Genomic DNA, 57,671 nt, shown 5'->3' with positions numbered 1-57,671 from the left:
GATCGGAATTCAGGGCGCGACACCCCCGGTGGAAGATCGGCCTCCGCTGAACCTTGTGTTCCTGATCGACACCTCTGGGTCGATGAACCAGCCCGATAAGTTGCCGCTGCTGAAACAGGCGTTTTCGATGCTGCTGGGCCAGCTTGGCGCGCGCGATCAGGTTGCGATCGTGGCCTATGCCGGCAGCGCCGGGCAGGTGCTGGCGCCCACCCCTGCCACTGACAAGGCGGCGATCCATGCAGCGCTGGCGCGGCTTGAGGCCGGCGGCTCCACTGGCGGTCAGGAAGGGCTGCAACAGGCCTACGCGGTGGCCGCTGCCATGGCCGAAGAGGGCGAGGTCAACCGGATCGTGCTGGCCACCGACGGGGATTTCAACGTCGGACTGTCGGACCCCGAGATGCTGAAACAGTATATCGCTGCCAAACGCGATCAGGGAACATACCTTAGCGTTCTGGGCTTCGGGCGCGGCAACCTTGATGACGCGACAATGCAGGCGCTGGCCCAGAACGGCAACGGCACCGCCGCCTATATCGACACGCTTGCCGAGGCGCAGAAAGTGCTGGTGGATCAGGTCGCCGGTGCATTGTTCCCGATCGCGGATGATGTAAAGGTACAGGTTGAATTCAACCCCGCCGAAGTCGCCGAATACCGGCTGATCGGCTATGAAACCCGCGCCTTGCGGCGCGAAGATTTCAACAACGATGCCGTGGATGCCGGTGAAATCGGCGCGGGCCATCAAGTCACCGCGCTGTACGAAGTAACCCCGGTTGGCTCACCGGCACGGCTGACCGATGATCTGCGCTATCAATCCGGCGCGACGCCTGCCCCGACAGGCGAGGGAGAGCTTGGCTTTCTGCGACTGCGCCACAAGGCACCCGGAGCCGCGGATAGCGAATTGATCGAGATGCCGATCACGGCCAGTGCTCTACCGGCCCCCGATGCGGGCTTTGCCCAGGCGATTGCGGGGTTCGGGCAACTGCTGCGCGGATCGGACTACCTTGGTGGTTGGAGTTGGAACGACGCCATCACCCTTGCCAATGCCAACAGGGGCGACGACTCCTTTGGCTATCGCGGCGAAGCGGTGCAGCTGATGCGGCTTGCCAAATCCTTGACCGAGGCGAAATAGCGTGGGGATTGAGGGGGCGCGGCCCCCGTCCCTGCGGGACTCCCCCGGAGTATTTTCGGAATATTGAAAGGGGGAAGGCGCCCCTGTTTCCTTGAGGCAAAAATATCCCGGCCAGGCAGGCAACGCGCGCAGCCAGATTTTCCAGCCATAAAAAAGCGCGAGGCAATTGAGCCTCGCGCCGTTTCATCACATTGAACAAGTGACTGGGATCAGTTGACCGATTTGGCCTCGACGACATCCGTTTCCTGCGCGGTCGGCGTCGTGCTGGCGATCTGGATGCGACGCGGTTTCAGCGCCTCGGGCACTTCGCGTTCCAGGTCGATATGCAGCATCCCGTCAACATGGGTTGCGCCGGTGACGCGCACATGGTCGGCAAGGTGGAAGCGACGTTCGAACGCGCGGGTCGCGATGCCGCGGTGCAGGAAGCTGCGATTGGTGTCTTCCTCGGCTTTGCGGGCCGACACGACGAGCGCCTTTTCCTTCACTTCGACCATAAGGTCAGACTCCGAAAAGCCCGCGACGGCAATCGAGATGCGATAGGCATCGGCAGCGGTCTTTTCTATGTTGTAGGGCGGGTAGGTCGGCTGGCTGACGTCGCTGGTCAGCAGGCGGTCCATCAGGTCGGCGAATTGATCAAAGCCGACGGTTGCACGGTGCAGGGGTGCAAAATCAAAACTACGCATGTGTCATCCTCATCATGAGCGATATGGTGTCATGCCCTCCGATTGGACGGGCAATTCATCACCGGGCCCGATCTGGCATCCCGGTATCGCTGGAGATGGGAACGCTGTGCGGGGCTGTCAAGACCCGCTCCGTCGCAGGTTAGCGCGACCCCTTGCCGGTGTCTGCGCTGGACGCCATGCGCCCTGCGCGCAGCGTTTCGATCAACCCCGGCGCCCGCAGGCCGACGGCAAAACGGTCATCGCTGCCGATGGGAAAGGCCGTGAGATCGCCCAGGATGGCGGGTTTGCTCCGGGTTCCTTTGCCGGTGGCGCGCGCTGGGCGAAATCCCATTGCGCAGTTCGGGGCAACGGCGCCGGCGCGCAGGATCTCGGAGCATCCGATATCGTAGCGCGCCGTGCGCTGGCGGGCCTCCGGGCGCCCCAATGCGCGCCCGACCGGGCCAACCTTGGGGGTGAACGCTGCGGCGTTGCTCAGTGAGGGAACGGCGCCGTCTGCCGATGCCGAGAGAGGAAGCGCGCAGAGCGCCGCGACGAGGCATAGGTGTTTCATCATGGTTTTATGAACTTTGCGCCAGTGTTGCGTTTGCCTTCCCCCACCATCACGCGGTTTGCGCGGGGCGGGGCCGATGTGTTGAAACCACGACCGGAAATCAGTTGGGTCATCAGCGTGGCCAGAGGGCGTTCGAGATCGGTGCCCAGCGCCACGCGCCCCTCGCCCACCTCGGCCTTGGCCGAGACCACCGATACGATCTGCGGCGTGCCTGTTGCGAATGAAAAGACCGGGGCGCCGGACGATCCGAAATCGACGTCGCAGGACATCACAAGAACGCCCTCCTGCCGCGAGATGACATGGCAGACCTCTTGCAGCGAGGGCGCCTCGGACCGGTCATGGGCATAGGACACGATACCAATGGCATCGCCGGGAGCCGGGCGGCGGGCGGTTTCAAACGGCACCACGGTGGTGTTGCGGATCGGGTGCTGCAATTCCAGTAGTGCCACATCGTTGCGGACCCGGTCGGCCGAGAGATCGTGATCAAACGTATAGTCGGGGTGGGCCACCGCGCGGCGCACCTGGCGGTAGGCCGAGGCGCGGCCGTTGCGCCAGCCGGCGAGGAATTCGATGGTTTCGGGGTCGATCCGATGGCCGCTGCGTTTGTCGTAGAGGCAATGCGCTGCCGTCAGCACCAGATCGGGCGCGATCAGCGCACCGGTACAAAATCCGCGTCCATTCAGATCCAGACGGCCCACGGCCTCCCACTGGCGGCCTGCGTCGGTGGTTTCCAGCGATTGCAGCGCCGCATCCTGCGCCGCGACCTGCATCGGCAGGAGTAGTGCCAGTATCGTTCCGATCAGCCGCCGCACGCCGCGCTCCTGCCCATTTATCCCGAGGATTCGTAGGCCCCTGATAGGGCGAAAATGCGGCGGCAAAAAGGTCGGTCTAGGTCGGGCCGTCGCCCAGCGCGCGGGGCCGTGGCCCGCCGGTCGCCCAATCCAGCAGCTCGACCGTATGCACCACCGGCACCCCGGTGCCAGACCCGATCTGCATCATGCAGCCGATGTTCCCGGCGGCGATCACATCGGGCTTGCGGGCTTCGAGCGTTTGCACCTTGCGCGCCTTCAGTTGGCCCGAGATCTCGGGCTGCATCAGGTTGTAGGTGCCGGCGGACCCACAGCACAGGTGGCTGTCGGCGGGTTCGACCACCTCGAACCCGGCGGCTTTCAGCAGGGCCTTGGGGTGATCCTTGATCTTTTGCCCGTGCTGGAGCGAGCAGGCGGCGTGATAGGCCACGCGCAGCGGTGCGTGGGTCACGACGGGCGCATCGGCCATAAGCGTCACCAGCACTTCGCTGATGTCCTTGGCGCGGTCGGACACGCGGGCGGCGTCGGCGGCCAGCGGATCGGTGCGGAACATGTGGCCATAGTCCTTAACCGTGGTGCCGCAGCCCGACGTGTTGATGACGATGGCATCCAGCCCGGCGCCGTCAATCTCGTGACACCAGGCGCGGATGTTGCGCGCAGCCGAGGCGTGGCTTTCATCCTCGCGCCCCATGTGGTGGGTCAGCGCACCGCAGCAGCCCGCGCCCCTGGCCACCACCACCTCGGCGCCCAGACGGGTCAGCAGGCGAATGGTGGCATCGTTGATATCGGTGTTCAGCGCCTTCTGCGCGCAGCCCGTCATCAGCGCCACGCGCATCCGGCGCGGCGCATTAGGTGCGAAACTTTGCGGATCGTCGTGGCGGCTGACCGGCGGGATGTGGCGCGGCGCCATATCCAGCATCGCGCGCAGGCGCGGGTCGGGCAGCAGCCCTCGGAACGGGCGCGCGAGCCGTGCCGCCAGCAGCGCAAGGCGAAACCGCGTCGGATAGGGCAGGATCCCCGCAAGCACCCAGCGCAGGGCGCGATCGGTGAAGGGGCGGCGATAGTTCTTCTCGATATAGGCGCGGGCGTGATCGACCAGATGCATGTAATGCACGCCCGATGGGCAAGTTGTCATGCAGGCCAGGCAGCTGAGGCAACGGTCGATATGCTTGACGGTCTTTTCGTCCGGCACCCGCTCGTTTTCCAGCATATCCTTGATCAGGTAGATGCGGCCGCGCGGGCTGTCCAATTCGTCGCCCAGCACCTGATAGGTCGGGCAGGTCGCGGTGCAAAACCCGCAATGCACGCAGGCGCGCAGGATTTCATTCGCGCGCTCGGTGCCCGGATCCTTCAGCTGGGCGCCGGTAAAATTCGTCTGCATCAGCCCATTACCCCCGGGTTCAGAATGCCGCGCGGGTCGAACTGCGCCCGCAACCGTTCAGAGAGCGCTGCCAGCGGCGCGGGCTCCGGCTGGGTCAGCGGGACGGCATCGGCCAGATCGGACGGCGCGTGGATCAGCGTGGCATGGCCGCCAATGGCTGCCACCTCGGCGCGCAGGGCATCGTGCAGGGCACGCTGGTCCGCCATCGCGTGGATGCGGATGCGCCCCCCGGCCCAGTCGTAATCATACAGGCAGTCATGCGCGCCCGCGATCCGGGCCATCAGCGCGGGCGCATCGCCCGGCTTGACCGAGACGAACCATGTCGCCCCGCCCGGCCCGCGCACCGTTTGCGAAAAGGCCGACAGCGCGCGCCCGGCCTGCCATGGCTCGACGCTGGTACCGATCTGGCCTGCGCCAAAGCGAGACAGCAGGTCGCGCAGGCGTTCTGTGCGATAAGTGACCGAGTCGGCGAATCCTTCGACGCGCAGCAGGGTTGTCGGCTCTTCCTCGATCCCTGCTGGTGCGTGGACTGCACCGCTGACATCAAAAGGGGATCCCATCGCCGCCGCCATGGCCTGAACCGCCTCGGCATCTGTCAGCCCGGTCAGAGTGACATGGCCCACGGCCTCGGGCTTGGGCAGCACCTTGAAGGCCACTTCGGTCAGCACGCCTAGCGCACCGCGCGATCCGGCCAGCAGTTTGACCAGATCGTAGCCGGTGACGTTCTTCATCACGCGCCCGCCGTTGCGCAGCACCTCGCCCCGGCCATCGACGAACCGTACGCCCAGCAGCAGATCGCGCGCCGCGCCCACCTGCACCCGCCGCGCGCCCGAGGCGTTGGTGGCAAACACGCCGCCAATGGTCGTGTCACCGCTGACGCCCGTCACGCCACCAAGGCTGTAGGGCTCGAACGGCAGCATCTGGCCCTCGGCCTCCAGCGCGGCTTCGATCTCGGCCAGCGGGGTGCCGGCCTGTGCCACCATGGTCAGCGCGCCGGGTTCGTACAGTGTGATGCCGGTCAGCCCCGCGACCGACAGCACCTCGCCTTGCGGCGTGCGCCCGCTGGCACGGGTGCCACCGCCCTGCACCCACAACGGGCCCTTGGCATCGGCGACGGCCTGCGCCAGATCGCGTTCGTCTTTTGGTGTCAGCAAGGCGGCATCCTTCTTGTCGCGGGTCAGGCGGCGCTGGCGCGGGGCGTCTGGCGGCGTGCCTCGCTGGCGCCCAGCGGGAAGACCTTGGCCGGGTTCAGAAGCCAGTCAGGATCGAACACGTCCTTCACGCGCATCTGCGCCTCGAGGTCGGCGGGGCTGTATTGCACCGTCATCAGGTCGCGTTTTTCGATGCCCACGCCGTGTTCGCCGGTCAGGCAGCCGCCGACCTCGACACAGAGCTTCAGGATTTCGGCGCCCAGCGCCTCGCAGGTTTCCAGCTGGCCCGGCGTATTGGCATCGAACAGGATCAGCGGGTGCATGTTGCCATCGCCCGCGTGGAACACGTTGGCGACGCGCAGCCCGTATTCGCCCGAAAGCTCGCCGATGCGGCGCAGCACCAGCGGAAGCTGGCTGACCGGGATCGTGCCGTCGAGGCACATGTAATCGTTGATCTGGCCCATCGCGCCGAACGCGCTTTTGCGGCCCAGCCAGATGCGCCCGGCTTCGTCGGCATCGGCAGCCTCGCGCAGCTCGACCGGGTTGTGGCGGCGGGCGATGTCGCCGATCAGGCGCAGCTGATGGGCGATTTCCTGTGGCGATCCTTCGACCTCGACGATCAGCAGCGCCTCGCACATCGGATATCCGGCCTTGGCGAAGGCCTCGCAGGCCTCGATGCAGGGGCGGTCCATGAATTCGATGGCGACGGGCAGGACGCCCGCGCGGATGATGTCGGACACGCAGGCCCCGGCCACCTCGTTGCTGTCGAACCCGATCAGCACGGGCCGCGCGCCTTCCGGCTTGGGCAGGATGCGCAGCGTCGCCTCTGTCACCACGCCAAGCTGGCCTTCGGATCCGCAGATCACGCCCAGCAGGTCCAGCCCGCCCGCGTCCAGATGCGCGCCGCCGATATCCAGAACCTCGCCCTGCATGGTGACCATGCGCACCCCCAGCAGGTTGTTGGTGGTGACACCGTATTTCAGGCAATGCGCGCCACCGGAATTCATCGCGATATTGCCCGCGATGGCACAGGCCAATTGGCTGGAGGGATCGGGGGCGTAAAAGAACCCGTCGCCTTCGATTGCGCCGGTGACCGACAGGTTGGTCCGCCCGGTCTGCACCCGGATGAAGCGGTTGTCGTAATCGGTTTCCAGCACCTCGGTCATGCGCGACACGCCCAGCACCACGCAATCGGCCGTGGGCAACGCCCCGCCCGCCAGCGAAGTGCCCGAGCCGCGCGGCACCACGGGCACGCCCATGTCGTGACAGATGCGCAGCACGCCGGCGACCTCTTCGGTGGTGGCCGGCAGCACTGCGACCAAAGGCGGGCAGGCATAGGCCGTCAGCGCGTCGCATTCATAGGCGCGGGTTTCCATGGGGTCGGAAATCACCGCGCGGTCGGGCAAAACCCTGTGCAACCGCTCGACCAGTTCGGCTTTTCGCGACACAATGGCCGGGTTCGGCTGTGGCATGTCCATGGCATATCTCCGGTTTGGTAAAAAAATATGACCAACTACGCGGTGACGCAAGCAAAAACGAGGGCCGCGACATGATGACCATGCGGTGGAGCGATGTGCTCGCGGTGTTTTCATGGGCCGACGCAGCGGCGCTGGCGCTTCTGTGGCTGTGCTATCTGGCAATCGGCTGGCGGATCGAGCATCCGTCGAAGGCCCGGCCTTCGGTCAGCATCCTGATGCAGGGCTTCCGGCGGGAATGGATGCAGCAGATGGTGACGCGGCAACCGCGGATATTTGACGCGCACCTACTGGGCACCCTGCGACAGGGCGCATCGTTCTTTGCCTCGGCCTCGATGATCGCGATTGGCGGGGGGCTGGCGCTGATCGGGAACACCGATCCCCTGGCCGGTCTGGCCGAAGACCTGACGCTGGGCGACACGCCGCCTCTGGTCTGGGAAATCAAGATACTGGTGATCGTGCTGTTTCAGGCCAATGCGTTTCTGAAATACGTCTGGGCGCATCGGCTGTTCGGCTATTGCGCGGTAGCGATGGCCGCCGTGCCAAACGACCCCGAACATGGGCAAGCTGCCCCGCGGGCGCGGCAGGCGGCCGAGTTGAACATCACGGCGGCGCGCAGCTTCAACCGCGGGATGCGCGCGACCTATTTCGCACTGGCGGTCTGTGCGTGGCTGATCGGGCCTGCCATGCTGGCGCTGGCGGCGCTTGCGACGGTTGCAATGCTGTGGCGGCGCGAGTTCGCGTCCCATTCGCGCAGCGTGTTGCTGTCATCGCCACCCGAACCGCGTGGGGCTGGAAACGGAATTTGAGTATTTGGACAAAGAAGAAGCAGGGGGTTCCGCGTCAGACGCGATGATAGGGCGTTCCGGCAAGGATGGTCGCGGCGCGGTATAGCTGCTCGCTGAGCATGACCCGGACCAGCATATGCGGCCAGACCATTGCCCCGAAGGACAGGAGCGCATCGGCCTCGTCGCGCAAGGATGGATCCAGCCCATCGGCGCCGCCGATCAGCAGCGCCAGATCGCCCCGGCCCTGATCGCGCCAGTCGGCAAGGCGGGTGGCGAAATCAGGCGATGTCATGGGTTTGCCGCGTTCGTCGAGCGCCAGAGTCACCGCGCCCTGCGGGATGGCGCGGCGCAGCAAATTTGCTTCGGCCGCCATGCCGCCGCCCTTGCGGTCTTCGACCTCGATCACATTTGCAGGGCCAAGGCCCAGGGCGCGGCCGGTGCGGTCGAACCGGGTGAGGTAGTCGTCGAGCAGGGCCTTTTCCGGCCCCTTGCGCAGGCGCCCGACCGCGCAAATATGCACGCGCATGGTGGGGTGCCCCCGTTTCGGTTCCGGCCCTCGCGCGGCGGGGCGCCCGTTCGTCGTCGTCAGTTCGTCGTGGTAGGGGCCCACATCTTTTCGAGCTGGTAGAATTCGCGCACTTCCGGACGGAAGATATGCACGACCACGTCGCCCGTATCGATCAGCACCCAGTCGCCCGTATCCTTGCCTTCGACGCGGCACAGGCGCCCATAGTCCTGCTTCAGTCGATCAACCAGCTTTTCCGCCATGGCGGCGACCTGCCGGGTCGAGCGGCCCGAAGCGATGACCATGTAGTCGCCAATGGCTGTCTTGCCACGCAGGTCGATCTGCACGACATCTTCGGCCTTGTCGTCATCGAGTGAGGAAAGGATTCGTGCCAGCAGCGTTTCGCTGTCGGGCTGGGTTTGGGCGGCCATCAGCGCGGCCCGGTCATCGGCGGGCATTGCCGCCTCTGCTTGTGGTGTCAGGACGATGTCCTCCTAGGTGGCGCGCCCTGAACCCCGGGCGCCGGGGTGCCCTTAACATAGCATTTTGACCGCGACAATTCAATGAAACCACCGTGACGAAAGCCGGGCACGTGGCAACTGCCGGATTGATGGGCATCATTCCTTTGCCCCCGGTGCGGTGGCCGTGGTTTCCAGCGTCGAGCCCGGCAACACGCGCACCTCGCGCTGGGGGAAGGGGAATGACACGCCGTTGGCGGCGAAGCTGTCCCAGAGGGCCAGGTAAACGTTACCCTTGATGTTGGTCAGCCCGTCCGAGGGATCGGTGATCCAGAAGCGCAGGATGTAATCGACGCTGCTGTCGCCGAAGCCCGTGATATGGCAAACGGGCGGATTGGGGTTCGACAGCACGCGGCGCACCCCGGCGGCCGCTTCGATGGCCAGCTTGCGCACGCGGTGCGGATCGTCGCCATAGGACACGCCGAAATGAAGATCGAGGCGCACCAGCTTGTTGGTATGCGACCAGTTCACCACCTGGCTGGTAATCAGATCCTCGTTCGGGATCAGGTATTCCTTGCCGTCGCGGGTGACGACGGACACATAGCGCGCGCCAAGGCTGTCGATCCAGCCGAAGGTATCGCCAAGCGAGATCACGTCGCCCGGCTTGATCGATTTGTCGAGCAGAATGATAATACCCGAGACAAGGTTCGATACCACTTTCTGCAACCCGAACCCGATGCCAAGCCCGATAGCCCCCGACAGCACCGCAAGCCCGGTCAGGTCGAAGCCCAGCGCGCGAATCGCGATCATCAGCACGATGCCGTAGACCAGCGCCTGCACCGCTTTGACCGCCAGCACCTGCATCGAGGGCGAGATGTCTTCGTTGCGGCGCAGTGCGCCTGAGGCGCGGGTTGTGGCCAGCCGAGCAATCGCCAGCAACACCGCGATCAGCACCGCCGCCTGCAGCACTGTCAGCACCGAAAGCCGCACCTCGCCGATCCCGAAGGTCAGGCTGTCGAGGAACTCGGCCACATCGTCGGACACGTTCAGCGCATAAAGCGTGCCGTAGATCCACAGGGCCCAGGCCACGATGCGACGCAGGAAGGCATTGGCCACCAGCCGCGTGACGAAGGCCACCACGATCCAGAGCGTAACCAGCGTGGCCGCCACCCCGATCAGGTAGCTGCGCGAGGGCCATGTGGCCTGCTGCATCACCAGATAGACGGCCCAGGCCAGCACCGCATAGCAGATCAGCCCCAGCATGCGGCGCAGTTGCACCAGCATCCGAAGCTGCCATTTGTCCCAGCCGCTGCGCGAGCGCGCCCAGGCCTCGACCCGGGGCGCCACGATCAGCCGCAGCAGGAATGCCGCGCCGATCAAGCCGATGATGATGAACAGCTGGTACTGCCGCCAGCCGGGCGAAATGAATAGCATCACCCAGCGCACAACTTCGTCCCAGAGCCATTGGGCGACCTCGGCAAACGACTGTAGCGCGGCGAATTCTTCCATGCGGGCGCGGCTCCTCCTTGGAACAAGTTTATCCCGGTGGTCTCACAAGGCAAGCCGGGCGATCCCGATCTTACCCCAGAGGCGATGCGCGCAAACCTGATCGCGGTAACCAGTTCGTCGAAGCACAACAACAAGACTCTGGCTGGCATGACGCTGACAAACGCAACCTACTGCCACACGACGGCCAACAATGGGCTGAAGGTGGTGATTGGCGAGAAGGTGAACCCAACTCCGTCGGTCGGCACCCAACGGGCTCCGTGCCTCTCTGCCGCTGCTGGCGGCAGGTGTCGGAGCGATGGCGCGAATGCGGCGGCGCAAGCGGGGTTGATGGTTGCGATGCGCCCAGAAAGGCCGCCCCTCCCCCGGCAGCCTGTTTCGTAGGGCGCTGACGGCACTTGATCGCAAGGCGGGACAGGCGTATCTGCCCTTGTCATGAGCCGTGTATTCGACATTGCCGATCATTCGCGCCTGCCCTGGCGCTTTTATGGTGCGACCCGCGCCATTCTGGCGCGCGCCTGACGCGCCTGCTTCCCTGACGGGACTGCCACCGGCTTGCGCCGAACAGCTACTGCTTCCGACATTCGAGGAAAGAACCGATGTCACCCAAAACGCTTTACGACAAGATCTGGGATGCCCACGTTGCCCATGAGGCCGAAGACGGCACCTGCCTTCTGTATATCGACCGTCACCTGGTTCACGAAGTGACCAGCCCGCAGGCCTTTGAAGGCCTGCGCATGTCGGGCCGCAAGGTGCGCGCCCCGGAAAAAACGATCGCCGTGCCCGATCACAACGTGCCGACCACGCTGGATCGCGACGACGCGACCACCATGACCGAGGACAGCCGCATCCAGGTCGAGGCGCTGGACAAGAACGCCCGCGACTTCGGCGTGCATTACTATCCGGTCAACGACGTCCGTCAGGGCATCGTGCATATCGTCGGCCCCGAACAGGGCTGGACCCTGCCAGGCATGACCGTGGTCTGCGGCGACAGCCACACCGCGACCCACGGTGCTTTTGGCGCGCTGGCGCATGGCATCGGCACGTCAGAGGTGGAACACGTTCTGGCGACGCAGACGCTGATCCAGAAGAAATCCAAGAACATGAAAGTGGAAATCACCGGCAAGCTGGCTCCGGGCGTCACCGCCAAGGACATCACCCTTGCGGTGATCGGCAAGACCGGCACCGCCGGCGGCACCGGTTACGTGATCGAATATTGCGGCGAAGCGATCCGTGGCCTGTCGATGGAAGGTCGGATGACCGTGTGCAACATGGCCATCGAAGGTGGCGCCCGCGCTGGTCTGATCGCACCGGATGAAACCACCTTTGAATACTGCAAGGGCCGCCCCCATGCGCCGAAGGGTGCCCAGTGGGAAGCCGCGATGGAGTGGTGGAAAACGCTCTATTCCGATGACGATGCGCATTGGGACAAGGTGCTGACCATCAAGGGCGAAGATATCGCGCCGGTCGTCACCTGGGGCACCTCGCCCGAGGATGTTCTGCCGATCACCGCCAAGGTGCCCGCCGCCGCCGACTTCACCGGCGGCAAGGTCGGCGCGGCACAACGGTCGCTGGATTATATGGGCCTCACGCCCGGTACGCCGCTGAACGAAGTCGCAATCGACACCGTGTTCATCGGCTCCTGCACCAACGGCCGGATCGAGGATCTGCGCGCTGCGGCGGCGATCCTGAAAGGCAAGAAGGTGAAAGACGGGCTGCGCGCCATGGTCGTTCCGGGCTCGGGCCTTGTGCGGGCCCAGGCGGAAGAGGAAGGCCTGGCCGACATCTTCAAGGACGCAGGGTTTGAATGGCGCCTTGCAGGCTGTTCGATGTGCCTTGCAATGAACCCCGACCAGCTGGCGCCGGGCGAACGCTGTGCCTCGACCTCGAACCGCAATTTCGAAGGCCGCCAGGGCTTCAAGGGGCGTACGCACCTGATGTCGCCCGCGATGGCCGCCGCCGCCGCGATCACCGGCAAACTGACCGACGTTCGGGAGATGATGTAATGGACAAGTTCGACAAACTCACCGGCGTTGCGGCGCCCATGCCGCTGGTCAACATCGACACCGACATGATCATCCCGAAACAGTTCCTGAAGACGATCCAGCGCTCGGGACTTGGGGCGAACCTGTTTGACGAGATGCGGTACGACCGAGAAGGCAACGAAGTCCCGGATTTCGTGCTCAACCAGCCCGCCTACCGCGAGGCGGAAATTCTGGTGGCTGGCGAAAACTTTGGCTGCGGGTCGTCGCGCGAACATGCACCTTGGGCGATCAAGGATTTTGGCATCCGCTGCGTGATCGCGCCCAGCTTTGCCGACATCTTCTACAACAACTGCTTCAAGAACGGCATCCTGCCCATCGCGCTGCCGCAAGAGGCCGTTGATGTGCTGATGAAGGACGCGGAAAAAGGATCGAACGCGCGGATGAGCGTCGACCTTGAAGCCCAGACCGTGACCACCTCGGACGGCGAGGTGTTCACCTTCGAACTCGACAGCTTCAAGAAGCACTGCCTGATGGAAGGTCTCGACGATATCGGGCTGACGATGGCCAAGGAGGCGTCGATCGACAGCTACGAGGCACAGGCCGCGCAGGCGCGCCCCTGGGTCTGAGCCAATTCAAACGTGATTGAAAGGGCCGGGATTTCCCGGCCCTTTTTGCATGGCGCAGGCATGTATCGGCGAATTTGCGCCAGTGTCGCCGCCACAATTGGCAAAAGCCTGCCACCCGGCGGGCCGGACGGCCGCCCGCGCAGTCGGCACGGGCGCCTAGAAACCGCGCAAACTCCGCGCCGCTGCCCAAAGCATTAAATTGTAGTTAAATGTTGCGGATCCACAAAATGTAGGCGTTTTCCCTGCTCTGCCACCGGGATGCTTCAAAATTGATGCAAAGTCGCACCAGTTTTATCACGTTTTCGCCCTAATCCTCGGGTCACGTCGTCCTACGGCTTGAGTGGTGGGCGGAATAGCGGCACAAATGAGGCCAAAATGAGGCACGCCACCCGGATCGGGTGGGATCAAGGTGGAACAAGGACCGGCAATGAACCGATCCTGTCCAGTTTGAAGGGATCGAACAGTGTTCGCACGGATCACGGGCGCAGCAATGCGTGGCATATTGGTGGCCCTGCTGGTGGCGACTCCGTCGCTGCTCCTGCCGGGTTTCACCACCGATGCGACAGAAATGATCGCGTTGCTTGCCATTCTGGCCGGCGGGTTGACCTTTGCCGAATATAACACCGACTACCCCAGCTTTATCGAATTCCGCGATGCCCCGCCGGTGAACCGGCTACGATTTATCGCGTTGTTCCTGATCTTTTTCCTGCTGACCGTTATCGCCAAACACGCCTATGAACCGACCCACCTGACCGGGTTGATCGCCGGGTTTGGCGGGCTGATCGGATATTTGACCGATTTTCCCTATTCGCCCGTGCGGCTGATGATCCTTGTACTGCCCGATGGATCGACTCCCTTTACGATCGACAGCATGCGCATCGCCGCCGGGATGGCCTATGTCATAGCGTCACTCACGGTTCTTTCCTTCCTGTTCATCGTGCGCGTCTTGAACTGGCCCGCGGGGAACGGCGCTTTCAACGTCTGGATCAACCTGCCTCTGTTCGATCCGACCAAGGGCGGCGACGTGGTGATGCGTCTGAAACGCGACGGGCGGGTGAACATGATCGTCGGCTTCCTGTTGCCGTTCATCATACCCGCGCTGCTGAAACTGGCCTCGGATTTCCTGAATCCGATACCTTTGCAAGATCCCCAGACCCGCATTTGGGTGGTGGCCGCGTGGGCCTTCCTGCCGACCAGCATGATCATGCGCGGCATCGCCATGACACGCATCGCCCAGCTGATCGAGGAAAAGCGCCGGCGCGTCTACGCCAATTCCGAGGCGGCGCAAACCGCATGACGGCCCGGCGCGCTGTCGCCTGTCTTGTCCTGTCCCTTGCCCTTGCCATGCCCGCAACAGCCGAAACGCTGCGCGTCGCCACTTATAATATCGAAGTGTCGCGCCGGGGCCCTGGCATCCTGCTGCGCGACATTTCGCGCGGCGAAGATCCGAAGATCGCTGCCGTGATCGAGGTGATTGCCACCGTGCAGCCCGATGTGCTGGCCCTTCAAGGCATTGACTGGGATCTGGACGGGCTGGCGCTGGCCGCTTTGCAACAGGCGCTGACCCGCGCCGGAGCAGTGTACGCGCATACCTTTTCCGCGCAGCCCAACACCGGCCTGCCCAGCGGGCATGACATGGACGGCGACGGGCGGCTGGACGAGCCCGAAGACATGCAGGGCTATGGCGAATTCACCGGTGCGGACGGTATGGCGATCCTGTCGCGCTTACCGATCGACCGTGACGACATCCGCGATTTCAGCGCGGTTTTGTGGCGCGACCTGCCCGGCGCGCAGTTGCCGACCCATCCCGACGGCTCCGCTTTTCCGACCGTCGAAGCGCAGGCAGCGCAAAGGCTCAGCTCGGTCGCGCATTGGGCGGTGCCGGTCCGCCTGCCCTCGGGTCAAACCCTGACGGTGCTGACGTTCCACGCCACCCCGCCCGTGTTCGACGGCCCCGAAGACAGGAACGGGCGCCGCAATGCCGATGAAATCCTGTTCTGGCGCGCCTATCTAGATGGCGCGTTCGGCCCGGCACCCGATGAGCGGTTCATCATCGCGGGCGACGCGAACCTTGACCCGCACGACAGCGATGGCCGCCGAGAGGCAATAACCACCCTGTTGAACGACCCGCGCCTGACCGATCCACGCCCCGCCAGCCCCGGCGCCGAAACCGCGCCCACGCCCGGCCACACCGGGCCAGATGCGCTGGACACCGTCGATTGGGACGGCATCGGGCGGCTGCGCGTGGATTACGTTCTGCCGTCCGCTGATCTGCGCGTGACAGGGGCCGGCGTGTTCTGGCCCGCGCCCGACGAACCGGGGTACGATGCGGCCACTACGGCCAGCCGGCACCGGCTGGTCTGGGTCGACATCGACGCGCCCTAGCCCCGCAAAACAGGGGCGAACGCCCGCCCTCCATTGACCATGCCGCCCCGGCGCGCTACCCCCGTCGCGGCATATTCAATGGAGCGCGCTCATGTCCAACCCTTCCCTTCTGATCCTGCCGGGCGACGGCATCGGCCCCGAGGTTATGGCCGAGGTCACCCGCATCATCGACTGGTTCGGCGCCAAACGCGGCATCGCCTTCGACGTGAGCGAGGATCTGGTCGGCGGGTGCGCCTATGACAAGCACGGTACCCCGCTGCACGACGACACGATGGCGAAGGCGCTCGAGGTCGATGCCGTCCTGCTGGGCGCCGTGGGCGGCCCGAAATACGACAAGCTCGACTTCAGCGTGAAGCCCGAACGCGGCCTGCTGCGCCTGCGCAAGGAAATGGACCTGTTTTCCAACCTGCGCCCCGCCCAGTGCTTTGACGCGCTGGCCGACTTCAGCTCGCTGAAAAAGGACGTGGTTGCGGGCCTCGACATCATGATCGTGCGCGAGCTGACCAGCGGCGTCTACTTTGGCGAGCCGCGCGGCATCTTCAAGGAAGGCAACGAGCGCGTGGGCATCAACACCCAGCGCTATACCGAGTCGGAAATCGCCCGCGTGGCACGCAGCGCCTTCGAACTGGCCCGCAAGCGCAACAACAAGCTGTGCTCGATGGAAAAGGCCAACGTGATGGAATCGGGCATCCTGTGGCGCGACGTCGTGACCGAGGTGCATGAAGCCGAATACAGCGATGTCGAACTGACCCACATGTATGCCGACGCCGGCGCCATGCAGCTGACCCGCTGGCCCAAGCAGTTCGACGTGATCGTCACCGACAACCTGTTCGGCGACATGCTGTCGGATCTGGCCGCGATGCTGACCGGCTCGCTCGGGATGCTGCCCTCGGCCTCGCTGGGTGCGCCGACGGAAAACGGCCGCCCCAAGGCGCTGTACGAGCCCGTCCACGGGTCGGCCCCCGACATCGCCGGCCAGGGCAAGGCGAACCCCATCGCCTGCATCCTGTCCTTCGCGATGGCGCTGCGCTACTCCTTCGACATGGGCGACGAAGCCACCCGTGTCGAAAAGGCAGTCGAAGCCGTGCTGGCCGATGGCAAGCGCACGGCCGACCTGCTGGGCGAAGAAGGCGTGACGCCGGTGTCGACCAGCGAAATGGGCGATGCGATCCTGGCCGCGCTGGACGCGAGCCTCTGAAACCACACGGGCGCTGGCCGACCCCGGCCCGCGCCCATCCACCTCGCGGAGGGCGTCATGACACCTCAGGCCCGTGGCATTGTTCTGGCGCTGCTGGCTTTCGCGCTTTACGCGGGGCATGACACATTGGTGAAGCTGCTGGGCGGGCGTCACGCGCCGTTCCAGATCGTGTTCTTCACCGTCCTCTTCGCCTTTCCCCTGTCCACCCTGATGCTGATCGGCGACCGCGAGCCGCGCAGCCTGCGGCCCGTGCATCCCGGCTGGATGGCGGCGCGCACCGTGGCCATCGTGATCTCCTCGGCGGCGTGTTTCTATGCCTTCTCGGTGCTGCCGCTGGCCGATACCTATGCGATCTTGTTCGCGATGCCGATCCTGATTACCCTGCTGGCGATCCCGATCCTGGGCGAACGGGTCCGCCTGCGCCGGGGCGTCGCCATCGCCGTCGGGCTGATCGGCGTGGGCATCGTGTTGCAACCGGGCCAGGCCGAGCTGTCGCTGGGCCATCTGGCTGCGCTGATCTCGGCGCTTGGCTCGGCCACGGCGGCCACCATCGTGCGCCGCATCGGGCGCGATGAACGCAACGTGGCGATGCTGATCTACCCCTCGGTCGCCACCTTCGTGGTGATGGGCACGGCGCTGCCCTTTGTCTATACGCCGATGTCGGGCCTTGATTTCGGCTTGAACGCACTGATCGCCCTGCTGGCCTTTGCCGCCATGCTGCTGACGATCGAGGCCTACAAACGCGCCGAAGCCGCGCTGATCGCGCCGATGCAATATTCCCAGATGCTCTGGGCCGTGTTCTATGGCTGGCTGCTGTTCGACGAATGGCCGGGCACAGCGACCTTCGCGGGCGTCACTCTGATCATCGCCTCGGGGCTTTATATCGTGTTCCGCGAGGCGCGCGGGGGCGCATCTGAAAACACCCCTGTCCTGCGCACCCGCAGCCGCGCCGCCACCCCTTCGGCCCCGCGCATTTCGACCGCGCGCCGCATGTTGGGGCTGGGCCGCTAAGGCTGCATTCTGCCTCTTGCCAAAGCCGCGCCGCCGATATATCCCGCGCCCCACGGTCGGAGTGTAGCTCAGCCTGGTAGAGCACTGTCTTCGGGAGGCAGGGGCCGGAGGTTCGAATCCTCTCACTCCGACCAGATTTCAAAATATTGCCAATTCCCGGATCACGCCGGTTCCGGTCGCCACGTCAGACTGTCCGTACTGCTGCGTGTAGTGGGCAGGTATTCCGCCGCGATCCACCCCTTGTAGCCGTCGGCCTGCATGGCGGTGAACAGCGCAGGAAAGTCGATGCGGCCAGCGCCGGGTTCGGTGCGGCGGGGCATGTCGGCGACCTGGACATAGCGAATGCGCGCCTTGTGCGCCGTTCAGACGGCCAGCGCGTCGCCCGTGATCATCGCGGCGTGGTAAGTATCGAATTGCAGCCCCATGTTGGTGAACCCGACCTTGTCCAGCACCCGCGCCGTCGCGTCGTAGTCGGGCAGCGCACAGCCGGGATGTTCGCGCGCGTTCAACGGCGACACGACAAAGACCTGACTTGGCCATTGCTGCGCCGCCCAGCGCAGATTGGTGACCAGCCTCTCTTCGGCCTCTGCCACTTCGGCGTTGCCGACCGCAATATGAACGATCTCCGGGCTCAGCTCGGCCGCGACCCGCATGGCGCGGCGCATGTCGCCCTGAAATCGTGCTTCGCTTTCGGGTTCACCGGCGTATCCCGGGCGGCCTCCGGTGTAGTTGGGCGGCGGCGCGCCAATCTGGCTCAGTAACAGCCCGTTCGACAGCAGGGCACGACGAATGTCACGCGCGGCGCCATCATAGGGAGAGGGGATTTCCACCGCCTCGAATCCGGCGGCGGCGGCCGCGCGGAACCGGTCCTCGAAGGGCAGTTCAGTGAACAGCATCGACAGGTTTGCAGAAAATCGCAGCATGGGCTCTCCCTGAACACCGGCGTTCAGCACAACCTAGCCTTGCATTACCTCATTTGCCAAGCGTTGCAGCATCGGACGCAAGCTTTTGAATCCGTGCCCAATCGCCGCGCTCGACAGCCTCCGCCGGGGCAACCCAGCTGCCCCCGGCGCAGGCGACGTTCGCCAGCGACAGGTACGACAGCGCATTGTCGGCCGACACACCGCCCGTTGGGCAGAATGTAATCTGCGGCAAGGGCGCGCCAATGGCCTTGAGCGCCGGTGCCCCGCCCGAGGCTTCGGCGGGGAAGAACTTCATCATGTCATAGCCGCGCGCCAGCAGATGCATTGCCTCGGTGGCGGTGGCAGCGCCGGGCAGCAACGGCAGGCCCTCGGCTTCGCAGGCGGCAAGCAATTCGTCGGTCGCACCGGGCGACACGCCAAAGGTTGCCCCGGCAGCCACTGCATCGCGCACGTCCTGCGGCGTGACCAGCGTACCCGCACCCACGACCCCGCCCGGCACCTGTGCCATCTCGCGGATCACGTTCAGCGCGGCCGGCGTGCGCAGCGTCACTTCCAGCGCGGGCAGGCCACCGGCCACCAGCGCCTCGGCCAGCGGGCGGGCTTGGGCGGCATCCTTCACCACCAAGACCGGAACGATGGGGGCCATCGCGCAAATTTCGCGGGTGCGGCGGCTGGCGTCTTTGGCGGAAAGGGGCATGGGTCAGGCTCCGAATACGGTGGCGCCAGTGTCGGCAGAGCCGACAGTCTGGCGGAAAACGGCGAACAGCTCGCGGCCAAGGCCGGTTTCATTCGCGCTCAGGTCGGGGGTGGCGGCGGGGCGGTCGGCCACGCCCTCGGTCAGGATGTCGAGCACACCGGCCTCGGCATCGACGCGCAGCAGATCGCCATCCTGAAGCCGCGCGATCGGGCCGCCGTCCAGCGCCTCGGGGCAGACGTGGATCGCGGCGGGCACCTTGCCGGAGGCACCCGACATGCGCCCGTCAGTCACCAGCGCGACCTTCAGCCCGCGCGATTGCAGCACCGACAGAACCGGCGTCAGGCTGTGGAGTTCAGGCATCCCGTTGGCCTTGGGTCCTTGGAAACGCACGACAACAATGGTGTCTTCGGTGAATTCGCCCGCTTTGAAGGCCTCTTTCACCGCCTCCTGGTCGTGGAAGATACGCGCGCGCGCCTCGACCACGCGATGTTCCGGCGCGACAGCCGAGATTTTCATGACCCCGGTGCCCAGGCTGCCCTTGAGGCGCTTCAACCCGCCGGTCGGCTGGAACGGATCGGCGGCGGGGCGCAGGATCTTGTCGTTCAGGCTGTGGCCCGCACCGGGCTGCCATTCCAGCGCATCGCCGATCAGCTTGGGCTCGGCGGTGTAATGTTCCAGCCCCTGCCCCGCCACGGTGCGCGTATCGGGGTGCAGAAGGCCAGATTTCAGCAGATCACCGATCATATAGCCGAGGCCACCAGCGGCGTGGAAATGGTTCACATCGGCCAGTCCGTTGGGGTAAACACGCGCCATCAGCGGGGTCACATCGGAGAGGTCGGAAAAATCTTCCCAGTCCAGCACGATGCCCCCCGCGCGCGCCATGGCGACAAGGTGGATCAGCAGGTTGGTCGAGCCACCCGTCGCGTTCAGCCCCACGATCCCGTTCACGAAGGCGCGTTCGTCAAGGATGTCGCAGGTCGGTGTGTAATCGTTGCCCAGCGCCGACAGCGCCAGCGCACGCCGGGCGCCTTCCACCGTCAGCGCATCGCGCAGCGGGGTGTTGGGGTTCACGAAGCTGCTGCCCGGAAGGTGCAGGCCCATGAACTCCATCAGCATCTGGTTGGTGTTGGCGGTGCCGTAGAACGTGCAGGTGCCGGGGCCATGATAGGCCGCCATCTCTGCCGCCATCAGCGTGTCGCGCCCGCATTCCCCGGCAGCGAACTGCTGCCGCACCTTGGCCTTTTCATCGTTGCTGATGCCGCTGGTCATCGGCCCGGCGGGCAGAAAGACGATGGGCAGGTGCCCGAAGGCCTGCGCCGCAATCACGAGGCCCGGCACGATCTTGTCGCAGACGCCCAGGAATACGGCGGCGTCAAAGGTGTTGTGGGTCAGCGCGATCCCCGCCGACATGGCAATCGCATCGCGGGAAAACAGGCTCAGCTCCATACCCGGTTCGCCCTGGGTCACACCATCGCACATGGCGGGCACGCCACCGGCCACCTGCGCGGTGCCGCCCGCCGCACGGGCCGCCGCGCGGATCAGATCGGGGTAGCGTTCAAACGGCTGATGCGCCGAAAGCATGTCGTTATAGGCGGTGACGATGCCAAGGTTGCCCGCAGTACCCTGCGCCAGTGCGCGCTGGTCCGGCCCGGCAGCGGCAAAGGCATGGGCCTGCCCCGAACACGACAGATGCGCCCGCGCCGGCCCCTTCGAGACCGCATCGCGCATCCGGTCCAGATAGGGGCGGCGCGTTGCCTCGCTGCGGGCGATGATCCGGTCGGTGACGCGGGCGATGGTGTCGTTCAATGGCGTTGGCATGGAGGCCTCCCGAAGCTGGCGCAGCGGCAGTTACGCCGCTATGTTACCGCTAACAATCATACTCCGGCAGGAATATCAACCACTCGCGCCTAGGTCGGCAGTTCCTTGGATGGGATCACCGGAAAGAAGTCGCCGCCCGACCACAGCCCGAACCAACCGTCGTGATGCTCTCCGATCTCGACCAGCCGGTAAAAGCTCTTGCGATCAATCAACGCTTCGAGGTTGGCGCGCACCAGAACATAGGGCGACGGTTCCCCGGTTTCGGCATCCCGTTCCACACGCAATGGCGCGTCTGCCCCGGCACTGACCTTGTCGCCCACATTTGTGGCAAATGTCAGAACCTGATCGCGGCCCTCGCCCGTCGCCTCGAAATCAACCGCGACAAAGGGCGCGTCATCCACCGTGATCCCGACCTTTTCAACCGGCGTGACAAGAAAATAATCGTCGCCTTCCTTCTTCAGGATCGTTGAAAACAAACGCACAAGTTCGGGTCGGCCGATGGGCGTGCCCAGATAGAACCATGTGCCGTCACGGGCGATACGCATGTCCAGATCGCCACAGAACTCGGGATTCCACAGATGCACAGGCGGCAGGCCACGCGATTTTCCGGCGGCGCGGACCGAGGCGGCGATGCCTTCGGCGGATGGGGTCACGGCATTTTGTCCGCTCATTGCTTTTGCCATTTCCTTCGCTCGGGGTACACTCTTAGGAAAGCATATATGTGCGATGAAAGGAAAGTCATGCCCGAGTCGGAGGATCTGGTCGCCGCGATCGAAACGGTCGAGGCCAAGCTGGCCGAGGCGAAAGCCTCGATCACACGGCGATTCATCGGCCAGGAACAGGTGGTTGACCTCACGTTGACGGCGCTGCTCTGCGGCGGTCATGCCCTGCTGATCGGCCTGCCCGGGCTGGGCAAGACGCGGCTGGTGGAAACCTTGTCGACTGTGATGGGTCTGCACGGCAACCGTATCCAGTTCACGCCCGATCTGATGCCGGCCGACATCCTTGGTTCCGAAGTTCTCGACACCGCTGCCGATGGCACACGGAACTTCCGCTTTGTTCAAGGCCCGATCTTTTGCGAACTTCTGATGGCCGATGAAATCAACCGCGCCAGCCCGCGCACGCAATCGGCGCTGTTGCAGGCGATGCAGGAACGCATGGTCACGGTCGCGGGCGAAAACCGCGATCTGGGCGCGGCGTTCCACGTTCTTGCCACGCAGAACCCGATTGAACAGGAAGGCACCTACCCCCTGCCCGAGGCCCAGCTTGACCGTTTCCTTGTGCAGATCGACGTCGCCTATCCCGACCGTGACACCGAACGTGCGATCCTGCTGGCCACCACCGGCGTCGCCGAAGACGAGGCCGTTGCCGTCTTTACCCGAGAGGAACTGTTGGCCGCGCAGAAGCTGCTGCGCCGGATGCCAGTGGGCGATTCGGTGGTGGAAATGATCCTTGATCTTGTCCGCGCCTTCCGCCCCGACGAACCCGACGCCTCGGACAAGGTGCGTGACACCGTCGCATGGGGCCCCGGCCCGCGTGCCGCGCAGGCGCTGATGCTGACGGTGCGCGCCCGTGCGATGCTGCAGGGGCGGCTCGCCCCCAATGCCGAGGATGTGCTGGCAATGGCGCGCCCCGTACTCAGCCATCGGATGGCGCTGAACTTTGCCGCCCGTGCGCGCGGCGACAGCCTGTCGGAGCTCATTGACCAGACCGCCCGCGCCCTTGGCAAAACCGAGGCTGCGGCGTGACACCAGACACCGCCCTACGCCACAGCGCCGAAGCCGAAGCCGCGCGCCTGCCCGCGCTGCTGGCCCGGGCCGAGCATCTGGCCGGAACGGTCCTGTTGGGCGATCACGGGCGGCGGCGCGCTGGCATGGGCGATGATTTCTGGCAATACCGCCCGGCGCAATTCGGCGACAGCCGCCGCATGATCGATCACCGGCGCAGCGCCCATGGCGATCAGCAATTCGTGCGCGAACGCGAATGGCAGATCGCGCAATCTGTGATGCTCTGGGTCGATCAGGGCGCGTCGATGCGCTTTGCGTCAGATCCGAAAACCTTGGGCACCAAGGCCGATCGCGCCCGCCTGCTGGGGCTGGCGATCGCCGTGCTGCTGGTGCGCGGCGGCGAACGCGTGGGCCTGACCGGAACCAGCCTTCCGCCCCGGCGCGGCAATGCGCAGATCATGCGCCTGGCGCAGGCGCTGGTGGTGGATGCCGATGCCGATTACGCGCCACCCGAACACCGTGCCATGCTACCCCATGCCCGCGCGGTGTTTATCTCTGACTTCCTTGGCGACATGGCCGAGGTCCGGCTTGCGCTGACCAAGGCCGCCGACCGTGGCGTGCGCGGCGTGGTCTATCAGGTGCTGGACCCGGCCGAAGAACAGTTTCCCTTTCGCGGGCGCACCATTTTCGAAAGCGTCGGCGGCAGCCTGCGGCATGAAACGCTGAAGGCATCAGACCTGCGTGACCGCTACCTTGCCCGGCTGGCCGAACGCCGGGACGAACTGGCGCAGCTGTGCCGCGCCACCGGCTGGCAATTTGGCCTGCACCATACCGGCGACAGCGCGCAATCGGCGCTGCTGTGGCTGTATCGTGCGCTGGACGGAGGCACCGCGTGACCGTTCTGGGCGGCATTGGATTTACCGCGCCCTGGCTGCTGTTGGGGCTTCTGGCGCTGCCGGTGCTGTGGATCATCCTGCGCGCCGTACCGCCCGCGCCAATCCGGCGCCGGTTCCCGGGGGTCGCCCTGCTTCTGGGCCTGCGCGACGACGAAACCGTGACCGACCGCACGCCGTGGTGGTTGTTGCTGTTGCGGATGCTGGCGGTGGCCGCGATGATCGTCGGTCTGGCCGGTCCGGTTCTGAACCCCACCGTGAATCGTGACGGGAACGGGCCGTTGCTGATCGTGCTGGATGGCACATGGGCCGGGGCCGGGCATTGGGGTGACAAGATCGGACTGATCCAGTCGCAGCTGCAAGAGGCCGGGCGCGCGGGCCGCCCTGTCGGCATTTTGCAACTGACCGCGCCCGAACCGGTCAGCTTTCAGGCCGCGAATGCCGCCGCCAGCCGCCTGCCCGGGCTGAAACCGATGCCGTGGTCGCCTTCGGACGCGATGATCGATCGCGCGACAGAGGCGCTGGCCGCGGTCGAGGGCGATTTCGACACCCATTGGTTCGGCGACGGGCTGGCCTACGACGGGCGCGACACGCTGATCGCCGCGTTGCAAGAGCGCGGCACTGTTTCCGCCTATCAGACCCAGGCCGAGGTGCTGGGCCTTGGCCCGGCGAGTTTCGAGGACAACGCCATCCAGCTGACCGCCCGCCGGTCTGTCGGTGGGCCGGAACGCACGGTCGATATCATCGCTCAGGGCCGCGACCCGGCAGGTAACACCCGCGTGCTGGCGCAGGTGCCCGCCGCGTTCGAGTCAGGCGCAACCGAGACCACCGCCGCCCTGTCGCTGCCTGCCGAGCTGCGCGCCCGCATTACCCGGTTCGAGCTGCGCGGGCTTCGCTCGGCCGGTGCGCTCTCGATGACCGACGACGCTCTGCGCCGCCGCGAGGTTGCTCTGATTGCCGGGCGGGACGACCGTGAAGGGCTCGAACTGCTGTCGCCGCTGCACTACCTGGAACAGGCACTGGCCCCTTCGGCAGACCTGCTGACCGGCGCGTTGGGCGATCTGCTGCCTGCGAATCCCGATGTGGTCGTGCTGGCCGATATCGCGACACTGTCCCCGGCGGAATCCGATGCATTGGCGGAATGGATCGACGGCGGCGGGATGCTTCTGCGCTTTGCCGGGCCGCGCCTTGCCGCCAGTGATGTCAGTCGCGATGAGGAAGATCCGCTGATGCCCGTGCGCCTGCGGGCCGGTGGCCGCAGTGTCGGCGGCGCGATGAGCTGGGGCGAACCCAAGATGCTTGCGCCCTTTGCCGAAGAGTCGCCCTTTTATGGCCTTCCGGTGCCCGAGGATGTGACGGTGACCGCGCAGGTCATGGCCCAGCCCGATCCGAACCTTGCTAACCGCGTGATCGCGTCACTCTCGGATGGCACACCGCTGGTGACGCGCAAGGCTATTGGTCAGGGGCAGGTGGTGCTGTTCCATGTCACCGCCAATGCCGAATGGTCATCGCTGCCGCTGTCGGGTCTGTTTGTCGAAATGCTGGAACGGTTGGCTGTGTCTTCGGCCGCAAAACGCCCCAGCGCCGCCGATCTGGAAGGCACGACATGGACGCCGGTTCAGGTGATGGACGGCTTTGGCACCCTGTCGGACGCGGGCACCCTGCCCGGAGTCGCGGGCCCCGCGCTGGCCGATGCGCCGGTCGGCCCCGATCTGCAACCGGGCCTCTACCGCAGCGGCGACCGGCGGCTGGCCCGCAACGTGCTGACCGCGGATACCACGCTTGCGCCAGCCGCCTGGCCCGCCAGTATTCCCGTGACCGGGCTGGCGGTGGCCGCCGAATGGCCACTGGGCGGCGCGTTGCTGGTGCTGGCGCTGGCGCTTCTGGTGGGCGATATCGTCGCCTCGCTGGCACTGTCGGGCCGCCTGTCGCCCGCTGGCGCAGGCACCACCGCCGCAATCGCCCTTGCCGCGGTGATGGCCATGCCCCAGGCCGCGCAGGCGCAGGACGACCCCGAGGATTTCGCCCTTGCCGCCACGTCTGAACTGGTGCTGGCTCATGTCATCACCGGCAATCCCCAAGTTGACGACATCGCGTTGGCCGGGCTGCGCGGCCTTGCCGATACGCTGTATTTCCGCACATCGGTTGAACCCTCGCTTCCGATGAGCATCAATCTGGAAACGGACGAACTGGCGTTTTTCCCGCTGCTCTACTGGCCGGTCACGCCGGATCAGCCGATCCCCTCGGACGAGGCCTATGCCAAGCTGAATGCCTACCTGCGCTCGGGCGGGATGATCCTGTTCGACACCCGCGATGCCGATGTGTCGCGCTTTGGCGCCGCCAGTCCCACGGGGCGCAAGCTGCAACAGCTGGCCGCGCCGCTGGATATTCCCCCGCTGGAACCGCTGCCCTCCGACCATGTGCTGACGCGCACCTTCTACCTGCTTCAGGATTTTCCGGGCCGCCACGCCGGGCGCGAGGTCTGGGTCGAAGCCGCGCCGCCGGATGCCGAACAGATCGAAGGCATGCCGTTCCGTAACCTCAACGACGGAGTGACCCCGGTGGTGATCGGCGGCAACGACTGGGCCGCCGCTTGGGCGGTGGATCGAGAGGGGCGCGCGCTGCTGCCCGTGGGGCGTGGCTTTTCCGGCGAACGCCAGCGCGAACTGGCCTTCCGTTTTGGGGTGAACCTTGTGATGCACGTGCTGACCGGCAATTACAAATCCGATCAGGTGCACGTGCCTGCGCTGCTGGACAGGCTGGGCCAATGACCGGAACGCTGATCTTCGACCCGCTTGTGCCGCTGCCGCTGCTGGTGGCGATTGCCGTGCTAGCCTTTGCCGGGCTGGCGCTTGCGCTTTGGCGCGGGCTTGCGGGCTGGCCCCTGCGCACGCTGGCGGCGCTGGTCCTGCTGGGCGCGCTGGCCGGTCCGGTCTATCAACAAGAAGATCGCGATCCGCTGTCCGACATCGTTCTGCTGCTGGAAGACACCAGCGCCAGCCAATCCCTGTCCGACCGCCCCGCACAGACTGCCGAAGCGCTGGAAGAGTTGGAAAGCGAACTGGCAAGCCGCCCCAATACCGAAGTGCGCCGCGTCCCGGTGCCCGACGGCGAAGGCGACGAAGGCACCCGGCTGATGGCCGCCCTGTCCGAGGCGCTGGCCGAAGAGCCCAGCGCACGGGTCGCCGGAATTATCGCGCTGTCGGACGGCCGCGTGCACGATGCCGATCTGGCCCCCGATCTGCCCGCGCCGCTGCATCTGCTGATAACCGGGCGCGATTCCGATTGGGACCGTCGCCTGATCGTCGCCAACGCCCCCGCCTTCGCGATCATTGGCGAACCCGTCACCCTGACCCTGCGGATCGAAGACAGCGGCGCGGTTCCCGACGCCATCGGCGCGACCGCGCCGCTCGAAATCTCGGTCGATGGCGGAGAGCCTGCCCGCTATGATGTGCCCGTGGGACAGGACATCGACCTGCCCGTAACGCTCGGCCACGGCGGCAACAACGTGATCCGCTTCTCGGTCCCCACCGCCGATGGTGAATTGACCGACCGCAACAATACCGCCTTGATCCAGATGAACGGCGTGCGCGATCGGCTGCGGGTGCTGCTCGTCTCGGGCGAGCCGCATCCGGGCGGGCGCACATGGCGCAACCTGCTGAAATCCGACAGTTCGGTCGATCTGGTGCATTTCACCATCCTGCGCCCGCCTGAAAAACAGGATGGCGTGCCGGTGGCCGAACTCTCGCTGATCGCCTTCCCCACGCGCGAACTGTTCATGGAGAAGATTGATGATTTCGACCTGATCATCTTCGACCGCTACAAGCGGCGCGGCATCCTGCCTGCGCTCTACCTTGACAACGTGGCGCAATATGTCGCCCGCGGCGGCGCCGTTCTGGTGGCAGCGGGCCCCGATTTCGCCAGCGCCGACAGCATCTTCCGCTCTCCTCTTGGCCCGGTGATCCCGGCCGAACCCACCGCACGCGTGCTGGAACAGCGCTATCGCCCGCAGGTGACCGACATGGGCCAGCGCCACCCCGTAACCGGCGATCTGGGCGATCCGGAAACCTGGGGAGGATGGCTGCGTCAGATCGAGGTGACCCCGACGTCCGGCAATACCCTGATGTCGGGGCTGGACGATCGCCCGCTGCTGGTGCTTGACCGTGTCGGCGAAGGCCGCGTCGCCCTTCTCGCGTCTGACCATGCGTGGCTTTGGAATCGCGGCTACGAAGGAGGCGGCCCGCAGTTGGAACTGCTGCGCCGCCTCGCCCACTGGATGATGAAGGAACCCGAGCTTGAAGAAGAGGCGCTGGTCGCCGAAGTACCGCAAGGCCAGACCATGCGCATCATCCGCCGCACCCTGTCTGACAGCGTGGGCCCAGTCACGGTCACCCGCCCCGACGGGCAGACCGAAACGGTCGAGCTGCGCGAAACCGCGCCGGGCCGGTTCGAAACGCTCTACCGCGGGAACGAGATCGGCCTCTACCGCCTGGCCGAGGGCGATTTGGAAACCGTCATCGGCCTGGGCCCGGCTGCCCCCCGCGAGTTCGAAGAAACCATCTCCACGGGCGACATCCTCGCCCCGGTGATCGCCCCGCAACGCGGCGGCATCATGGCACTCGAAGATGGCACGCCCTCGCTGCGCGACATCCGCCCCGGCCGCCCGGCCTCTGGGCGCGGCTGGATCGGGCTGACCCCGCGCAACGCCTATGAAACCAGCGACGTCACCCAAACCGCGCTGCTGCCGCCCTGGCTGGTGCTGCTGCTGGCGGCGCTGCTGATCACCGGCGGCTGGCTGCGCGAAGGCCGCCGCTGACCCGCCACCCCCTGCTTCTTTTCGGAAAAATCACTCAAATCCGCCGCGCGCGGCACATGCAAAAGCTGCGGGTCAATCCAGCCGGATCGTCACCCGGTCCGACCGGCCCGCCCCGTCGATCACCACAAGCGTGGAAAATCCCGGCCCCGGCACACCAATGTCGATCTCGCGCGCTCGAACCCCGCGTGCAACAGGTGCGCCATTGGCCAACACCGAAAACGGTTCGGTCCCACCGCGCAGGCGCAGCGTCAGTGGAGCGCCCGGCTCCACCAGCACGCGCGCGCCATCGGGTGGAAAGGCCAGTTCCGGCGCCGACGCCTCTGCCATGTCGCCACCGCGCGCCTCGAACCGGCGCAGCGGCATGGGCAGATCCGCACCCGACACGATCAGCGTGGAGGGTGGCGGTGGCGGCAAACGGTCGAACGCCGGTTTCAACCGCCCGAAGGCCTCGAACAGCACCGGCGCGGCCAGGCTGCCACCAAAGGCGCCCGGCACCGGCGTGCCGTTGGGCCGCCCCATCCACACGCCAATCACATGCGCCCCGTCATAGCCGATGGCCCAGGCATCGCGGTGCCCATAGGACGTACCTGTCTTGTAGGCCAGCACACCCGCAGGCGCGCCCGGCGGTGGCGCCAACCCGGCCAGGATATTGCCAACCTGCCAGGCCGCCTCGGGGCTGGTGACGCGGCCGCCCATCACGCGCGGCGCCGCCTGCGCTTCGCGCAGCACAGGCCCCGTGCCGCCGTTGGCCAGCGCCGCATAGACCTGCACCAGATCGCGCAGGCTCATCCCCAGACCGCCCAGCGAAATCGCCAGACCGGGCCGCCCGCCGGGGATACGCACCTGCGCCCCCGCACGATGCAGCGCCGCAACCACGCGGGCAGGGCCCAGCGCCTCGGCCAGCTTGACCACCGGGATGTTCAGCGACTGTTGCAATGCCTCGCGCACGCGGATGTCGCCGCGAAACTGCCCGTCGAAATTCTGAGGCGCGTATTGACCGAACCGGACGGGTCCGTCGTGGATGATCGTCTCGGGGTGGGCCAGCCCCTGGTCGAAAGCCAGACCATAGATCACCGGTTTCAGCAAAGACCCCGGAGACCGTATTGCGCGGGTCATGTCGACATAGCCCTCGCGCCCCGGGCTGCCCGCATAATCCGCCGACCCGACCGACGCGATGACATCGCCGGTCGCCCGGTCCGCCACCACGATGGCGGTGGATATCCGCGCCCCCGCCCGGCGTGCCGCCGCGCGGGCCAGATCCTCCATCGCGGCCTGCGCGCGCGACTCAAGCACGGTCGCGATCAGCGGTGCGCCCGGGGCCTCAGCGCGCAGGGTATCGCCCAGATGCGCCGCCAGCCGGGGAAAGGCGCGCAGACCGTCTGGCAGCGGCGCGCGCTGTTCCACTTGCGCCACAACTTCGCTTAGAACACCTGCGTCCACCATCCGCGCCAGCACCGCATCACGCGCCGCGCGCGCGGCCTCGGGGTGGCGGTCGGGCCGCCGCGTTTCTGGCGATTGCGGCAGCGCGACCAGCAGCGCCGCCTGCGCAGGTGTCAACCGGCGCGGCGGCTTGCCGAACCAGCCGTAGGCGGCAGCACGGATGCCTTCGACATTGCCGCCATAGGGCGCATTAGTCAGGTAAAGCTGCAGGATCGACGCCTTGTCCATCCGTCGCTCCAGCGCCAGCGCCACGCGGATCTGGCGCAGCTTGCCCGCCCAGCGCCCCGTGCTGCCGTCTTCAAGCAGCCGCGCCACCTGCATGGTGAGCGTGGACCCTCCCGACACCGCGCGCCCGTGTAGAACCGCCTGCCCCGCCGCCCGCAGCAACGCCAGCGGGTCGACTCCGGCGTGCTGCCAGAACCGCTTGTCCTCATAGCGCACCAGCATGGCGATGAACTCCGGGTCCACATCCGCGACCCGCACCGCCATGCGCCACAGCCCGTCGCCCACCTGCCAGACGCGCAGAGGCACACCCGCGCGGTCGTGCATTTCAACCGAGGTTTCCGAGAACGCCGGCGGAAGCCGGGTGGCGTCGATCCAATCGTCGACGCCAGCGCGCAGCCCCGCGCCAAGGCCCAACGCCAGCGCAAGCCCGAACAGCCAGCGCGCGGGCCTGATCATTCCGCGATCACCACGCGCCCCGTGTCGGTGCGGGCACGATAGCGCGGGCGGTACATATCCTCGACCGAGGCCGCCGGGTGGTAAAAATCGCCCGGGGTCACCGCCCGCGCCACATAGGCCAGCGTGATCGTCTGCCCGTCGCGCAGGTCGATGGCTGACAGGAAGCGATCACTGCGGAATTCGCTGTGCGTGGCATCGGACAGGCTCAGCCCGTCCAGCGCGCCCATATCCCCCGCGCGCAGCAAGTTGGGGTTGTCGATTTCCACTCCCGCCGGAAGCGGATCGTCGATCATCAACCGCGCGCCGCCGTCTTCAAACGGCGTGACCCGCAGCACGGTCACGAACCGCTGCCCGACCGTCAGGGACGTCACATCCAGCGGCGCGCCCTCGGGGGTCAGATAGCTGCGCTCGATCCGATAGCCGGTGCCGCCCGCCTCGGGTGCGACAACGGGTACGCCGAAGGTGGTCAGCGTCACATCAGTTGTCTGCCCATCGGCGGCTGCAATCGACAACCCACCATCGCCTGCGTCGTCTTCCAGCACGCGCACGAACGGCCCCTCGACCGGAGCGCCGTTGACCTGAAGCCCCGACCCCGGCGCGGCGATCAGCGCGCGCGCCGCCATCAGCGTCCATGCCGCTTCCTGCGTCGACAGGTTCGCCCCCGGCGCGGTCACGCGGGTCAGCAGCGCGGTGCGGTCGATGGCCGTGCTGCCGGCTTCGGTCGCCAGCGCCAGAACGGCGGCGCTATCGCGCAGGTCGGTACCGAAATCGGCACGCCAGACAGGCACCTCGGCGGCCTTGGCGGCATCGGCGGCGATCATGCGGGCCGCGCGGGCGAACATCGCATCGGCACGCATCTGGTCGCCGTAAGACGCCAGCGCCGCGCCCACTTGCGCCGCCGCCAGCGGGGTCGAGAACGCATCGCCCTTCACGTCGGCGTAATAGCGCAGGTCGCCCATCGCCGCCGTGCCTTCGCGTGCCAGGATCATCAGCGCATAGGCGATATCCTCGCCCCCGCTGTCGAAATCGGCGGCATAGCTGATGCGGTTGCGCAGGTTGTCCATCGCCAGCCGATAGGCCAGATCAGGCACCGCATGGCCCTGATCGCGCGCCCGTGACAGGAAGTCCGAGACATAGGCATCCAGCCAGAAATTCCCCGCTTCGGCGCGCCACAAGCCAAACGCGCCGTTGGGCGCCTGCCGCGCCAGAACGCGCGCAATCGCGGCGTCGATCCTGTCTTCCACCGCCGGGCCATCGCCCAGCCCCGTGGCGCGCGCCACCGACGACAGGTACAGCAGAGGCATCGCCGCCGAAGTCACCTGTTCGGTGCAGCCATAGGGGTAGCGGTCCAACTGCTCCAGCAGCGCGGGCGCGTTAAACCGCGCGATCGGCCCGGCGGACAGGATTGCCTTGCCGGTGCCCGGGCGCAGCCCGTCGAACACGTCGGGCGTAAAGGCAAAGCTGCTGCCCCCCGCCAAAGCGAACTGCCGGGTCTGCGCCACGACCGGATCGTTGGCGCGCACCGGCAGGCGCAGCGTCTGGGTCAGCGCCTGCCCGTCCGGCGTGGTCAGAACCACGTCGAAAGTGGGGTCACCCACGCGAATGCCCGTAACGGGAACCGACAGGCTGGTGCGCTGGCCCTCGGCCAGGGTCAGCGTGGTGGCCACCGCGCCCACGGTCAGCTCGCCCCCGACGCGGGTGATCGCCAGACCCATCCCGCCTGCTGGGCCATCGGCATGGGCCACGTCCAGCCGGATGCGGCTGGTGTCGCCGGGCGCAAGAAAGTTCGGAACCGAGGCCGTCACCACCACCGGGTCGCGCACGATCATGTCGCGGCTGGCCTGCCCGACGCCGGTGCGCGACCACGCCACAGCCATCAGGCGCACGGTGCCATTGAACGGCGGCAGCTTCACATCCACCTCGGCGCGGCCATCGGGGCCGACCTGGACCGGGCCGCTGAAAACGGCCATCAGATCCTGCGTCGGCGGCGGCGATTGCATCCGCGCGCCCTGATCGGCATCCCCGCCGGATCGCACATCGGCCATCGCGCCCGACATGCCGTCGATCAGCCGCCCGTAAACATCGCGCAGATCGACGCCAAGGCGGCGCTGGCCAAAGTAATAGCCCTGCGGATCGGGCGCCTGATAGCCGGTCAGGTTCAGGATGCCCAGGTCGACGGCGGCCAGCGTCAGCCAGACCTCTTCGCCCTCGCGTGCACCATCGACCTGCACGCCAATGGTCTGGGTCTGCCGGGGGCGTGCCACTTCGGGCGCATCAATCGACACGCTCAGCGCCTTCTCACCGGGGGCGACGCTGGCGTGGGCAATGCCAAGGCTGCGCGCCGGGTTTTGCCCGGCGGCCACATCCATCGGGCGGATCAGCGAAACGGCCACATAGGCCCCCGCGCCCCAGCTTTCCTCGACCGTCAGCGGGATGACCGAGTCGCCCTCGGGAAGGTCCACCACCTGCCGCGCGATCACGTGATCCGACAGGACCGAGACCAGCGCCGTTCCCGCATGGCGTGCCACCACGCGCAGCCGGGCCGTATCGCCCACCCCGTAGTCGGCGCGATCCAGCGAGACCTGAAGCCGGTCGGGCGTGTCGGATCCGGCAGCGGGCGCATACCAACCCGCGTAGAAATCAACCGACGAGGCGGTGTAATCGCCCCCGACCCGTTCCACGACCAATTCGTACTGGCCCCAGTCGACGGGTGTTTCCAACGCCAGCGGATCGGTGCCAATCTCGACCTCGCCACTGGCGACACGGCTGCGGCGGGTGGTGCGTTCGTAATTCCATTCGCCGTACAGCTGATACCATTGATAGCGCGTGTTCAGCCGGTTCAGCGTCCACTTCACGCGCATTGGCGCTGGCGTCAGATCAGGGGACAGCGCGATCACGCGGAACTGCGCCGCGCTGCCTTCGGCGACCACATCGTCGAACATCGGGCGGATGCCAATCACCGGGCCATCCGGGCGCACCGGGGCCGAGATGCGGCGCTCCACCGGCCGGGCCGAGCCATCGGCCAGCCGTGCCACCACGTCCAGCGTCAGGGGGCGGCCCTTCGTATCGGGTTCGGGCAGCTCCAGCGCCACGCGCGCCTGCCCGGCGGCATCGGTGCGCTCTCCGCCAAAGCGGTTGGTGCGCGACTGGCTTTCATCGTCGAACCGACCAAAGCGATAGCCGTCCCAGCCCGCCACGCTGTCGGCGGCGCGCAGGGTGGCAAAGCCCTCGATGGTCAAATCAGCGCCCGGCGCGCCGAACAGGTAACGCGCATCGATGCCCAGCGCGGGCCGGTCGCCCGGAAAAATCGGCGCATCGGGCAGGCTCAGATCAAAATCAATCCGTTCGGGCAGGAAATCCTCGACCAGCACCGTCTGGCTGGCCAGAGTTTCAGACTTCGGGTCAGTCTTGATGTCCAGCCGCCAGGTGCCCCGCGGCACGCCGCCGCCGGTGGCAAAGGAAAATACATGCCCGCCCGCATCGCCGCCGTCGGAAATCAGACGGCGGTATTCCACGCCATCGGGGCGCGAGAGCACGGCCATCAGGGGCAGCCCCTCGATGGCAGTAGCCCCGGCGTCGCGGGCGAGAACGGTGGCGTTGATGGTTTCGCCCGCACGATAGGCGCCCCGATCCGTCGTCAAGAACACGTCGACCGGACCGGCCGGTGCGCGGCCTTCGACGCCGCGATCGGACAGGTCGAAGGCCGGGTCGATCAGCGACAGGAAGCCAAGATCGCTCTCGCCATCGCTGGCCAGCACCAGCGCGGGCGCGGCCGCCCCGGTTCCGCGCGTCAGCCCGGCGGCAAAATCCACGCGGCCCTCGGCATCGGTGGTGGCCGTGCCCAGCACCGCATTGGCGCGCGACACCAGCGTGACCTCGATCCCTTCGCGGGCGGCGGCATCGGACAGCCCCCGCACATCGACATGCAGCCCATCGGTGCCCGACATGGTGGAAATGCCCAGATCGGACAGCACGAACCACTGCGTGGCACCCGGATCGTCATAGGGATCGGCACCCGGCACCCGCGCGGTCAGGGCGTAAATCCCCGGCGGCTGATCGGCGATGGCCTGCCCCATCGGCAAGCGTACTGTCATCGACCGATTCAACTCGGACGGCACATCGGCGCTGCCGGACCACACGTCCTGCGCCACATTGTCGGAAAAATCGTCAAGCTCCCATTGTGAAAGCGGCCGCGCGAAATACCCCTGTTGCATGGCGCGCAGCAGGTTCCTGTCGCTCACGCGGCGCAGGGTCAGGTCCAGCGCGGTCAGGTTCACCGTTTCCACCGGCAGCGCGGCGTCGGCGGCACGCGGCAGCACATAGGCGCGGCCCGGAAAGGCGACCGAGGGCGCCCGGTCGCGCACGTATTGGGTGATGGTCACTTCACGCGCCAGCGTTTCGCCACTGGCCGCAGGCAGCCCGGCGCGAAAGGTCACGCGATAGCGGCTGCCGTGGCTGACGCCGTCGATGCACAGCTGGGTGTCGTTCGGCTGTACCACCAGCGTCTGGTCATCAAGCCGTACGAAGAGGTCGTAATCGACGCCCGCGTTGACCAGCGGTTCGCTGAACCGGGCACAGATGCGCGGCGCGGCGCTGTCGCTTTCCACCTCGGTATCGGTGATGCGGAACCCGTATTTGCCGATGGCCGTGTCCAGCGCCTCTTCCAGCTCGGCCCGGGGCTGTTCGCTGACGGCCAGCCGCAGGATCGGGATCATCTCGCGCCCGCGGCCCATGCGTTCCAGCGCCTGCGAGGCGATCAGCAGCGCGCTGGCGCGGCCCGCCGGGGCCGGATCGCGCAGGTAGCCGTTGATGGCGGCCGACAGCGCGTCGGCCTCTGCGCGGCGCTGATCCGCGCCACGATTGGGTTTCAACCGCAGCGACAGGCGCGCGTATTCCACCCACAGATCGGCGCGGTCGGCCAGCGAAATCGCCGCACCGATCCAATTGCGCGCAGCGGCGGTATCGTTGCGCGCGCGCGAATTGATTGCGGCCTCGATCATCAGTTGCAGGTTTTCGTCGCCCGCGAAGTGGCGCAGGCCGATGTCACGGGCCAAGGCGCGGGCATCGTCGATCACCTCTCCACGGAGGTCCGGCAAGGCCTGCGCGCGGGTGTCTGCGACGGCGGAAATGCCAGCCTCTGTCGCGATCTTGCGCGCCGAAACCGCGCCCACGAAGGGCGTCATATCCTGCACGCCACGTTTCGGGAAACAGGCATTCGAGCGGCTGTTGAAGGTAAAGGCGCCGCATTGCGGATTGGCCGAACAGGCCCGCACGCAGCTTTGCAGATCGGTGCCGAAAAGCGAATCGAGATCAGCGCCGTAGAAATCCATATCGCGCGTGGCGATGTACCGAAACTCGGGCAGGGCCTGCTGTGCCACCGCTGTGCTGCCGACTGCCATGGCGATCCACGCCAGAATCGCTATCAGAACCCGTGCCATGCCCAATCTCCTCGTTACGTCGAAAAATCGTCGCATGGGGGCGCGGGATTCGGCAAGTTCTGCGGCCATGCCCCGGTGATTAAGCACTTCTTCACCGAGTCGCAGGATTTTAACCGTCATTGATTTCACCCCCGTGCCGGTCCCCCGGCGGAGCTTTGGGCATGAACCTTGCCAACATGCTGTCTGAAGAACGCCGCGCCCGCCTCGCGGCCGAGCGAAAGCTGGAGCTGAAAGAAGCCGAACTGTCTGCCGCGAACCGCAAACTTGGGCGGCACGCGCTGGCATTGACGCGCGAAATTGGTGAAACCCGCGCCGAAGTCGCCACCGTGCGCGATGAAAACGAACGGGTGAAGTCCGACCTCTCGGTCGCCAACCAGAAAATTCAGGTGGCCGAACGGCGGCTTTGGCATTCGATACGGACAATTCAGGACGGGTTCGCGTTTTTCGATGCCGATGGGCTGATGATCGCGGCGAATTCGGCCTATATCGCGGCCTTCGACGGTCTTGAGGAAATCGCACCGGGCGTGTCCTATCCGCGCATCCTGCAACTGCTGACAGACGAAGGTTTGGTAGATACCGAACAGATGGGGCCGAAGGACTGGCGCGCCATGATGCTGGACCGTTGGGCCAGCGAGGCGCCCGAGCCCATCGTGATCCGCTGGTGGAACGGGATGTCGTTTCGCCTGATCGATCAGCGCGGCCCCGGCGGCGACATGGTCAGCATCGCTCTCGATATCACGGCGACGGTGCGCTACGAGGAACAGCTGAAAGCGGCGCGCGATGCTGCGGAAACCGCCAGCCGGGCGAAATCGTCGTTTCTGGCCAATATGTCCCACGAAATCCGCACGCCGATGAACGGGGTCGTCGGCATGGCGGAGCTGCTCATGGAGTCCGACCTGAGCGAAGAACAGCGCCTGTATGCCAGCACGATCCACACCTCGGCCGAGGCGCTGTTGCGGATCATCAACGACATTCTGGACTATTCCAAGATCGAGGCGGAAAAACTGGTTCTGCATCCGCAGGATTTCGACCTGGAGCATTGCGTGCACGATATCGTCACGATGTTGCAGCCGGTGACCCACGGCAAGGATGTCGATTTGCTGGTCGATTACGATCTGTTCCTGCCGACCCGCTTCATCGCCGATCCGGGCCGCGTGCGCCAGATTCTGATCAATCTTGTTGGCAACGCGGTGAAATTCACGCGCAAAGGGCATGTCGCCGTTCGCGTGACCGGATTGGCCAATCCCGGCGAAACCGACTGCACCGTGCATATCACTGTCGAAGACACCGGCGTTGGCATGTCGCCAGAGGAACAGGCCCAAATCTTCGGCGAATTTCAGCAGGTTGCATCCGAGGCGAACCGCGAATTCGAAGGCACCGGCCTTGGCCTTGCGATCACCCGGCGACTGGTTGACCTGATGCAGGGCCACATCTGGGTGGACAGCACACCCGGCAAGGGCTCGGTATTCGGGGTCCGGTTGACCCTGCCGCTGGCTGATCCGGATACGCCGATGCCGGTGTCGATGCCGGATTCGCTGCGCCGGGTGATGATCGTGGGCCAGCCCGAACCGACCCAGTCGATCCTGTCAAAACAGCTTGAACAGCTGGGCCTGCAAATTGAAAGCTGTCTCACCGGACCCGACGCGCTGCAGGCAATGACCTCGGACATCGACCTTGTCATCAGCGAACACGCCATGGCCGGAATGGACGGGCTTGAACTGGTCGAGGCACTGCGCGCCGCCGGATGGGAGGATCTTCCGTTTCTTCTGGTGTCGTTGAACGGCAGCGCAGCGCGATCCGATCCGGCGTTCAGGCTGGTTCAGGGCAGTTTGCAACGGCCCTATCAGCGCTCGGAACTTCTGGATCGGCTTGTCGAGGCGATGACAGGCTGCGATGCCCGGGCGCCACTGCCGGAAGCGGGTGCCGACACCGATAGTCCTTTGCCAAACTCGTCCGACGCCTTGCGACAGATGCGGATCCTGTCGGCCGAAGACAACAAGACCAATCAACTGGTGTTCCGCAAGATGGTCAAATCGCTCGACATATCGCTTGATTTCGCCAGCAACGGGGAAGAGGCGGTTGCTGCCTTTCAATCGGCCCCACCCGATCTGATCTTCATGGACGTGTCGATGCCCCGTAAGGACGGATGCGCTGCGACACGGGAAATCCGAGAGTTGGAACAAGCACTTGGCACGCATGTGCCGATTATCGCGTTGACCGCCCACGCCATGAATGGCGATTCCGACCGCATCATGAGCGCGGGCATGGACAGGTTCATGTCGAAACCCCTGCGCAAGGCCGAGATTTTGAACCTGATCGCCGAATTCCAACCGGCGGACGCCCGGCCCGTTGCTTTGTCAAAGTCGGACGCGCAGCCCGAGCCAGACCGTCAGGCGCTATAGGGGCGCACGAACACGGGTTTATCCGGTTCCGACAGGTCCGCGCGATAACTGTAGCCGCCGCTGTCGAAGTCCGTCAGCGCGGCAGGGTCGGTCAGCCGGTTCTGCACGATGAACCGCGCCATGGCTCCGCGCGCCCGTTTGGCGAAGAAGCTGACGATCTTGGGGGTGCCGCCCTTGTCTTCCATGAACACCGGCGTGATGACCCGCAGCTTCAGCGCCTTGGGCGCCACCGCGCCGAAATATTCCTGGCTGGCGCAGTTCACCAGCACGTCAGCTCCCGTCGCCTGCGCCTGCGCGTTCAGCGCCTTGGCCGGCGCGTCTTTCCAGTAGTCGTACAGCGACGCGCCGCGCCGGGTTTTCAGTCGGCTGCCCATTTCCAGACGATAGGGTTGAATCCCGTCCAGCGGGCGCAGCACGCCGTAAAGCCCCGACAAAATGCGCAGATGGTCCTGCGCCCAGGCCAACTCATCCGGGTCGAGCGACGTGGCCTCGAGCCCCTGATAGGTGTCGCCCGCAAAAGCCAGCGCGGCGGGGCGCAGCGCCTCGGCCTCGGGGGCATCGGCAAAGTCGCGATAGCGGTCGCGGTTCAGCCGCGCCAGATCGGGGCTAAGATCCATCAGCCCCTGCAAGGCGCCCAGCGTCAGGTTGCGCATGGTCTTGGCCAGCCGCCGCGACTCCTCGGCGAACTCCGGTTCGGTCATCGCCACGTCGCGTTCGGCCCAGTCCAGCCGCTTGGCCGGAGAGATCACCACCAGCATACCCGTTCTCCTTCATCTGCTTGCAGGGGTGTATCGCGACCGGGCGCGCGGCTCAATCGTTACGCCTCGGCGCGCAGCACATCCAGAAAGGCCGCGCCAAACCGTTCGGCCCGCCGGTCGCCCAGCAGCCGGGTCAGCCCGCGTTCATCGCCCGCGCGCAGCTGCGCCACCTTGGCCAGTTGCGCCGAGGAACACGACAGCGGTTTTTCCCCGCCATCTTCGCCGCGCGCCAGATCGGCCTGCACCTGCAAAAGCCGGTCATAGACCGTGCCTGCCTCGCGCCCCGCCAGACGCCGCCGCGCCGGGTGCAGGGTTTCGGTGGCGCCGGTAATCACCTCGAGGAACATCGCGCCATAGCGTTCCAGTTTTTTCGCGCCGACCCCGCCGATTCCGGCCATCGCGTCCAGCGTGGCGGGGCGTTTTTCGGCCATTTCCACCAGCGTGCGGTCGGGAAAGATGACATAGGCCGGAACCCGCGCCGCTTCCGCAAGGGCACGCCGCTTGGCCTTGAGCGCCGACAGCAGCGGCGCGTCTTCCTCCGACACCATCTCGCGCGCAGCGGGGCGGCGCGTGGCGGCGCGGCTAAGGGTATCGCGGCGCAGGGAAATTTCGGCCTCGCCGCGCAGAATGGGACGGGCGGTATCGGTCATGCGCAGCGCGCCGTGGCGTTCGGGATCGGGGCGCACCAGATCGTGGCCCATCATCTGCCGGAACACCGCCTGCCACTGCCGCCGGTCGTATTCGGTGCCCACGCCATAGGTTGGCAGGCTGTCGTGCCCGCGCTGGCGGATCTTGTCGGTGTCCGTGCCAGTCAGAATGTCGATCAGGTGGCCCGCGCCGAACCATTCCTCGGTCCGCAGGATCGCCGACAGCGCCTTGCGCACCGCTGTTGTACCGTCGAACACATCGGGCGGCGTTTCGCACAGGTCGCAGTGCCCGCAAGGTTCAGACGTTTCGCCGAAGTAGCCCAGCAGCAACTGACGCCGACAGCCCAGCGCCTCGGCCAGCCCCAGCAGCGCGTTCAGCCGCGCGTGGTCGGCGGCGCGGCGTTCCGGCGGGGCCAGCCCTTCGTCGATCTGCGAGCGGCGCAGGCGAATGTCATCGGGGCCGAACAACGTCAGCGTTTCGGCAGGCCCGCCATCACGCCCGGCGCGGCCGATTTCCTGGTAATAGGCCTCGATCGACTTGGGCAGATCGGCATGGGCGACCCAGCGGATGTCGGGCTTGTCGACGCCCATGCCAAAGGCCACGGTGGCGACCACGATCAACCCATCCTCGCGCGCGAAGCGGGTTTCCACGGCGCGGCGGTCGTCCGGGTCCATTCCGCCGTGATAGAAACAGGCGTTATGGCCTTCGTCGGCCAGCCCTTTGGACAGCGTTTCCGTCTTGTTGCGCGTGCCGCAATAGACGATGCCCGACTGCCCCCGCCGCGCGCCCGCAAACGTCAGGATTTGCTGGCGCGGGTTGTTTTTCGCGGAAAAGGCTAGGTGGATGTTGGGCCGATCGAACCCGTGCAGAAAGGTTTCTGGCGCGTGGTTGTCGAACAGCTTTTCCACGATCTCGGCGCGGGTTTCAGCGTCGGCCGTCGCGGTGAAGGCGGCCAGCGGCACGTTCAGCGCCTGCCGCAGCGCGCCAATGCGCAAGTAGTCAGGGCGGAAATCGTGGCCCCATTGGCTGACGCAGTGCGCCTCGTCCACGGCGATCAGCGACACGCCCGCGCGGCGCAGCATCGGCACCGTTCCGCCCGAAGCCAGCCGTTCCGGCGCAAGATACAGCAACTTCAGCTCGCCCGCGCCCATCGCGGCCCAGACGGCATCGTTTTCCTCGGGCGTGTTGGCCGAGGTCAGGGCACCCGCGCTTACGCCGGCCTCTTGCAGCCCGCGCACCTGGTCACGCATCAGCGCAATCAGCGGGGAAACCACCACGGTCACGCCCTCGCGCAGCAGGGCAGGAAGCTGAAAACACAGGGATTTACCGCCGCCGGTGGGCATGATCGCCAGCACGTTCTGCCCGGCGGTCACCGCCTCGACAATGGCCTGCTGACCGGGGCGAAATCCGTCGAATCCGAAAACATCGCGCAGCAGAGGGCTGGCAGCACTCATGAGGGCCCTGTGTGTTGTTTGTTATCTGCTCTTATCGGGCAGTTTCACACACTAAGATTCGGTGAACAAGTGGCGGCCGGGGCCCGTGCGTCAATAAAACGCCGCAGCATTGTTGATCAGGATGATGCGCAGCACCGCCACGCCGATGAGCACCACCAGCGGCGCCAGATCAAGCCCGCCCATCTGCGGCAGCACCCGGCGCACCGGGCCATAGAGCGGTTCCAGCAGGCGGTTCAGCCCGTACCAGATCTGGCGGACCAGATCCTGATGCAGGTTGAGGACCTGAAAGTTGATCAGCCAGCTCATGATGACATGGGCGATGATGACGAACCACACGATGTCGAGCAGAAGCATCAGGATCTGAAAAATCGAGGTCATGCGGCAGGTTCCTTTCAGGTCGTCCCTGACCTAAGCACAGCGCCGCGAAAGAGCAAGTGTCGAGGCGCCGCACCCATGCCCGGCGCAACCCGCGCTTGAACGACAGGGTAAACCCCTGTCATATCGCGCCAAGGGGCAAACCGGGCGGGACAGATATGGCAGAGATTTCACGGCGCAAGCGGATCTGGGGCTGGAATTTCTTCGACTGGGCCAGCCAGCCTTATCACACGCTGTTGGTGACCTTCGTCTTCGGTCCCTATTTCGCCGGGGTCGCGGCAGAGTATTTCATGGCCTCCGGTCTGGCCGAGCCCACCGCCGACGCCCGCGCGCAGGCGGTCTGGTCGCTGTGCCTTGCCGTCAGCGGGCTGGTGATCGGGTTCGGCGCGCCGCTGATCGGGGCGATGGCCGATATTTCCGGTAACCGGATGCGCTGGATCGTGGCGTTCTGCGCGATGTACGTCGTCGGGGCCTGGGGGCTTTGGGTGCTGACCCCGGATGGCGGCAATATGTGGGTGTCGCTGCTGGCCTTCGGCATCGGGTTCGTGGGCGCGGAATACGCGCTGATCTTCATCAACTCGCAACTGCCCGACCTTGGCACGCCCGAGGAAGTGGGCGAGATTTCGGGCAGCGCCTTTGCCTTCGGCTACCTTGGCGGGCTGGTCGCGCTGGTGATCGCGCTGGCGCTGTTCGTGGAACAGCCAAACGGGCGCACGCTGGTTGGATTGGCCCCCGTGCTGGGGTTGGACGCTGCCGCGAACGAAGGCACCCGCGCCATCGGGCCACTTACCGCGATCTGGTTCGCGTTGTTCATGGTGCCCTATTTCCTGTGGTTCCGCGAAGCGCCCCGCCCGCGCGGACAGGCGAGTTTTGCGGCCGCACTTCGGCAGGTTCTGGGCTCGATCGCCGGGTTGCGGCACCGGCTCAGCCTTGCGTCCTACCTTGGCTCGTCGATGTTCTACCGCGATGCGTTGAACGGGCTGTACGGGTTCGGAGGCGTCTATGCCCGGCTGGTGCTGGATTGGGAGCTGACCGCCATCGGCATCTTCGGCATCGTCGCGCTGATCTCCTCGGCGCTGTTTTCGTGGCTGGGCGGCAAGGCCGATTCGCGGATGGGACCGAAACCGATCATCATCGGCTCGATCCTGATCCTGATGGCCGTGTGCATCGTAATCGTGGGCATGTCGCGTGACCAGCTGTTCGGCATCCCGCTTGCACCCGGATCGACCCTGCCCGATGCGATCTTTTTCGGCTGCGGCGTGCTGATTGGCGGCATGGGCGGCGTGCTGCAATCAGCAAGCCGGTCGCTGATGTCGCGCCACACCGACCCGGCCCACCCGACCGAGAATTTCGGGCTGTATGGCCTGTCGGGCCGTGCCACCGCGTTCATCGCGCCGTCGCTGATCGGATTGACCACGGCGGCGACCGAAAGCGCACGAATTGGCGTGGCCCCGGTGATCGCCCTTTTCGCGCTGGGGTTGTTTCTGCTAGCCTGGGTCAAAGCCGAGGGAGATCAGACCACATGACACTCACCCGACTCTGTGCGCGCCTTGCTGTCGCGCTCGCGCTGGCCTTGCCGACTGGCGCATTGGCCGAGCCGCTGGCGAAACAGTTGTTCGGCGGCAAGTCCACACCATCGCGCCAGCAATCCGCCGCCTTCGGCAGCTATGCCAAGGGCTGCATGGCCGGCGGCGTGCAACTACCTGAAACCGGGCCGACATGGCAGGCAATGCGCCTGTCGCGCAACCGCAACTGGGGTCAGCCGGAACTGGTGGATTTCATCAATGATCTCAGCCGGTTCGCCGCGCGTCAGCCGGGGTGGAAGGGGCTGTATGTCGGCGACATCAGCCAGCCAAGGGGCGGGCCGATGCTGTCAGGCCACCGCAGCCACCAGATGGGGCTGGACGCCGATATCTGGATGCTGCCCGCCTCGCGCCTGAACCTGACGCGGAATGAACGCGAAAACATCTCGTCCATCTCGCTGCGCCGGGCGAACGGCGCCTATGTGAACGACAACTGGAGCCGCGCGCATCACGAGATCCTGCGCGAGGCCGCCAAGGACAAGCGTGTCGCCCGCATCTTCGTGTTCCCGGGCGCCAAGGTGCAGATGTGCAACGACGAAAAGGGCAACCGCCGCTATCTGCGCAAGATCCGGCCGTGGTGGGGGCATCACTATCATTTCCACGTCCGCCTTGCCTGCCCGCGCGGGATGCGCGGCTGCGAGGATCAGGCTGCCCCGCCGCCGGGCGATGGCTGTGATGAGGCGCGCAAATGGGCGCGCGACATCCTGAATCCGCCCAAGGCGAAGCCGCGTGACCCGAACGCGCCCAAACCCAAGCCGCGCCGCGAATACGTGCTGGCTGACCTGCCCCAGCAATGTTCGGCAGTGCTGCGATCGAACTAGCGCCCGGGGTTGCAAAATGCGCCCGAAAGGACTAGCACGCGATCTGCCCAGCCGCGCCGGCTGGGCCAAGTCGCCGCTACCTTGTAAAAACGGGCTCTGAAAATGACACGTTCCTACCTTCCTGGCATTCTTGCCATGGCTGCCGTCGTGGTGGCCTCGAATATCCTCGTGCAGTTCCTGTTCGGCCAATGGCTGACCTGGGGGGCATTTACCTATCCTATCGCGTTCCTGATCACCGATGTGATGAACCGCGTCTATGGCGCGCCCGCCGCGCGCCGTGTGGTGCTGGCCGGGTTCGTGACCGGCGTGATCTGTTCGCTGATCGGCACGCAGATCATGGGCGAATTCGGCCCGCTGGTCACGCTGCGCATCGCCATCGGCTCGGGCATCGCCTTCCTTGTCGCACAGCTGAGCGACGTTGCGATCTTTTCCGCGCTGCGGTCGGGCAAATGGTGGCGCGCGCCGCTGGCCTCGACCCTGGTCGGCTCGACTCTGGACACCGCGCTGTTCTTCACCATCGCCTTTTCGGCCAGTCTGATCTGGATCGAACCGGCCAACGATGTCAGCTGGGCGACCGAGGTTCTGCCGCTGCTGGGCGTCGGGCCGATGGTGCCGCTTTGGGTCTCGCTCGCCGTGGCGGACTGGATGGTGAAACTGTCACTGGCGCTGATCGCGCTGATTCCGTTCCGCATGATCGTGCAGCAGTTGCAAGGCCGCGCGCTGGCCTGAAAGGCCCGGCCCCCGCACAGGCGGGGGCCGGTGCCGCTTAGTAGTAAAAGTAGGCGTCGTTGTCGTAGTAGAGTTGCGATCGCAGCGCCTCGACATCCAGCATCTCGACGAAATCGCGGCGTGTAAGGTCTGAGGCATCGATGCCTTCGACCAGCGCGATCTGCTGCGCGCCAACTGAAATCACGGCGCCATCGACGCTGTCGGCAATCGTCAGATCGTCGAAATTCGTTCCATAGCTGCCGTAGTTCATGATCTGGAACCCGTTTCCGATCAGGCCAAGAAAATCAACGCCATCGCGGAAATCGGTGATCACCATCATGGCCGAGGTCTGGGCATAGGGCGATCCGGCTTCGAGCACAAACAGATCACGCCCCTTGCCTCCGGTGGCGGTGGTCACACCACTTCCATAACCGTAGCCGTTATTTCCCACGATGATGTCGGCCCCGGCGCCGCCGATGATGCGGTCGTTGCCGTTGCCGCCGATCAGCAGGTCGTTACCGCCACGGCCCCAGATCACGTCCGATCCGTTGCCCCCGTCCAGATAGTCGGCATCGGACCCGCCACCCAGCTTGTCGCGACCGCCCCAGCCATAAAGCGTTCCGGTCTGGTTCCCGAGCCCGACCTTGAAATCGTCGTTGCCCTTCGACCCGATCATCCACCGGAAATTGGTCAGCGTGTCACTTTCATCTTCGCTTTTCTCGACGGTCAGTTCGGTGCCCGACCGCGACAGGGTCAGCCCGTCTCTGAACTTTTCATAGCTGATCGTGTTGTGCTGTCCGCCGCCGGTGTAACTGTCGTTGCCGGCGCTGGCATAAACGCTGTGCGGCCCCGGGCCAAAAACAAAGGTGTCGTCTCCGCGTCCCCCGGTGATGATCGGGTTGAAAATATGCGCGTCGATCTCGCGGGTGTTGACGGTTGTAGTGTCGTAGGTGAAGTTGTCGAACATCCGTTCGATCCGGGCATCGTCCCCGCTGGTGGCATGATAGCTGTTGAAGACGTCTTTCAGCTTCCACGCCTTCAGCACGCCGGTGTCGAAGCTGGCGTCGACCAGCACCTTGTCCGTCATGCCCCCCGCCCCATCGGGAATTGGGCCTTCGATGACCAGACCAGTCACGAATTGTCCGGTTTTCGTCACCGTCACCGTCAGACCTGACCAGGCGTCTTTGTAGATTATGTCGTCACCCGAGACCGACTTGCGCAACGCCCCACGCAGGGTTTGGGCAATCACCCCCTGCCAGGGCATGTTGTAGTTGCTGTAGAAAAACGTGTGGTCATAGACCGTTGCAGTTACGTCGCTCATAAAATTCCCCCTGAAAAATCGCGCGAAATACGGTGCGCCCCGCCACTTTTGCGCGGGCAAGGCAACATTTCAATGTCGTTGGCGCAAACAGTCGGCCCGATCGGGCGCGTGGCGGCTGTGATGAAAAATCAGGCAGCAAAATGCAGAAAATCGCTTTGGGCGAAATCGGTGCTTGCCAGATCGGCCACACGTCTGCCAGCATCAAGGTAACCGAAACAACTGAAAGGAGGTGGTCCAGTGTCGAGAAAGGTATTGGAGCGAGGTGTCGGAAACAGCCGGGAGATGCGCCGTTAGGGCAAACCCGGGCGGAACCGCCCCCGGCAGGTGATCCTACATCGGGATGACCCGCGCCTGCCTCCAAATCAACTTTCGATCAGGGCCGCCCCGCTTGTGCAGGGCGGCCCTTTTTGACGGAGACGCTGCCCGTTACAACCAGACCATGCTTAGAATCGACGACAAGACCGCCATCGAGGATTGGGAGCTGACCGAACAGTTCGTGCGCGCCTCGGGGCCGGGCGGGCAGAACGTGAACAAGGTGTCGAGCGCGGTTGAACTGCGGTTCGAGGCCGCGCGCTCGCCCAATCTGACGCCACCGGTCAAGGCGCGGCTGAAACGACTGGCCGGGCGGCGCTGGACGAAAGAGGGCGCGCTGGTGATCCAGTGCGACGAAACCCGCAGCCAGGCCCGCAACCGCGAGATCGCGCGAACCCGGCTCGCCGAGCTGATCGCCTCGGCCCTGACCCCGCCCAAGAAACGCATCCGCACGCGGCCCACCAAGGGGTCGATCCGGCGACGGCTGGACGCAAAGACGCGACGCGGAGAGGTGAAGGCGCTGCGCGGCAAGGTCGAAGACCCCTAGCGCAAGGGCTTGCAGCCAGTGGCGCGGCGCGGCAGGGTGCGCCCAAAAGGGGGCACCATGGGCAAGCACTTCATGACACGCGGAATTTTCGCCCGGGGCCGGGCATGATCGCGACCGGAGCGCGGAACCTGATCACCGATGTGCCGGGCCTTCTGGTCGGCAATGCGCAGGATCATGAAATTCGCTCGGGCGTGTCGGTGGTGACGGCGGCCGCGCCCTTTGTCGCCTCGGTTCACGTCATGGGTGGCGCGCCGGGCACCCGCGAAACCGACCTGCTGGCGCCCGACAAATCGGTGTCGCAGATCGATGCGCTGGTGCTGTCGGGCGGGTCTGCCTTTGGGCTGGATGCCTGTTCCGGCGTGATGCAGGCGCTGTTCAACCAGGGGCGGGGGCTGGCCGTTGGCGCGGCGCGGGTGCCGATCGTGCCCGGCGCGATCCTGTTCGATCTTCTGAACGGCGGGCTGAAGGGCTGGCCCGAAAACCCCTATCGCGCGCTGGGGGCGGATGCCTTTCACGCCGCCGCCGAGACTTTTGAATTGGGCAGCCACGGCGCGGGCACCGGGGCGATGGCAGCGATGACGAAAGGCGGGCTTGGCTCGGCCTCTCTGGTCTTGCCCGACGGTACGACTGTCGGCGCGCTGGTCGCCGCCAACCCGGTAGGCAGCGTGACCACACCGGACGATGCACATTTCTGGGCCGCCCCGTTCGAACAGAACCGCGAATTCGGCGGCCACGGCCCCTGCCCCGATGCCGGTTTGGGCTGGCCCGGACCCAGCCGCAAATCCGCCGCGATGGCGGGCGGCGCGGCGCAAGGCGCGAACACCACCATCGCCATCGTCGCCACCGACGCCCCGCTGACCAAGGCCGAATGCCACCGCGTGTCGGTTGCCGCGCATGATGGGATTGGCCGCGCCATCGTGCCCGCGCACACACCGCATGACGGCGATATCGTCTTTGCGCTGGCCACTGGCACCCACGCAACACCGCCAGATGTGAACGCCATCGGCCACGCCGCATCGCTCTGCCTTGCGCGGGCCATCGCGCGCGGCGTCTACAACGCCTCCGCGCGCGCGGGCGATCTGCTGCCCACCTGGCACGAGTTGAATCCGGGTAATGGTTAACCCGCGTCACTCTTGCGCGTTGACAGTTCCGGCCAACCGGCAAAGGTTGGCCAGTGAAAAGCCGCACCGAAGGAGCCAACCCATGACCCGTATCGCCCTGACCCTTGCCGCACTTTGCATGGCTGCGCCGCTTCACGCGCAAGACGCCGCAAAGGGCGAAAACGGATTCAAGAAATGCCGCGCATGCCATTCGATCCAGACTGACGCGGGCGATTTCATCGTGAAGGGCGGGCGCACGGGGCCGAACCTTTATGGCCTTGCGGGGCGTCAGGCCGGCACCGCCGAAGACTTTAACTATGGCGATGACATGGTGGCCGCGGGAGAAAAGGGCCTGACGTGGGATGCCGAAACCTTTGCCGCCTATACCGCCGATCCGCGTGAATTCCTGAAGGAATACCTGGACGACAGCGGCGCCAAATCGAAAATGGCGTTCAAGTTGAAATCCGGCGCCGAAGACATCTTTGCCTATATCGAAAGCGTGTCGAACTGATCGAAAGGCCATCGGTTTGACGCAAGAGGCCGCAAGCGGCCAGATGATCCCCGCATGGGTCGACGGGGCACTTGTGCCCTTTGACAAGCTGGATGTGCATCAAAGGGGCCTGCGGCATCCGGCGGTGTCGGTCTTCGTGTGTCATGGCGACCACCTGCTGATGCAGCAGCGCGCGCTGGGCAAATACCATACGCCGGGGCTGTGGGCGAACACCTGCTGCACGCATCCCCTGTGGGGCGAAGACCCGGCCGATTGCGCCGTCCGGCGGCTGGGGCAGGAGTTGGGCCTGACCGGTCTTGCGCCCGACTGGCGGCAACAGATCGAATACCGCGCCGATGTGGGCGGCGGGCTGACCGAGCATGAGGTGGTCGAGGTTTACCTCGCCCGCGTGCCTGCCCCCCTGGCGCTGAACCCCGACCCGGCCGAAGTGATGGCGACCCGCTGGATCGCCCTGCCCGATCTGCATGCCGAGATTGCCGCGCAGCCCGAGCGGTTCACACCGTGGCTGCGCATCTATCTGGAGCGGTACGCCACCGCGATCTTTGGCCCGGATCAATCCGGCTCGGAATAGGCCATCGCCGAGGCAACCGCGCGTTTCCACCGGCCATAACGCGCCTCGCGGGTTTCGGCATCCATCGCGGGTTCGAACCGTTTGTCCAGCGCCCATGTCTCGGCGAACCCGTCCTGCCCGGGGAACACGCCCTTGTGCATCCCGGCCAGCCAGGCCGCGCCAAGTGCGGTGGTTTCCTGCATCACGGGCCGGTCGACCGGCGCACCCAGCAGATCCGACAGGCTTTGCATCGTGTAGTTGCTGGCGCTCATCCCGCCGTCGACGCGCAGGATCGTGTCGGCATCGGCCTGCCAGTCGGCGTGCATTGCCTCGACCAGATCACGGGTCTGGAAGGCCACGCTGTCCAGCGCAGCACGCGCGAATTCCGCCGCGCCGCTGCCCCGCGTCAGCCCGAACATCGCGCCGCGGCACTCGGGCTGCCAATAGGGCGCACCAAGGCCCGTGAAGGCGGGCACGATCATCACCTCTTGCGCGGGATCGGCCTTGCGCGCCATGCCGCCCGCCTGATCCGCCCGCTCGATCAACCCCAGCGCGTCGCGCAGCCATTGCACCACGGCCCCGGCGATGAAAATCGACCCTTCCAGCGCGTAGGACCGTTTGCCGCCCAGCTGATAGGCCACCGTCGTCAGCATCCGGTTGCGCGACAGAACCGGCGTGTCGCCCGTGTTGAGCAGCGCGAAACAGCCGGTGCCATAGGTCGATTTCATCATCCCCGGCTTGAAGCACGCCTGCCCGATGGTCGCCGCCTGCTGGTCACCCGCCACGCCGCAAATCGGGATCGAGCCGCCCAGCAGCGTGGTTTCGCCGAAATCGGCGGCGCAATCGCGCACCTCGGGCAGCATTTGAGCGGGCACGTCCAGCATGTCGCACATCGCCGCGCTCCATTCGCCCTTGGCGATGTCGAACATCAACGTGCGCGCGGCATTGGTGGCATCGGTCGCGTGCACGCGGCTCTCGGTCAGGCGCCAGATCAGAAAACTGTCGATGGTGCCGAACAGCAGCTTGCCCGCGCGGGCCTGCTCCAGCGTGCCGGTCTGGTCCAGGATCCACTTGACCTTGGTCCCCGAGAAATAGGGATCCAGCAGCAGGCCGGTGGTTTCCGTGACCGCCTGTTCATTCCCTCCCGCCCGCAGATCGGCGCAGATACTGGCGGTGCGCCGATCCTGCCAGACAATCGCGCGATGTACGGGTTTGCCGGTGTCCTTGTCCCAGACAACGGTGGTTTCGCGCTGATTGGTGATGCCGATGGCCGCGATGTCACCGGGCGTGGCACCGGCCTTGTCCATCGCCTCGCGGCAGACGGCCAGCGTGGTGTCCCAGATCTCCTCGGCATCGTGCTCAACCCACCCGGCCTGCGGAAAATGCTGGGTGAATTCGCGCTGCGCCGTGACGGCGGGGCGCATCTGCGCATCGAACAGGATCGCCCGGCTGGATGTGGTTCCCTGATCGATTGCCAGTACGTATGTCATCGCTGCCTCCCCTTGGCCCGTTAGCGCTAGATTAGACATGGATGCCCCCCCGCTTCCAGCCCATAGCCGTCTGCCCGCCGATTTCCCCATAAACATCTTGTATCACAACGAATCTCGGCCAAGACTGGTGGGCGCAAAACGCCGGTTCCCGGCACATCAAGACGATGGGGAGTTCTGAACATGCACCATTTCACCCGCCTGGCCCTTGCCAGCGCCCTGGCCATCAGCGCCGGCACCGGCGCAGCGCTGGCCCAAGGCGAAATCACCGTCGCCATCCAGCTGGAACCGCCGCATCTGGACCCGACCAGCGCCGCTGCCGGGGCCATCGACTCGGTCGTTTATGCCAATATCTTCGAGGGTCTGACCCGCTTTGCCTCGGACGGCTCGATCATTCCGGGGCTGGCCGAAAGCTGGGAGATTTCCGAGGACGGCACCACCTACACGTTCACCCTGCACGATGGCGTGATGTTCCACGACGGCACCACGATGGACGCGGAAGACGTGAAGTTCAGCCTCGACCGCGCCCGCGCCGAAGACAGCACCAACGCGCAGAAGGCGCTGTTCGCGGGCATCCAGTCGGTCGATGTGGTTGACCCGACCACCGTCAAGGTGACGCTGGGCGCGCCCGATGGCAGCTTTCTGTTCAACATGGCCTGGGGCGACGCGGTGATCGTCGCGCCGGAAAGCATCGAGAATATCAAATCCACCCCCATCGGCACCGGCGCTTTCAAGTTCGTCAACTGGACGCAGGGCGACAGCGTGGTGATGGAAAAGAACCCCGACTACTGGGGCACGCCCGCCAAGCTGGACAAGGCGACGATCAAGTTCATCTCGGACCCGACCGCCGCTTTTGCCGCCGTGATGGCCGAAGACATCGACGCCTTCGCCGGGTTTCCCGCGCCGGAAAACCTGCCCCAGTTCGAGGCCGACCCCCGCTTTCAGGTCCTGAACGGGTCGACCGAGGGCGAAACCATCCTTGCGATGAACAACAAGGCCGCGCCGTTCGACAACGTGAAGGTGCGCGAAGCCGTGTCGCACGCCATCGACCGCCAAGCGATCATCGACGGCGCCATGTTCGGCCTTGGCACGCCCATCGGCACCCATTTCGCGCCGCACAACCCGGCCTATGTCGACCTGACCGGCATGTCGAACTATGACCCGGAAAAGGCCAAGGCGCTACTGGCCGAGGCCGGTCTGGCCGATGGCTTTGAAACCACGCTGCACCTGCCGCCCCCGTCCTATGCCCGTCGCGGAGGCGAGATCATCGCCGCGCAGCTGGCCGCCGTCGGGATCACGGCGGAAATCATCAACGTGGAATGGGCTCAATGGCTGGAATCAGTGTTCCGGGGCAAGGATTTCGGCCTGACCATTGTCAGCCACACCGAGCCGATGGACATCAACATCTACGCCCGACCGGATTACTATTTCCAGTATGACAGCAAAGCGTTCCAGGATCTGATGACCAAGCTGAACGGCACCACCGACACCGAGGGCCGCACCGCGATCCTGCAGGAAGCGCAGGAAATGATCGCCGGTGATTACGTGAACGCCTACCTTTTTGAACTGGCCTTCACCACCGTCGCCAAGGCCGGCATTCAGGGTCTTTGGGTCAACGCGCCGACACAGGCGACCGACCTGACCGGAGTCAGCTGGGCCGATTAACCCGGCCCCCACGTCACAAGGCCTCGCACCACGGTGCGGGGCCATTTTCTTACCTTGGAATTTCAAATGCGTCTTCTTGCCCTGATCGACAAACGTTAACCTCTGGACCCTGCCCGCGCGCGCGCCTAACGTCCGGCCATGCTGCGCTATTCGCTGAAACGTCTGTTATCGCTGTTGATCAGCCTGGCGGTGGCCAGCGTCGTGATCTTTCTGGTGATCGAGGTGGCGCCCGGCGACCCCGCCGCCATCATGCTGGGCATCAACGCGCAGCCCGATACGTTGGCCTCTCTCCGGGCAGAGCTGGGGCTGGACGTGCCGAAATGGGAACGCTACCTGAATTGGGTCGGCGGCATGGTGCAGGGCGATTTCGGGACTTCCTATACCTATCGCACGCCCGTGGCCGACATGATCGCCGCGCGGATGCAGGTATCGCTGCCGCTGGCGCTTTACGCGCTGACACTTTCGACCCTGATCGCCTTTCCAGCCGGTATCTACGCCGCTGCCCGGCGCGGGCGCGGTGGCGACATGGCGGTGATGGGCGCGACCCAGCTGGGCGTGGCCGTGCCGAATTTCTGGTTCGCCATGATGCTGGTTCTGCTATTTGCCATCAACCTGCGCTGGTTCGGGGCCGGAGGGTTCCCGGGCTGGGACAAGGGCCTGTGGGCGGGCCTGCACGCGCTGACTCTGCCCGCCATCGCGCTGGCGCTGCCGCAGGCGGCAATTTTGGCGCGAGTCATGCGGTCGGCACTGATCGACATTCTGGGCGAGGATTTCATGCGCACCGCCCGCGCCAAAGGTCTGACCCGGCGGCAGGCGCTGTGGCGGCATGGCGTGCGCAACGCGCTGATCCCGGTGCTGACGATCATCGGGCTGCAATTTTCCTTCCTTCTGGCGGGCTCGATCATCATCGAACAGGTGTTCTATCTGCCCGGGCTCGGGCGGCTGGTGTTTCAGGCGATTTCCGCCCGTGACCTGATCGTGGTGGAATCGGTCGTGATGCTGCTGGTCTTTGCCGTCATCACCGTGAACTTCCTTGTCGACATCGCTTATGCGCTGGTCGATCCGCGCCTGAGGTCCCGGACATGAACCGTAACCTGATCCTTGGCGCGCTGCTGTCCGCGCTGTTTCTGGCCGCCGCGCTGGTATCCTTTGTCTGGACGCCGTTTGACCATACCGTGATGGACATCCCGGCCAAGCTGCAACGCCCCGACGGGGTGCATTGGCTGGGCACCGATCAATACGGGCGCGACATTTTCAGCATGATCATGGTGGGTGCGCGTACCTCGATCGCGGTGGCTTTGGTCGCCGTGGGGATCGGCATGGCGCTTGGCGTGCCGCTGGGGCTGACTGCCGCCGCGCTGCGCGGGTCGTTCCTGGACGAGCTGATCATGCGCGGCAACGATCTGGTCTTTGCCTTCCCCTCGCTGGTGATCGCGATCCTGATCACCGCCGTGTTCGGCGCAGGCGCGGTGAATGCGATCATCGCCATTGGTATCTTCAATATCCCCGTTTTTGCCCGCATCACGCGGGGTGCCGCCCTGTCGCTGTGGGAGCGGGAGTTCATCATGGCCGCCCGTGTGGCGGGCAAATCCGCGGCGCGCATCTCGGCCGAACATATCCTGCCGAATGTCACCAACCTTCTGATCGTGCAGGGCACCATCCAGTTCAGCCTTGGCATTCTGGCCGAGGCCGGGCTGTCCTATGTCGGGCTTGGCGCCCAGCCGCCCACACCCAGCTGGGGCCGGATGCTGGCCGATGCGCAAACTCTGGTCGCCATTGCCCCGCATCTGGCGCTGATCCCCGGCCTTGCCATCATACTGACGGTGCTGGGATTGAACCTGATGGGCGACGGGCTGCGCGATCACCTTGACCCACGGCTGCGGGTGTCGCGCGCATGACCTTGCTGTCCGTCGAAAACCTGTCGCTGGCGATTCATAAAACGCCGATCCTGCATGGCGTGTCGCTGACCGTGGATGCGGGCGAGATCGTCGCCGTCACCGGCGAAAGCGGATCGGGCAAATCCATGACGGCGCTGTCGGTCATCGGCCTGCTGCCTGACCGTATGGAGGCGAAGGGCGCGATAAGGCTGGACGGACAGGATATGCTGGCCCTTCCCGAACGCAATCTGTGCGCATTGCGTGGCAATGCGGTGGGCATGGTGTTTCAGGAACCGATGACCGCGCTGAACCCTGTGCGCACCATCGGCGATCAGGTGGCCGAGACGATCCTTGTGCACAAGGCGATGCCCCCCGAACAGGCCCGCGCCCGCGCGCGCGAGGTGCTGGACCGCGTTGGCCTGCCCGAAGAGCGCTTTCCGCTGACCCGCTATCCGCATGAACTCTCGGGCGGGCAACGCCAGCGCGTGGTGATCGCAATGGCCATCGCGCTGCGGCCCAAGCTGTTGATTGCGGATGAACCTACAACCGCGCTGGACGTGACAACTCAGGCCCAAATCCTCGAGCTGCTCAAGGGGCTGGTGGCCGAATTCGGCATGGGCCTGCTGATGATCACCCATGACCTTGCCGTGGTGGCCGACCTGGCCGACCGCATCGTGGTGATGCGTCATGGCGAGGTCGTCGAAACCGGCGCGACCCGGCAGGTGCTGGCCCATATGCGCCACCCCTATACCCGCGCGCTCTTTGCCGCCTCGGCGCACCGCGTGATCCTGCCTCCCGCGCCTCCGCCCGAACCGCTGCTGCGGGTGGAAAACGTGGTGCGCGATTACCGCCTTCCCCGAACCAAGCTGTTCGCCCCGCCGGGCCACTTCCGCGCGGTCAAAGGCGTCAGCTTTACCTTGAACCGGGGCGAACGGCTGGGTCTGGTCGGCGAAAGCGGCTGCGGCAAATCCACCCTGACCCGAGCTATCCTGGGGCTCGAGCCCATTCAGGGCGGCACCATCACGCTGGATGGCGATCCGGTTCTGTCAGGCAACACACCCCGGCGCGAAGTGCGCCGCAAGATGCAGGTGGTGTTTCAAGATCCCTTTGGCAGCTTCAACCCTCGCCACCGGGTCGACCGGCTGATCACCGAGCCCTTCCACCTGCTCGACACGCCGCCGACCGGCTCCGAGCGGACACGCGCGATTGACAAGGCGCTGACAGACGTGGGGCTTTCTCCGGCGGATGCTGGCAAATTCATTCACGAATTTTCAGGCGGCCAGCGCCAGCGCATCGCCATCGCGCGCGCGCTGATCACCCGTCCGCAACTTATCCTGTTTGACGAAGCCGTCAGCGCGCTGGATGTCTCGGTGCGGGCGCAAATCCTCGATCTGCTTGCCGACCTTTGCAAGGCTTACGTGCTGACCTACCTGTTCATCAGCCACGATCTTTCCGTGGTGCGTACCATCACGGACAGGGTGCTTGTCATGAAATCCGGCGAGATCGTCGAGCAGGGTGAAACCGAGGCCGTGTTCTCCAGCCCGCAGCATCCCTATACGCAAAGCCTGATTGACGCGGCCCCGGTTCTGCCGGATCGCGAAGCGCTGCTGGCCGAGCTTCCGGCATGAGCGTCAAAGCCACGGATCGCGTTGGCCTTGCTATCCTGCTGACCATCGTATCGATCGTGCTGTTCGATTTCATGGGACTGCTGATCAAGTTCCTGTCGGACAATTACCGCGCCATCGAACTCTCGGCCTATCGCAATCTTTTCGGCGTTCCGCCCAGCCTGATCGCCCTGTATTCGGCCCGCGCATGGCACCGGCAAGGGCGCCCATGGCGCATTCGCCAATGGAAACTGGCCAGCCTGCGCGGTCTCTGCGTCGCACTGGCACAAGTCCTGTTCTATTACTCGCTAGGCAAGCTGGCCTTTGCCACGGCCAACACGATCACCTATTGCAACGCCTTCTTCATGACCGCCCTTGCCGTTCCCCTGCTGGGCGAAAGGGTAGGCGCGCTGCGCTGGTCGGCGGTGTTGATCGGGTTCCTGGGGGTTGTGCTGATCGTCGGACCGGGCAGCGACAGCTTTACGCTCGACGCGCTGGCGCCTTTGGGCGCGGCTTTCCTGTATGCCCTTTCCGGGGTGCTGGCCCGGCGGCTCGACGACGATCTGCCAAGCGCGCTGGCCAATATCTATTCGAATGCCGTCGCGCTGATCGGGTCCTTCATACTGGTCTTCGCGACAGGGGGCTTTTCCCAGGTCGGACAGGCAAGCGATTTCTGGTACATCGGCGGGATGGGCGCCTTTGGCGGGCTCGCGGTTCTATGCATGGTGGTGGCCTATCGCATGGCCGAGCAAAGCAATCTTGCCCCCTTCACCTATTTCGGAATCCTTACGGCTTTTGTCCTTGGCTGGCTGTTCTTCGACGAAGCGCCGATTGACGATCTCTTCCCCGGCGTGTTGTTCATCGTATTTGGCGGGGCGCTGGTACTCTGGCGCGAACGCCGACTGAAACGGCAGGCACTTGCACGTCAGTAGCGGGTTGTCATCCGGTGACCCGGCCGGAACATGAGCGCCACATGGGTGATCGCCACATCCTGCCACCACGTCGTGCGCTCGATCCGGAACAAGGGTGTGTTTGGATCGCACGACAGGTGCTCTGCCACGTCCGGACTGGCCCCAATCGCTGAAAATGCAATTTCCGCGTCAGAATAGGGCACCGTTTCAACCAGCCATTCATTCGGTCCCTGCGCTTCGAAATTCTGGCTTTCAGCTTTGGGCAAAGCCGAAAGGTTGATCCAGCGATCTTCAAACTGGAAAGGCGCGCCGTCGCCATAATGCATGCACGTCAAATGCAGAACTCGCGCACCGCGGTCCAAGGCAAGGCGCGCGCGCAGCCAGCCCGGCGCTTCGACAATAGCGCGATCGACAAGGGCGTAACGATAGCGGGCCCCCGTGGCCTCGATCTCGGTTCGGCTGATCGGAATATCGAACCGCGCCTTGCGCACAGGCTGGGCCAATATGCGTGTTCCTGCCCGTCGCTTGCGTTCAACCACACCGTCTTCAGCCAGATCGCGGAGTGCTCGGTTCACCGTTGCTCGGGCGCAGCCGTATTCTGCGGCCAGTTCGACTTCACCCGGTACGATCCCATCCGCGGCCCATTCGCCTGCGGCGATGCGCTCCAACAAGTCGGATTTGATCTCACGAAAGGTCACGCCACGTTTTTCGGGCTGATCAGCCATGCAAAATCACCATTATGCTTAGACATAAAGGCAATATAACATCTGACGGAAAAGACAACGCCCCGGTCGTTACCGACCGGGGCGTTTGAATTGGGCATCATATAGATCGATACAAAGCAAGGGGCATTTACTAGGTTTGGCGATGACCTACTCTCCCACGACTTGAGCCGCAGTACCATTGGCGCGAAGGCACTTAACTTCCGGGTTCGGGATGGTTCTGGGTGTTTTGCTCTTGCTATGAT

Annotated in this window: 45 protein-coding genes, 1 tRNA gene, 1 rRNA gene and 1 pseudogene (1 of these 48 running past the window's edge); 26 read left to right on the top strand and 22 right to left on the bottom strand. The window is 65.4% G+C overall.

The features are described 5' to 3' along the window. On the top strand, window positions 1-1,126 hold the 3' portion of the coding sequence (locus FGK64_RS13500; RefSeq protein ID WP_138864369.1) for a vWA domain-containing protein. 791 nt of this gene lie to the left of the window's left edge; 1,126 of the gene's 1,917 nt are visible here — the last part of the coding sequence; the start codon falls outside the window, past its left edge; the stop codon is at window positions 1,124-1,126. A 209-nt stretch (window positions 1,127-1,335) separates the two neighbouring features. On the opposite strand, the gene FGK64_RS13495 is transcribed toward FGK64_RS13500, so the two are convergent. From FGK64_RS13495 to FGK64_RS13470, 6 genes are all read right to left on the bottom strand, one after another. Further along, window positions 1,336-1,809: an Hsp20 family protein gene (locus FGK64_RS13495; protein WP_138864368.1), complete on the bottom strand. Its 474-nt coding sequence runs from the start codon at window positions 1,807-1,809 to the stop codon at window positions 1,336-1,338. Between the two features lie 139 nt (window positions 1,810-1,948). Continuing rightward, a complete protein-coding gene (locus FGK64_RS13490) occupies window positions 1,949-2,362 on the bottom strand; it encodes a hypothetical protein (protein WP_138864367.1) in 414 nt (137 codons plus the stop codon). Beyond that, window positions 2,359-3,171, bottom strand: coding sequence for a trypsin-like serine peptidase (locus FGK64_RS13485; RefSeq protein WP_425456639.1), 813 nt, complete (start codon window positions 3,169-3,171; stop codon window positions 2,359-2,361). The genes FGK64_RS13490 and FGK64_RS13485 overlap by 4 nt, the downstream gene beginning before the upstream one ends. 76 nt (window positions 3,172-3,247) lie before the next feature. Next, window positions 3,248-4,549 (bottom strand): glycolate oxidase subunit GlcF, encoded by a 1,302-nt coding sequence (gene glcF / locus FGK64_RS13480; protein WP_138864366.1) that lies wholly within the window; start codon window positions 4,547-4,549, stop codon window positions 3,248-3,250. Next, complete coding sequence (locus FGK64_RS13475) at window positions 4,549-5,703, bottom strand: FAD-binding protein (RefSeq protein WP_342773953.1); 1,155 nt, start codon at window positions 5,701-5,703, stop codon at window positions 4,549-4,551. The genes glcF and FGK64_RS13475 overlap by 1 nt, the downstream gene beginning before the upstream one ends. Before the next feature lie 23 nt (window positions 5,704-5,726). After that, entirely contained in the window at window positions 5,727-7,178 is a 1,452-nt protein-coding gene (locus tag FGK64_RS13470; RefSeq protein WP_138864365.1) for an FAD-linked oxidase C-terminal domain-containing protein, read from the bottom strand. 80 nt (window positions 7,179-7,258) lie between these two features. Between FGK64_RS13470 and FGK64_RS13465 the strand changes: the two genes are divergently transcribed. Further along, window positions 7,259-7,984 (top strand): DUF599 domain-containing protein, encoded by a 726-nt coding sequence (locus tag FGK64_RS13465; RefSeq protein ID WP_138864990.1) that lies wholly within the window; start codon window positions 7,259-7,261, stop codon window positions 7,982-7,984. Window positions 7,985-8,018: 34 nt separating this feature from the next. Here FGK64_RS13465 and rlmH read toward each other — a convergent pair whose 3' ends face one another. The 3 genes from rlmH to FGK64_RS13450 form a co-directional block, all read right to left on the bottom strand. After that, the gene (gene rlmH / locus FGK64_RS13460) at window positions 8,019-8,489 is read right to left on the bottom strand and encodes a 23S rRNA (pseudouridine(1915)-N(3))-methyltransferase RlmH (RefSeq protein ID WP_138864364.1); all 471 of its coding nucleotides are present in this window, start codon (window positions 8,487-8,489) and stop codon (window positions 8,019-8,021) included. Between the two features lie 59 nt (window positions 8,490-8,548). After that, window positions 8,549-8,899, bottom strand: coding sequence for a ribosome silencing factor (gene rsfS, locus FGK64_RS13455; RefSeq protein WP_138864989.1), 351 nt, complete (start codon window positions 8,897-8,899; stop codon window positions 8,549-8,551). 186 nt (window positions 8,900-9,085) lie between these two features. Continuing rightward, a complete protein-coding gene (locus tag FGK64_RS13450) occupies window positions 9,086-10,435 on the bottom strand; it encodes a mechanosensitive ion channel family protein (protein ID WP_138864363.1) in 1,350 nt (449 codons plus the stop codon). Window positions 10,436-11,031: 596 nt separating this feature from the next. On the opposite strand from FGK64_RS13450, the gene leuC reads away from it, so the two are divergent. From leuC to FGK64_RS13415, 7 genes are all read left to right on the top strand, one after another. After that, window positions 11,032-12,438, top strand: coding sequence for a 3-isopropylmalate dehydratase large subunit (gene leuC / locus FGK64_RS13445; protein WP_138864362.1), 1,407 nt, complete (start codon window positions 11,032-11,034; stop codon window positions 12,436-12,438). After that, entirely contained in the window at window positions 12,438-13,043 is a 606-nt protein-coding gene (gene leuD / locus FGK64_RS13440) for a 3-isopropylmalate dehydratase small subunit (protein ID WP_138864361.1), read from the top strand. The genes leuC and leuD overlap by 1 nt, the downstream gene beginning before the upstream one ends. A 490-nt stretch (window positions 13,044-13,533) precedes the next feature. Further along, window positions 13,534-14,340 (top strand): hypothetical protein, encoded by an 807-nt coding sequence (locus FGK64_RS13435; RefSeq protein WP_246057766.1) that lies wholly within the window; start codon window positions 13,534-13,536, stop codon window positions 14,338-14,340. Then, a complete protein-coding gene (locus FGK64_RS13430; RefSeq protein WP_138864359.1) occupies window positions 14,337-15,428 on the top strand; it encodes an endonuclease/exonuclease/phosphatase family protein in 1,092 nt (363 codons plus the stop codon). The genes FGK64_RS13435 and FGK64_RS13430 overlap by 4 nt, the downstream gene beginning before the upstream one ends. A gap of 91 nt (window positions 15,429-15,519) precedes the next feature. After that, window positions 15,520-16,626: a 3-isopropylmalate dehydrogenase gene (leuB, locus tag FGK64_RS13425; RefSeq protein ID WP_138864358.1), complete on the top strand. Its 1,107-nt coding sequence runs from the start codon at window positions 15,520-15,522 to the stop codon at window positions 16,624-16,626. 57 nt (window positions 16,627-16,683) lie between these two features. After that, a complete protein-coding gene (locus FGK64_RS13420) occupies window positions 16,684-17,637 on the top strand; it encodes a DMT family transporter (protein ID WP_138864357.1) in 954 nt (317 codons plus the stop codon). Window positions 17,638-17,694: 57 nt separating this feature from the next. Then, window positions 17,695-17,771, top strand: a tRNA-Pro gene (locus tag FGK64_RS13415). Window positions 17,772-17,798: 27 nt separating this feature from the next. On the opposite strand, the pseudogene FGK64_RS13410 reads toward FGK64_RS13415, so the two are convergent. The 4 genes and pseudogenes from FGK64_RS13410 to FGK64_RS13395 all read right to left on the bottom strand — a co-directional run bounded on the left by FGK64_RS13410 (window position 17,799) and on the right by FGK64_RS13395 (window position 21,746). Then, window positions 17,799-18,533 (bottom strand): annotated as a pseudogene (locus FGK64_RS13410) (TIM barrel protein). Between the two features lie 76 nt (window positions 18,534-18,609). Beyond that, the gene (gene eda, locus FGK64_RS13405; RefSeq protein WP_138864356.1) at window positions 18,610-19,257 is read right to left on the bottom strand and encodes a bifunctional 4-hydroxy-2-oxoglutarate aldolase/2-dehydro-3-deoxy-phosphogluconate aldolase; all 648 of its coding nucleotides are present in this window, start codon (window positions 19,255-19,257) and stop codon (window positions 18,610-18,612) included. Window positions 19,258-19,260: 3 nt separating this feature from the next. Beyond that, window positions 19,261-21,075, bottom strand: coding sequence for a phosphogluconate dehydratase (gene edd, locus FGK64_RS13400; protein WP_138864355.1), 1,815 nt, complete (start codon window positions 21,073-21,075; stop codon window positions 19,261-19,263). A gap of 89 nt (window positions 21,076-21,164) precedes the next feature. After that, window positions 21,165-21,746, bottom strand: coding sequence for a DUF1285 domain-containing protein (locus FGK64_RS13395; protein ID WP_138864354.1), 582 nt, complete (start codon window positions 21,744-21,746; stop codon window positions 21,165-21,167). 69 nt (window positions 21,747-21,815) lie between these two features. Between FGK64_RS13395 and FGK64_RS13390 the strand changes: the two genes are divergently transcribed. From FGK64_RS13390 to FGK64_RS13375, 4 genes are read left to right on the top strand one after another with little or no spacing between them, the layout of a single operon-like run. Continuing rightward, window positions 21,816-22,823, top strand: coding sequence for an AAA family ATPase (locus FGK64_RS13390; protein ID WP_138864353.1), 1,008 nt, complete (start codon window positions 21,816-21,818; stop codon window positions 22,821-22,823). Further along, on the top strand, window positions 22,820-23,698 hold the full coding sequence (locus FGK64_RS13385; protein ID WP_138864352.1) for a DUF58 domain-containing protein: 879 nt from the start codon (window positions 22,820-22,822) through the stop codon (window positions 23,696-23,698). Before FGK64_RS13390 ends, FGK64_RS13385 begins: the two co-directional genes overlap by 4 nt. Then, a complete protein-coding gene (locus tag FGK64_RS13380) occupies window positions 23,695-26,466 on the top strand; it encodes a DUF4159 domain-containing protein (RefSeq protein WP_138864351.1) in 2,772 nt (923 codons plus the stop codon). Before FGK64_RS13385 ends, FGK64_RS13380 begins: the two co-directional genes overlap by 4 nt. Beyond that, window positions 26,463-28,511, top strand: coding sequence for a hypothetical protein (locus FGK64_RS13375; RefSeq protein ID WP_138864350.1), 2,049 nt, complete (start codon window positions 26,463-26,465; stop codon window positions 28,509-28,511). Before FGK64_RS13380 ends, FGK64_RS13375 begins: the two co-directional genes overlap by 4 nt. Window positions 28,512-28,583: 72 nt before the next feature. Here the strand turns inward: FGK64_RS13375 and pbpC are convergent, their stop codons facing one another. Both pbpC and FGK64_RS13365 read right to left on the bottom strand, forming a co-directional pair. Then, the gene (pbpC, locus tag FGK64_RS13370) at window positions 28,584-30,632 is read right to left on the bottom strand and encodes a penicillin-binding protein 1C (protein ID WP_138864349.1); all 2,049 of its coding nucleotides are present in this window, start codon (window positions 30,630-30,632) and stop codon (window positions 28,584-28,586) included. Further along, window positions 30,629-36,070 carry an alpha-2-macroglobulin family protein gene (locus FGK64_RS13365; RefSeq protein ID WP_138864348.1) on the bottom strand — a complete coding sequence of 1,814 codons (5,442 nt, stop codon included), beginning with the start codon at window positions 36,068-36,070 and terminating at the stop codon, window positions 30,629-30,631. Before FGK64_RS13365 ends, pbpC begins: the two co-directional genes overlap by 4 nt. Before the next feature lie 161 nt (window positions 36,071-36,231). Here FGK64_RS13365 and FGK64_RS13360 point away from each other — a divergent pair, with 161 nt between their 5' ends. Continuing rightward, entirely contained in the window at window positions 36,232-38,472 is a 2,241-nt protein-coding gene (locus FGK64_RS13360) for a response regulator (protein ID WP_138864347.1), read from the top strand. Here FGK64_RS13360 and yaaA read toward each other — a convergent pair. The 3 genes from yaaA to FGK64_RS13345 form a co-directional block, all read right to left on the bottom strand. Beyond that, window positions 38,460-39,230, bottom strand: coding sequence for a peroxide stress protein YaaA (gene yaaA / locus FGK64_RS13355; protein WP_138864346.1), 771 nt, complete (start codon window positions 39,228-39,230; stop codon window positions 38,460-38,462). The genes FGK64_RS13360 and yaaA overlap by 13 nt on opposite strands. Before the next feature lie 59 nt (window positions 39,231-39,289). Then, window positions 39,290-41,332 (bottom strand): DNA helicase RecQ, encoded by a 2,043-nt coding sequence (gene recQ, locus FGK64_RS13350; RefSeq protein WP_138864345.1) that lies wholly within the window; start codon window positions 41,330-41,332, stop codon window positions 39,290-39,292. A 90-nt stretch (window positions 41,333-41,422) separates the two neighbouring features. Then, a complete protein-coding gene (locus FGK64_RS13345) occupies window positions 41,423-41,710 on the bottom strand; it encodes a YggT family protein (RefSeq protein WP_138864344.1) in 288 nt (95 codons plus the stop codon). 155 nt (window positions 41,711-41,865) lie between these two features. Between FGK64_RS13345 and FGK64_RS13340 the strand changes: the two genes are divergently transcribed. The 3 genes from FGK64_RS13340 (at window position 41,866) to FGK64_RS13330 (ending at window position 44,840) form a co-directional block, all read left to right on the top strand. Further along, a complete protein-coding gene (locus FGK64_RS13340) occupies window positions 41,866-43,233 on the top strand; it encodes an MFS transporter (RefSeq protein WP_138864343.1) in 1,368 nt (455 codons plus the stop codon). Next, window positions 43,230-44,111 (top strand): penicillin-insensitive murein endopeptidase, encoded by an 882-nt coding sequence (gene mepA / locus FGK64_RS13335; RefSeq protein WP_138864342.1) that lies wholly within the window; start codon window positions 43,230-43,232, stop codon window positions 44,109-44,111. Before FGK64_RS13340 ends, mepA begins: the two co-directional genes overlap by 4 nt. A gap of 102 nt (window positions 44,112-44,213) precedes the next feature. Continuing rightward, window positions 44,214-44,840 (top strand): queuosine precursor transporter, encoded by a 627-nt coding sequence (locus FGK64_RS13330; RefSeq protein WP_138864341.1) that lies wholly within the window; start codon window positions 44,214-44,216, stop codon window positions 44,838-44,840. Between the two features lie 37 nt (window positions 44,841-44,877). Here the strand turns inward: FGK64_RS13330 and FGK64_RS13325 are convergent, their stop codons facing one another. Then, window positions 44,878-46,140: a calcium-binding protein gene (locus tag FGK64_RS13325; RefSeq protein WP_138864340.1), complete on the bottom strand. Its 1,263-nt coding sequence runs from the start codon at window positions 46,138-46,140 to the stop codon at window positions 44,878-44,880. Window positions 46,141-46,579: 439 nt separating this feature from the next. On the opposite strand from FGK64_RS13325, the gene arfB reads away from it, so the two are divergent. The 4 genes from arfB (at window position 46,580) to idi (ending at window position 49,181) form a co-directional block, all read left to right on the top strand. After that, on the top strand, window positions 46,580-46,999 hold the full coding sequence (gene arfB, locus FGK64_RS13320; protein ID WP_138864339.1) for an alternative ribosome rescue aminoacyl-tRNA hydrolase ArfB: 420 nt from the start codon (window positions 46,580-46,582) through the stop codon (window positions 46,997-46,999). 107 nt (window positions 47,000-47,106) lie between these two features. Next, complete coding sequence (locus tag FGK64_RS13315; RefSeq protein ID WP_425456643.1) at window positions 47,107-48,120, top strand: P1 family peptidase; 1,014 nt, start codon at window positions 47,107-47,109, stop codon at window positions 48,118-48,120. A gap of 82 nt (window positions 48,121-48,202) precedes the next feature. Then, window positions 48,203-48,610: a c-type cytochrome gene (locus FGK64_RS13310; RefSeq protein ID WP_138864337.1), complete on the top strand. Its 408-nt coding sequence runs from the start codon at window positions 48,203-48,205 to the stop codon at window positions 48,608-48,610. Between the two features lie 43 nt (window positions 48,611-48,653). After that, complete coding sequence (idi, locus tag FGK64_RS13305; protein WP_138864336.1) at window positions 48,654-49,181, top strand: isopentenyl-diphosphate delta-isomerase; 528 nt, start codon at window positions 48,654-48,656, stop codon at window positions 49,179-49,181. Here the strand turns inward: idi and glpK are convergent. Continuing rightward, window positions 49,163-50,650, bottom strand: coding sequence for a glycerol kinase GlpK (gene glpK / locus FGK64_RS13300; RefSeq protein WP_138864335.1), 1,488 nt, complete (start codon window positions 50,648-50,650; stop codon window positions 49,163-49,165). The genes idi and glpK overlap by 19 nt on opposite strands. A gap of 180 nt (window positions 50,651-50,830) precedes the next feature. On the opposite strand from glpK, the gene FGK64_RS13295 reads away from it, so the two are divergent. The 5 genes from FGK64_RS13295 (at window position 50,831) to FGK64_RS13275 (ending at window position 56,725) form a co-directional block, all read left to right on the top strand. Next, window positions 50,831-52,312: an ABC transporter substrate-binding protein gene (locus FGK64_RS13295; protein ID WP_138864334.1), complete on the top strand. Its 1,482-nt coding sequence runs from the start codon at window positions 50,831-50,833 to the stop codon at window positions 52,310-52,312. A 138-nt stretch (window positions 52,313-52,450) separates the two neighbouring features. Then, complete coding sequence (locus FGK64_RS13290) at window positions 52,451-53,398, top strand: ABC transporter permease (protein ID WP_138864333.1); 948 nt, start codon at window positions 52,451-52,453, stop codon at window positions 53,396-53,398. Beyond that, entirely contained in the window at window positions 53,395-54,210 is an 816-nt protein-coding gene (locus FGK64_RS13285; RefSeq protein WP_138864332.1) for an ABC transporter permease, read from the top strand. Before FGK64_RS13290 ends, FGK64_RS13285 begins: the two co-directional genes overlap by 4 nt. Beyond that, the gene (locus FGK64_RS13280) at window positions 54,207-55,817 is read left to right on the top strand and encodes an ABC transporter ATP-binding protein (RefSeq protein ID WP_138864331.1); all 1,611 of its coding nucleotides are present in this window, start codon (window positions 54,207-54,209) and stop codon (window positions 55,815-55,817) included. Before FGK64_RS13285 ends, FGK64_RS13280 begins: the two co-directional genes overlap by 4 nt. Beyond that, window positions 55,814-56,725: a DMT family transporter gene (locus tag FGK64_RS13275; RefSeq protein ID WP_138864330.1), complete on the top strand. Its 912-nt coding sequence runs from the start codon at window positions 55,814-55,816 to the stop codon at window positions 56,723-56,725. The genes FGK64_RS13280 and FGK64_RS13275 overlap by 4 nt, the downstream gene beginning before the upstream one ends. Here FGK64_RS13275 and FGK64_RS13270 read toward each other — a convergent pair. Together FGK64_RS13270 and rrf are read right to left on the bottom strand one after the other, a co-directional pair. Further along, on the bottom strand, window positions 56,719-57,429 hold the full coding sequence (locus FGK64_RS13270; protein ID WP_138864329.1) for a histidine utilization transcriptional repressor HutC: 711 nt from the start codon (window positions 57,427-57,429) through the stop codon (window positions 56,719-56,721). The two genes, FGK64_RS13275 and FGK64_RS13270, sit on opposite strands and share 7 nt — an antisense overlap. Before the next feature lie 134 nt (window positions 57,430-57,563). Then, window positions 57,564-57,671, bottom strand: a 5S ribosomal RNA gene (gene rrf / locus FGK64_RS13265); the annotation flags it as partial.

The sequence above is a fragment of the Arenibacterium halophilum genome (assembly GCF_005938225.1).
Classification (GTDB): Bacteria; Pseudomonadota; Alphaproteobacteria; order Rhodobacterales; family Rhodobacteraceae; genus Arenibacterium; species Arenibacterium halophilum.
The sequence above is the reverse complement of the archived record's forward strand: the minus strand, read 5'-3'. Positions and strand labels throughout refer to the sequence as shown.

Excerpts from the sequence above, each read along its gene's own strand:
- FGK64_RS13365 (WP_138864348.1), bottom strand. The coding sequence starts at position 36,070 with ATGGCACGGGTTCTGATAGCGATTCTGGCGTGGATCGCCATGGCAGTC.
- idi (WP_138864336.1), top strand. The coding sequence starts at position 48,654 with ATGATCCCCGCATGGGTCGACGGGGCACTTGTGCCCTTTGACAAGCTG.
- FGK64_RS13270 (WP_138864329.1), bottom strand. The coding sequence starts at position 57,429 with ATGGCTGATCAGCCCGAAAAACGTGGCGTGACCTTTCGTGAGATCAAA.
- glpK (WP_138864335.1), bottom strand. The coding sequence starts at position 50,650 with ATGACATACGTACTGGCAATCGATCAGGGAACCACATCCAGCCGGGCG.
- FGK64_RS13470 (WP_138864365.1), bottom strand. The coding sequence starts at position 7,178 with ATGGACATGCCACAGCCGAACCCGGCCATTGTGTCGCGAAAAGCCGAA.
- edd (WP_138864355.1), bottom strand. The coding sequence starts at position 21,075 with ATGCCAACGCCATTGAACGACACCATCGCCCGCGTCACCGACCGGATC.
- yaaA (WP_138864346.1), bottom strand. The coding sequence starts at position 39,230 with ATGCTGGTGGTGATCTCTCCGGCCAAGCGGCTGGACTGGGCCGAACGC.
- rlmH (WP_138864364.1), bottom strand. The coding sequence starts at position 8,489 with ATGCGCGTGCATATTTGCGCGGTCGGGCGCCTGCGCAAGGGGCCGGAA.
- FGK64_RS13290 (WP_138864333.1), top strand. The coding sequence starts at position 52,451 with ATGCTGCGCTATTCGCTGAAACGTCTGTTATCGCTGTTGATCAGCCTG.
- pbpC (WP_138864349.1), bottom strand. The coding sequence starts at position 30,632 with ATGATCAGGCCCGCGCGCTGGCTGTTCGGGCTTGCGCTGGCGTTGGGC.
- FGK64_RS13450 (WP_138864363.1), bottom strand. The coding sequence starts at position 10,435 with ATGGAAGAATTCGCCGCGCTACAGTCGTTTGCCGAGGTCGCCCAATGG.
- FGK64_RS13420 (WP_138864357.1), top strand. The coding sequence starts at position 16,684 with ATGACACCTCAGGCCCGTGGCATTGTTCTGGCGCTGCTGGCTTTCGCG.
- FGK64_RS13280 (WP_138864331.1), top strand. The coding sequence starts at position 54,207 with ATGACCTTGCTGTCCGTCGAAAACCTGTCGCTGGCGATTCATAAAACG.
- rsfS (WP_138864989.1), bottom strand. The coding sequence starts at position 8,899 with ATGGCCGCCCAAACCCAGCCCGACAGCGAAACGCTGCTGGCACGAATC.
- FGK64_RS13395 (WP_138864354.1), bottom strand. The coding sequence starts at position 21,746 with ATGAGCGGACAAAATGCCGTGACCCCATCCGCCGAAGGCATCGCCGCC.
- FGK64_RS13360 (WP_138864347.1), top strand. The coding sequence starts at position 36,232 with ATGAACCTTGCCAACATGCTGTCTGAAGAACGCCGCGCCCGCCTCGCG.
- FGK64_RS13340 (WP_138864343.1), top strand. The coding sequence starts at position 41,866 with ATGGCAGAGATTTCACGGCGCAAGCGGATCTGGGGCTGGAATTTCTTC.
- FGK64_RS13345 (WP_138864344.1), bottom strand. The coding sequence starts at position 41,710 with ATGACCTCGATTTTTCAGATCCTGATGCTTCTGCTCGACATCGTGTGG.
- glcF (WP_138864366.1), bottom strand. The coding sequence starts at position 4,549 with ATGCAGACGAATTTTACCGGCGCCCAGCTGAAGGATCCGGGCACCGAG.
- FGK64_RS13295 (WP_138864334.1), top strand. The coding sequence starts at position 50,831 with ATGCACCATTTCACCCGCCTGGCCCTTGCCAGCGCCCTGGCCATCAGC.
- mepA (WP_138864342.1), top strand. The coding sequence starts at position 43,230 with ATGACACTCACCCGACTCTGTGCGCGCCTTGCTGTCGCGCTCGCGCTG.
- FGK64_RS13375 (WP_138864350.1), top strand. The coding sequence starts at position 26,463 with ATGACCGGAACGCTGATCTTCGACCCGCTTGTGCCGCTGCCGCTGCTG.
- FGK64_RS13390 (WP_138864353.1), top strand. The coding sequence starts at position 21,816 with ATGCCCGAGTCGGAGGATCTGGTCGCCGCGATCGAAACGGTCGAGGCC.
- FGK64_RS13430 (WP_138864359.1), top strand. The coding sequence starts at position 14,337 with ATGACGGCCCGGCGCGCTGTCGCCTGTCTTGTCCTGTCCCTTGCCCTT.
- FGK64_RS13330 (WP_138864341.1), top strand. The coding sequence starts at position 44,214 with ATGACACGTTCCTACCTTCCTGGCATTCTTGCCATGGCTGCCGTCGTG.
- recQ (WP_138864345.1), bottom strand. The coding sequence starts at position 41,332 with ATGAGTGCTGCCAGCCCTCTGCTGCGCGATGTTTTCGGATTCGACGGA.
- FGK64_RS13310 (WP_138864337.1), top strand. The coding sequence starts at position 48,203 with ATGACCCGTATCGCCCTGACCCTTGCCGCACTTTGCATGGCTGCGCCG.
- FGK64_RS13435 (WP_246057766.1), top strand. The coding sequence starts at position 13,534 with ATGCGTGGCATATTGGTGGCCCTGCTGGTGGCGACTCCGTCGCTGCTC.
- FGK64_RS13495 (WP_138864368.1), bottom strand. The coding sequence starts at position 1,809 with ATGCGTAGTTTTGATTTTGCACCCCTGCACCGTGCAACCGTCGGCTTT.
- leuD (WP_138864361.1), top strand. The coding sequence starts at position 12,438 with ATGGACAAGTTCGACAAACTCACCGGCGTTGCGGCGCCCATGCCGCTG.
- FGK64_RS13275 (WP_138864330.1), top strand. The coding sequence starts at position 55,814 with ATGAGCGTCAAAGCCACGGATCGCGTTGGCCTTGCTATCCTGCTGACC.
- FGK64_RS13465 (WP_138864990.1), top strand. The coding sequence starts at position 7,259 with ATGCGGTGGAGCGATGTGCTCGCGGTGTTTTCATGGGCCGACGCAGCG.
- arfB (WP_138864339.1), top strand. The coding sequence starts at position 46,580 with ATGCTTAGAATCGACGACAAGACCGCCATCGAGGATTGGGAGCTGACC.
- FGK64_RS13285 (WP_138864332.1), top strand. The coding sequence starts at position 53,395 with ATGAACCGTAACCTGATCCTTGGCGCGCTGCTGTCCGCGCTGTTTCTG.
- FGK64_RS13490 (WP_138864367.1), bottom strand. The coding sequence starts at position 2,362 with ATGATGAAACACCTATGCCTCGTCGCGGCGCTCTGCGCGCTTCCTCTC.
- eda (WP_138864356.1), bottom strand. The coding sequence starts at position 19,257 with ATGCCCCTTTCCGCCAAAGACGCCAGCCGCCGCACCCGCGAAATTTGC.
- FGK64_RS13325 (WP_138864340.1), bottom strand. The coding sequence starts at position 46,140 with ATGAGCGACGTAACTGCAACGGTCTATGACCACACGTTTTTCTACAGC.
- leuB (WP_138864358.1), top strand. The coding sequence starts at position 15,520 with ATGTCCAACCCTTCCCTTCTGATCCTGCCGGGCGACGGCATCGGCCCC.
- leuC (WP_138864362.1), top strand. The coding sequence starts at position 11,032 with ATGTCACCCAAAACGCTTTACGACAAGATCTGGGATGCCCACGTTGCC.